Below are 49,007 nucleotides of genomic sequence, written 5' to 3'. Positions count from 1 at the left end.
GAAGGGGTGTGGGGAGGGGCTGCTCAGGGGTCCCGCAGGGCGGGGATGCCGGAGGACACCTTGGCGAGCAGGGCGCGAAGCGTGTCCCGCTCATCCAGGCTCAAGGGAGCCATGAGCGCGGCGATGCGGCGGTAGTGATCGGGCATCATGCCCAGGATGAACTCGCGGCCCTTCGAGGTGAGGTGCACGGAGTACATGCGCCGGTCCTCGGGGTGATCCACGCGGGAGATGAAGCCGTCCTTCTCCAGCGTGTCCAACAGGCCGGTGATGGTCGCGCGGCTGCAGCTCGCCAGCTCCGCGAGGTCCGCGGGACGCAGGGTCTCCCCCGAGTCCTCCGCCGCGAACAGCTGCACCAGCACGACGAAGCGCCCGTGCGACACGCCGTGGCGTGCGAAGTGCGCTTCGTAGGCTTCGGTCAGCTCATTGGAGAGACGCAGCATCGTCAGGCACGTCTCGATGGCGCTGGGGTCGAGCGTGGGGAAGCGCTGAGCCAGCTGCTTCAGCCGCTCGTACCGGGGCACCAGCTTCATCGGCGTGGCGTTTCTGGGACGGGAGGGGTTCAAGACGGGGCGTCTAGTAAGGCCCCTAACGATTTAGCGCAAGATGATTTCGTCGCCTGACTAAATCCTTGATTTCTCGGTCGGGGAATGGACCGTCTGGCTACTCGGCGGCCTTTTCCAGGAGGAGAACGGCGCGCAGCTCCGGGTGACGCTCCTGCATGGAGCGCACGGCGCGCAGGTCGAAGGACTGCACGTCCACCCTCCGTGCGAGCCCTGCTTCCTGGATGACCTGAGCGACCGCGTCGCCATGGGCGGGAGCGACGTCTGCCTCCTCTGCTGTCCGTTTGAGTTCCACGTTGAAGCGGACGCGGCGGGCGCTCCGGGCGCGGAGCGGGTCGCGGGCTTCATGGGCGGCGTCCGCCTGGTCCGCCGCGAAGGCGAACACCTGGCTCAGGGTGGGGACGGCGTAGGGGTCCGGGAGTCCGGCGCGGGCGGCGAACGCGACGGCTTCCGGAGAGAGGGCGCGGTCGTTCGTCTGGTCCGGGCGGTCCTCGAGGAGCCGGTCGCAGACAAAGCTGGCCTGGAGCTTCGCGACGGTGCGGGTCGAGATGGGGACGGGAGCAGGCAGCGGGCTTCCATCCGCGTGGCGGCACTTCGCGGGAGACAGGTCCGGGTCGTGGGAGAGCACGGGGACGCCGTCGGCGGTGAGGACGGTGTCCAGCTCCAGCGTGGTCATCCGGTGGTCGAGCGCGGCCTCGAAGGCGGGCAGCGTGTTCTCCGGCCGCAGGTTCCGCGCGCCCCGGTGGCCCTGTGCATCGAAGCGCCTCGGGTCGATGAGCCCGTCCGCGTCCAGCAGGTCCCCGGGGGTGCCGTCGCCGTTGGCGTCGAAGCCGCGCACCGCCTGCATCAGGAGGTCCGGCCGGTCGCTGATGATGCCGTCCACGCCGCGCCGGAGCAGGGCCTGCATCGTGGGCAGGTCGTTCACGGTCCAGACGATGACGGGGTGGCCGGCAGCGCGGAGGCGCTCCAGGTCGATGCCGCCTCCGGGTTGGAGCAGCGCCGCGCTTGGAGAGCACACGGGAGCGTGCGTCCGTGCGTGCGCACGCAAGGTGTCCATGAGGCGCAGCGTGGGGTCGTCCGCGGGCGTGCGGGAGGACGGGGGGGTCCTCGTGCATGCGCAGGCGAGGAGCCCCGCGAGGACCTGACCGATGAACGATGCCGTGCGCATGGGCTGCCTTCCTCCCGGGTGTCGGTTAGGAAGCTGAAGCGATGGACGTAAAGGATGCCACCGTGCAGGCAGCGCTGCGTCAGGCTTGCGACGACGCGGGACTGCCCCAGTCCCTGCGGAGCTGCGTGTATCCGCTGCTGCGGGACCCGGAGGGCGACTGGGCGCCCTGCTGCGGCGGGGGCTGCATGCCGTGCTCGTCCACGCTGGCGGACGTGGCGCTGCGCACGCTGGAGCTGCTGGGCACGCCTCGACGCTCGCCGCTGCCTCCGGGGTGATCAGCGATACTTGTGGTCCACCAGCACCTCCGTGCGCGGAAGCGACCAGTGCATCTGGACCATCCGCCACTCGGTGCCCCGGCGTTCGAAGGCGCAGGCCACGCGGATGCCCTCGAAGGTGACGGGCTTGCCGCCCGCGATCAGGGCGATGTCCATCGAGGGCACCGTGAGGCAGGCCATCGTGGAGGGCGGTGCACCTCCGCGCCAGAGCTGCTCCGAGCGCAGCGTCACGCGGAGGTCGCGCAGGCTCCCGAACTGGGCGCGGAAGGAGTGCTCCACCTGCGCCCAGCCGATGAAGTGGAGGTTGGAGTGCGTGCCCACGACCACGATGTCGTCGTCGTGCCAGAACAGCTCGGACAGGGCCTCCAGGCTCCCGTGCTCGTAGGCCTCCACGAACGCGGCGAAGCGCCGGGAGAGCTCCGTCTTCCATTCATCCCGCGTCGAGGTCATCGCGCGCCCCTCCCCTTCCCGTTGTCAGCGTGTCCCGGATGAGCCGCGCCACCTCCGCCACGTGGGGTTCCTCCATGACGGTGAAGTGGTTGCCGCGCACGTCGTGGGATTGGAACGAAGCGGTCGTCAGCGCCTTCCACCAGGCCGCCGCGTGCGAGTCCAACACCGGGTCCCGATCCGTGGCCCGCAGGTACACGAGCGGCACCGCGTGACGTCCCGGCGCGTATGCGGCGATGGCCTCGTTGGTGGCGAGCACCACGTCCCGCAGCCGCGTGTCGAGCTCCATCGCCGTCCGGAGCCCCTCCGCCGCGCGCGGGGAGATCTCCTGGAACGCGTCGATGAGCTGGAGCACGTCTCCCACGCTCCGGACGTTCAGCCTGCGTGAGTCGTCCACCGTCACCGTGTCGATCTGGATGACGCCGGCCACGGAGTGGCCCCGCTCCAACAGCTCGGCCGCCATCTCGTACGCGATGACGCCCCCCGAGGAGTGGCCGCCCAGCCAGAAGGGGCCCTGGGGTTGGAAGGCCAGCAGCTCATCCACGTACGCGCGGGCCATCGCCGGCACGTCGCGGTAGAGCACCTCGCCGGGCTCCAGTCCCGACGCTCGGAACGCGTGGACCGGGGTGTCCGCGCCCAGCTGCTTCGCCAGCGGCAGATACGTGTAGACGGTGCCGCCAATGGGCTGCACCAGGAAGAGCGGTGTCCGTCCTCGCCGTCCCTCCTGGAGCGCCATCCGGAGCGGAGCCGCCTGGGTGAGTGGCCTCCCCGTCCGCTCCAGCTCGTCCTGGACCGCGCGCACCCATTCTCCCAGCGTCGGGTGCTCCAGCACCGCGTGCAGCGACAGGCTGACCGACAGCCGCGTCTTGAGCTCGCGGTTGAGCTGCACGACCAGGAGCGACGTGCCGCCCAACTGGAAGAAGTGGCTGTCCGGCGTCAGCGCGTCCACGCCGAGCAGCTCCTTCCAGAGGGCTTCCATGGAGGCACGGACCTCTTCACGGCTGAGCGGCCGGGGCGCGGCCGTGACTTCGGGCCTCGGCGGCCGGGGCGTCTTCTCCGCCAGGGAGTACCGCTTGCGCTCGAAGGGATACGTCGGCAGCACGACGCGTCTGCGCGGCCCGCTTCCGCGCACCGCGCCCCAGTCCACGGGGAGGCCCGCGGACCAGAGCTGTCCCACGGCATGGAGCAGGGCCTGCTCATCACGCTCTGGAGCGAGCGTGTGCAGCACGAGCCGCTCCCGTCCTGCCCGGGGGTTCAGCAGCGTCAACGTGGAGAGCGTCCGGCCCGGCCCCACCTCCACGAAGATCCGCTCGCGGTCCTCCAGCAGCAGCTCCAGTCCTTGGGAGAACCGGACCGTGTGCCGCAGGTGACGGGCCCAGTACGTGCGGTCGTGCGCATCGTCCGCGGTCAGCCAGGTGCCCGTGACGTTGGAGAGGAGGGGAATCGCCGGGGACTTCGGACGCATCGACCTGGCCAGGTCCGTGAGCGGCTGCATCGCGGGCTCCACGAGCGCGGAGTGGAACCCGCTCGCGTTCGGCAGCCGCTTCGTCCTCACGCCCCGCTCCCGCAGCCGCGCGGCGAAGTCCTCCAATGCCTCCAGCGCTCCGGACACCACGCACTGCCCGGGTCCGTTGACCGCGGCCAGGGACAATCCGGGTGGCAGCTCTTGCGTCAGCACGCCCTCCGACAGCGGCACGGCCAGCATGCCGGAAGGCGGCAGTGCGTCGCAGAGACGGCCGCGCAGCGCGACCAGCGCCACGGCCTGCTCCAGCGACAGGACACCGGAGAGACACGCGGCGGCGTACTCCCCCAGGCTGTGGCCCAGGAGGCTCGTTGGGTGCAGCCCCCAGGCGCCCAGCAGCCGCGACAGCGCGTACTCCGTCGTGAAGATGGCGGCCATGCCCAGCGAGGGTGCCCGCAGCGCCTCCTCCGCCCGTGCTCCTCGCTCATCGCTGAGCAGCGCGGCGCGAAGGTCGCGCTCCAGCTCCGGGCCGAAGAGAGCGGCGCATGCATCGAAGGCTTCGCGATACGCCGGAGCGCGCCGGTACCACGCCGCGCCCATGCCCGCTTCCTGCGTGCCCGTGCCAGGGAACAGGAAGCACACTTCAGGGGGCGGGGACGCAGCGGGCTGAGCGGGCCCGTCCCGCCTGAGCGCGGCGATGGCCTCCCCGGGTGTCTCGCACGCGATGGCGCGCCGGTATCCGAACGCCGTCCGTCCTTCCTGCGACGTGTACGCGACGTCCGCCAGCGACTGCCCGGGATGCCGCTCCAGATGATCCGCGAGCCGCCGCGAGGCCGCGCTCAGTGCCTCCCCGCTCCGCGCCGAGAGCACCAGCACCTCCACCGCCGGGCCCACGTCGACCGCGGGCTCGGGGCGTGCCTCCTCCAGGACGACGTGCGCGTTCGTTCCTCCAATGCCAAACGCGCTGACGCCCGCGAGACGTGGGAAGCCTTCGGGCAGGGACCACGGCCGTCCTTCGCTCCGCACGACGAAGGGGGAGCGCTCCAGGCCCGCTTCCGGATGGGGCTGCTCGAAGTGGACGGTGCCCGGGAGGAAGCGGTGCTCCAGGGCCAGCGTCGTCTTGATCAACCCCGCCACCCCGGCCGCCGAGTCCAGGTGCCCCACGTTGCTCTTGAGCGCCCCCAGGACCACCGCGGGCTCCGACGCCTCACGCGCTCCGAAGGCGAGCCGCAGCGCCTGGACCTCCAGCGGGTCACCCAGGGGTGTCGCCGTGCCGTGGGCCTCGACGTAGGTGATGTCGCGAGCGGCCACGCCCGCGTCGGCGTGGGCTCGCGTGATGACGTCGCGCTGGCCCTCCACGCTCGGGGCGGTGAAGCCGACCTTGGCGTCTCCGTCGTTGTTGATGGCCGAGCCCCGGATGACGGCATGGATGGAGTCCCCATCCCGCAGCGCATCCTCCAGGCGCTTGAGCACCACGATGCCCACGCCGCTGGAGGGCACCGTCCCCTGCCCCTTCGCGTCGAAGGGGCGGCAGTGCCCATCCGGCGAGGTGATGCCGCCCGCCTCATGGAGGTAGCCGGAGGGACCGGACGCGAAGAGGGAGATGCCTCCCGCCAGGGCCACGTCGGATTCACCCGCGCGCAGGCTCTGGCAGGCCAGGTGCACGGCCACCAGTGACGTGGAGCAGGCGGTCTGCACCGTGAGCGCGGGCCCGCGCAGGCCCAGCTGATACGCCGTCGCCGTGGCGAGGAACTGCCACGGGTTGCCCAGGATGGACCGGTACGCCTCCGAGGCCACGGACAGCGAACGGAAGCGCGGCATCACCTGATCCAGCCAGTAGCGCGGCACGCCCGAGCCCGCGAACAGGCCCGCCTTGCCGGGCAGCCGCTTCGGGTCGTAGCCCGCCGCTTCGAGCGCCTCCCACGCGCACTCCAGGAACATGCGGAGCTGCGGATCCATCAGCCGCGCGTCCAGGGGGCTGTAGCCGAAGAAGGCGGCGTCGAAGGACTCCACGTCCTCCAGCAGCCCGGAGGCACGGACGTAGGAGGGATCCTCCAGGAGCTGGGGGTCCTCGCCCGCGGCGAGCAGCGTCTCCCGGCTGAAGCGGGACAGGCCCTCACGGCCCTCCACCAGCAGCGTCCACAGCGCCTCGACGCTGGGGGCCCCCGGGAACCGCCCCGCCGTGCCGATGATGGCGATGGGGGCCGAGGAGCGCACGGGGCTCCGCGTGGGCTCCGGCGTCACCGGTTGCACGGTGGAGTCCGCGTCCAGGTGCCGCGCGAGGGACTCAAGGGTCGGGAACTGGAACAGCGTGGCCATGCTCACGCGGATGTCCAGCTCCGAGGCCAGCGCGGACTGGACTCGCGTGAGCAGCAGCGAATTCCCGCCCGCGTCGAAGAAGCCCTCGCGCCTGCCGACGCGCTCCACGCCGAGAATCCGGCACCAGATGCGCTCCAATGCCTTCTCACGCTCCGTGGATACCGAAGATTCGGGAGCAGCCTGGGCTTTGACGGAGGGCAAAGGCAGCGCGTTACGGTCGAGCTTCCCAGTAGGCCCCATCGGGAACGCCTCCAGCAGCACCCACTCCCGGGGAATCATGTGCGGGGGAAGGGTCTTGCCCAGCGACGCCTTGAACGCAGGCGTCACGGCGGCATCCCGGGGGATGACGTAGCCCACCAGGTGCCGCTCTCCCGCGATCAGCCTCGGCTCGACCACGGCGTCCCGGACATCGGGGTGCTGGCGCAGCGCGGCCTCAATCTCGCCCAGCTCGATGCGGAAGCCGCGCAGCTTGAGCTGGCGGTCGGACCGTCCGTGGAAGTCGATGCCGCCGTCCGGGCGATGGCTGGCGATGTCTCCGCTCTTGTAGAGGCGCGCTCCCGGCTCCTCGCTGAAGGGGTGGGGGATGAAGCGCTCCGCGTCGAGCTCGGGGCGGTGCAGGTAGCCGTGCGCCAGCCCCTTGCCTCCGATGTAGAGCGCGCCGCGCACGCCCACGGGGACGGGCGTCAGGGTTTCATCCAGCAGGTAGACCTCGTAGCCCGGGAGGGGCGTCCCGATGGGGTATGGGCCATCTCCGGGCACGCACTCCGCGGTCGTCGTGAAGACCGTGGCTTCGGTGGGCCCATAGACCTGGATGAACCGGCGGCCCGGCGCCCACGTGTCCACGAGCCGCGCGGGGAGCTCCTCGCCTCCAATCGCGAGCGTCTTCAGGTCCGGCAGCGCCCGCCACGGCATGGAGGCCAGCGCTGACGGCGTGAACATCGCGGTGTGGATGCGATGGGTCTCCAGGAAGTCCGCCAGCTCCGCACCGGCGGCCACGTCCTCCTGGCCCATGAGGTACAGCGTGGCGCCGGAGGAGAGCGTCGGGAAGATCTCCGCGACGGAGAAGTCGAAGCCGTACCGCGCGCACTGCGCCACGCGCTGGCCCGGTGCGAAGCCGAAGTCCGAAGCCACGGTCTCCGTCAGATGCACCGCGCTCCGGTGGCCGATGCACACGCCCTTGGGCTGCCCCGTCGAGCCGGAGGTGTAGATGACATATGCGAGGGCATCCCCGGTGACGTGGACCCGTGGCGCGTCTTCCGGACCGCCGCGCACCTGCTCCAGCGCGACCACCGGGACGCCCATTCCGTCCATGAACGCGAGCGTCGCCTCCTGCGCGAGGATGAGCCTCAGCGCCGCGTCTCGCGCCGTGAACGCCAGCCGTGCCCTGGGGTAGGCGGGGTCCAGGGGCACGTAGGCCGCGCCCGCCTTCAGCGTCGCCAGTAGGGCGATGATCAGCTCGAAGGAGCGCTGGACGCAGATGCCCACGAAGTCTCCAGGCCGAACGCCCTGGGAGATGAGGTGATGGGCCAGCCGGTTCGCCTCCGTGTCCAGCGCCCGGTAGCTCAGGGGCCGCCCCTGGAAGACGAGGGCCGGCGCGTCCGGCGTGCGCTCCACCTGCGCTGCGAACGGATGGTGCAGACAGTCCGCGTGCGCCACCTCCCGTGCGGGTCCGTGAGCCCAGGCGAGCACCCGTGACTGCTCCGCCTCCGAGAGCAGCGGCAACGCAGAGAGCAGCTGCTCCGGGTCGTGCGAGGCCTCGCGCAGCAGCGTCACGAAGTGCTGGCCCAACTGGTGGACCATCCAGGGCTCGAAGACGTCCAGCGCGTACTCCCACCGCACGGACATGCCGTCGGGCCGCTCATCCAGCTCGATGGAGAGGTCGAGCTTCGACGTCCCCGTGTCGACGTCATGGGGCTCCACCCGCCAGTCCGAAGCAGGCACCGCGATGCGCGGCTCCAGCGTGCAGGACACCTGGAACAAGGGGTTGGCGCCAGGGATGCGCGCCGGGTTCACCGCCTCCACGATGCGCACGAGCGGCGCGTCCTGATGTTCGAGCGCCTCCAGGCAGACGCGGCGCACCTGCTCCAGGAGGCCCCGGACGGTCAGCCCATCAGAGAAGCGCAGCCGCAGCGGCAGCAGGTTCACGAAGTGTCCGGAGATGGCCCGCGACTCCTCGCGGCTCCGCCCGGAGAAGGCACCTCCGACGACGAGGTCCTCCGCTCCCGAGTAGCGGTGCAGCAACGCGCCGAACACGGACAGCAGCGTCATGAAGAGCGAGGCATCCTCTCCGCGCCCCAGCGCCTTCACGGACTCCAGGAGTTCCCCGGGGATTCGCACGACGTGCTTGGCCCCGCGGAAGCTCGGGACCTGGGGGCGGGGATGCTGCGTGGGCAACTCCAGGTGCGGAGCTCCCGCGAGCGTCTGCTTCCACCAGTCCAGGTGCGGTGCGATGGCCTCCTGGTAACGGGCACCCTGCTGCCAGACAGCGGCGTCGCCGTACTGGAGCCGCAGTGGCGGCAGTGAAGGGGCCTCCGCCAGGTAGAACTGGTGCAACTCTTGAAGGAACGCCGCCATCGTGAAGCCATCCACGATGAGGTGGTGCATCACCAGGGCGAGGCGGCTCTCCGCCTTGCTCAACCGCATCCACGTCGCACGCAGCAGCGGCCCGTGCTCCAGGTCGAAGGGCTCACGCGCCTCCTGGGTGGCCACCTGCAACGCCTTCGCGCTCCGCAGGCTTCCGGGCACAGCGTGCAGGTCCACGCGCCGCAGGTGGAACGGCATGTCCGGATGCACGCGCTGGATCGGACCGTCTGGCGTGGCGCCGAAGGTCGTCCGCAGCACCTCGTGCCGGGCGATGAGTGAACGGAACGCTCGCTCCAGCGCGTCGGGCTGGAGGTCCCCGGGCAGATACAGCGTGAAGGGCTCGTTGTAGACGGCGCTCCGGGGCGCCAGCTGCTCCAGGAGCCACAGCTGCCGCTGGGAGTCGGACAGGGGCAGGGGCTGGGTCCGGTCCACCGGGACGATGGGGGGCACGTCGAGGCTTCGACCCGTTCCCCGTGCCGACTCCACCCACCGCGCCAGCTCCGCGATGCTCGGACTGTCGAAGAGCGTCCGCACGGGCAGGCGGACCGATACCGCCTGCTCCAGCCGATCAATGAAACGGATCGCGAGCAGCGAGTCCCCGCCGGACTCCATGAAGCGGTCCTGCGTGCCGGACTGCTGCGTCCCCAGGACCTCCGACCACACGCGCGCGATCTCCTGCTCCAGCAGCGTGCGCGGCGTCTCCCCCTCCCCCGAGCCGAAGCGCGGCGCTGGAAGCCGCGAGAGGTCCACCTTGCCGCTGGAGTTGAGCGGCATGTGCTCCAGCGCCATGACCGCATGGGGGAGCATGAAGTCCGGCAGCTTCGACACCAGATATGCGCGCAGCTCCGCGTCCTCCACCTCGCGCGGTGAGACATACGCGACGAGCCGCTTGTCACCCGGGGACACCTCGTGCACGCGGACCACGGCGTCACCGACTCGAGGGTGGGTGCGCAGGACGCTCTCGATCTCCGCCAGCTCCACCCGCGCGCCGCGAATCTTCACCTGGTGGTCCACCCGCCCCAGGAACTCCAGGTTGCCGTCCTGGAGCCACCGCGCCCGATCTCCCGTCCGGTACATCCGCGCCCCGAGCACACCGCTGAACGGATCCGGGAGGAACCGCTCGGCGGTGAGGACAGGCCGGTTCAGGTAGCCCCGCGCGAGCCCCTCTCCGCCCAGGTACAGCTCCCCCACTTCGCCCACGGACAACGGCTTCTCGTCGGCATCCAGGACATGCAGCTGGAGCCCCGCGAGCGGCCTGCCGATGGGGATGGATACGCCCGACTCTGGAGGCGCGAGGAGCTCATACGCCGTCGCGGAGGTGGTGCACTCCGTGGGCCCATAGCTGTTGAGCAGCCTCTGGGGCTTTCCGTGCGCCATGACCCGCGCCACCCACTTGGGGTCCAGCACGTCACCGCCCACCATCAGGACGCGGAGCCCGCCGAACGCGTCCGGGATGGCCGAGGCCAGTTGATGGAACAGCGACGTGCTCAGCACCGCGGCGGAGATGGCATCCCGTCGGAGCTTTTCTGCGAGGAGCGGCGGCGACAGCAGCGTCTCCCGTGAAACCAGGCACAGCGTCGCGCCGTTCAGCAGCGCGCCCCAGACCTCCAGCGTCGAGGCATCGAAGGCATACGACGCGGCCTGGAGGACGCGGTCCTCGCGCCGGAAGCCCATGAAGCCCGCGTCCAGCACCAGCCGCGCGACGCCCCGGTGCGGGATGCACACCCCCTTGGGCCTCCCCGTGGAGCCAGAGGTGTAGAGCACATACGCCAGCGAGTCCGGTCCCGCCCCGCCCTTCACGTTCACGGCATCCTGTTCATTCGGAGCAGGAGGCTCGACGACGTGCCCCTGGAAGCGCAGCCCCTGGACCGCGTCACGCGGCCCGACGAGGACCCGCATCCCGGAGTCCGCCATCATCGCGGCCAGCCGCTCCGGAGGATGACCCGGGTCCAGGGGGAGATAGGCGCCACCTGCCTTCAGGATGCCCAGCAATCCCACCACGGTTTCCGGTGTGCGGTCGGCGAGGATGCCCACGGGCTGGTCGGGCCCCACGCCGAGCGCCTGGAGCCGGCGCGCCAGCCGGTTCGCGCGCTGGTTGAGCGTGTCATAGCGGAGCACACCGCCTTCGAAATGCAGCGCCACGGCCTCGGGTGTGGCGCGTGCGTGTGCTTCAAACAGCGTGGCGATGCCCAGCCGCGGGTGCGCAGGGATGGAATTCATGATGAGTCATTGCCCCCCACTCCTCAACGTACTGCCCCGGGAACCTTCGCGGTGGACCCGGACTGCCGTACGCTAGTGCACACCCATGAATCCCATCGTCCACGCCGAGGTGTCCTGGCTCCTCGCCCAAGGCCTGCGCGAACGGCGTGACCGCGTCCTGGTCACCTGCGCGGGACTCGCGCCAGATTTGGATGGTTTGTCATTGCTGGCGGGTGAAGAGTTTTATTCGCGTTATCACCACGTGATTTTCCATGGCTACGTGGGAGCGCTCGTCACCCTGGCGGTGTGTACGGCGCTGGCGAGGCAAAGGGCAGCCGTGGCCCTGCTGTCGGTGGCTGCCTTCCACGGTCATCTGCTGTGCGACCTCGCCGGCAGCGGGCCGGGCTGGCCCATCCACTACCTGTGGCCGCAGAGCATGGAGCCGTGGTCGTGGTCCGGGCAGTGGAACCTGGCCTCCTGGCAGAACACGCTCATCGGGCTGGCCGCGACGCTGGCGTGCCTGGCGTGCGCCCTGCCCTTCCGGAGGACCGCGCTGGAGTTGCTGTCACCGCGCTGGGACGCGGAGGTGGTCCGGACCGTGCGGCGGCGCTTTTCCAGACAGGGTGAGTCTCCCTCCGCCTGAAGCGAAGGGCTACGGCGTGGCGGCGGGCCCCACCAGCGTCACCTCGAAGAGGTCGGGCCACAGCTTGCCGGTGAGGAACAGGCGGCCGGTGCCGGGCTCCAGCGCGATGCCGTTGAGCACCGCCTCGTAGCCGCGCACCCGGCCGCTCACCGCCCGCGCCAGCGCCGACGCGTCGATGACCGCCAGCACGCGGCCCGTGGCGTAATCAATCTTCAGGATGTTGTTGGAATGCCAGACGTTGGCGTAGACGCCGTCCTCCGCGCACTCCAGCTCGTTGAGCATCTCCTGCGGCGTGCCCTCCAACGTCACCTGCACCTGGGACTTCACGTGGAAGTCCTTCGGGTCGTGGAAGCGCAGCGTGGACGTGCCGTCGCTGCGCACCAGCTGGCCCCGCCAGTAGCACAGGCCCCAGCCCTCGCCGTCGTACTCCACCTGCTTCTCCTGCGCGGGCGGCGCGCCGTTCCAGACGATGAGCGTCTCGTCCTGCCAGGTGAGCTGGTACAGCCGCTGTCCGTCGCTCGCGAGCCCCTCCGGGAACACGTCCGGCAGGGGCTGCTTCCACAGGGGCTCCGCCTGCTCCAGCGAGATGCGGCGCAGGTCGCCCTTCTCTCCGGTGCTCTCGTAGAGCTGCCCCTGGTGGAACTGGAGCCCCTGCGTGAAGGCCGTGGGGTCGTGCGGGTAGGTGTGGACGATGTTCGCCACCAGCCTCTGGAGCTTGACCTCCGGAGTGCCCGCGTCCGGCGTCTGGCGCTGCGTGGGCGCGCATGCCAGGCACAGGAGCGACAACGACAGGGACCAGGGGAGGCGGCGCATGGGCTTCCTTGCGACAGGCATTGCCGCGCCACCTTAGCGCGCCATCACCCGGGGCGGCGTCACTCGCGCGTCACCGCGAGGGCCACCTCCACCGCGCCGCGCAGCTCGTCCATGTCGAACGGCTTGTTGAGCACACAGGCAGCCCCCAGGCGCAGGGCCTCGCGGTGCAGCTGCACGTCGCCAAAGGCGGTGATGAGGATGACCGGCGTGTCCCACTGCTCGCGCCGCAGCCGGGCGAGCACCTCCAGGCCCGTGAAGCCCGGCATGCGCACGTCCGTGATGATGAGGTCGGGCGCGCGCGACTCCTCCGCCTTCAGCCCTTCAATGAGGACGCGCACCAGGTCCGGCCCGTCCGACGCCTCCACCACGTCATAACCGCGCCGCACCAGCATCTTGCGGATGAGGGTGCGCATCTCCGTCTGATCATCCGCGACCAGGATGCGCGGGGGCCTCGCGAGCTCCGAGTGAGGGTCTTCCCAGGCCGCGCCGCGCGCGACTCCTTCTGACTGCTCGTGCACCATGGGCGTGAACTCCTGGAGGGATGGAAGGGGACCGTTGACTTCATGAGCATCCGCCGTGCCATGTCCGGCGGAAGCCACGGCGGTGGGGCGTGGGGCACGCCGCCCCCGGGCGAAATGCCCCGGTTGGGGCACTTTGCCCCGCGTCCTGGGGCCTTCCGGGGCGGGCTCCCCTCTGAAGGGGGGTTGGCCCACGGACTGCAATGGAGTCCCGGCGTCGGACCGGATGCGGGGCTTCCTCCAAGAGCTCCCTTCAGGCAGCTGGGCCACCGGTGGCTCCCGGTGTCGCTGGTGGAACGGGACCGCTGCCTCCTTCCCAGGGTGCCCACCGCATCCGGTTCGACTCTTTCTTTCCCATTTCCGTCCGGAAGGTCCGCTTCCGGCCGCCACACCCAAGGAGAACGCACGATGGTCCGCACGCTTCCGTCCCGCCGCCACCTTGCCCGCGCGCTCACGCTGATGCCCCTGGTCGCCCTGGGGGCCTGCAAGCCGGCCGCGGACGTGGCTCCTGCCCGCCCCACGCTGTCGCTGAAGACGGCCACCACGCCCTCGGGCGCGAAGGTGGAGCCGGCCGTCTATTCGCCCACGCCCGGGTCACCCGGCGCGCTCATGTCGCTGGCGCCGCTCGTGGACACGGTGAAGGGCGCGGTGGTGAACGTGGAGGTGCAGGCCCGCGCCCGCCCCGCGATGGGCGGGATGATGCAGGGCCTGCCCCCGGGCCTCGCCGAGCGCTTCGGCATGCCGGGCGGACAGAATCCCTTTGGAGGGGGCGGCGCGCCCGCGAAGCAGGGGGTGGGGTCGGGCTTCGTCATCGACCCGTCCGGCCTGGTGCTCACGAACAACCATGTGGTGGAGGGCGCGGACACCGTCCGGGTGAAGCTGGAGGACGGGCGCTCATTCGAGGCGGAGGTGCTGGGCCGCGACGCGCTCACGGACGTGGCGCTCATCCAGTTGAAGGGCGTGTCCGGGAACCTGCCGTTCGTGAAGCTGGGGGATTCGGATGGCCTGCGCGTGGGCGACCCCGTGATGGCCATTGGCAATCCCTTCGGGCTCGCGTCGAGCGTGAGCGCGGGCATCCTGTCCGCCCGGGCGCGCGACATCCACGCGGGTCCGTATGACGACTTCCTGCAGACGGACGCGGCCATCAACCCGGGCAACTCCGGCGGCCCGCTCTTCAACATGAAGGGCGAGGTGGTGGGGATGAACACGGCCATCATCGGCGGCGCGACGGGCATTGGCTTCGCGGTGCCGGCGAACCTCATCCAGGCGCTGCTGCCGCAGCTCCAGGAGACGGGCGTGGTGCGCCGGGGCTGGGTGGGCCTGGCGGTGCAGGACCTCACGCCGGAGCTGGCGCGCGCGCTGCGCGTGGAGACGGCGAAGGGCGCGGTGGTGGCCGGCGTCAGCGCGGGCGGCCCCGGCGCGAAGGCGGGCCTGCAAGAGGAGGACATCATCACGTCGGTGGGCGAGCGCGCGGTGGACTCCGCCGGGTCGCTGACGCGCGCGGTGGCCCTGCTCAAGCCGGGCAGCGAGGTGAAGGTGAGCCTGGTGCGCGGCGGCAAGGAGATGGAGGTGCCGGTGAAGCTGGGCACCCGGCCGACGCAGCGGGGGGAGGAGGAGATGACTCCCCGGGATTCGACGCCCGCGCCCCTGTCGAAGCGGATGGGCCTGCGGCTGTCGGAGGCGCAGGACGGCAGCGGCGGCGCGCAGGTGGTGGCGGTGGAGCCCGGCAGCCCCGCGGAGCGCGCGGGACTGGCGCCCGGGATGGTGCTGACGCAGGTGGGTGACCAGAAGGTGTCCGGCGTCGCGGAGGCGGCGCAGGCCCTGACGTCCGCGGAGCCGGGGTCCGCGCTGCTGTTGCGCGCGCGGGTGCTCGGACAGGACGGGTCGCTCCTGCGCGCGCTTGAAGTGCCGCAGCGGTAGGACCGGGGTTGTCTTTGGCGCGCTCCACCTGCCGGGGTGGAGCGCGCCGTTCTTCTTTTAGCGGGTGTGGATGAGCCCGGCCCGGGTGAGCTGCTCACGCACGCGCCGGCCCAGCGCCACGTGTTCCGGGTTGGCCACGGTGAAGCGCTCCGGGGTCAGGACGATGAGCGTGCCCTTGTCCTCCACGGGTTCGATGCGCACGGGCGCGGGGAGCGGAGGCACGGTGCCACGCTGCTTGGAGAAGTAGGTCACCCAGCCGACCCGGGCGGTGGTTTTGTTGTCTGGATCATCCAGCTCCCGATGGTGTTCGGACATGGCCGCGATCCATTCCGGCTCCCAGGCAGCCACCATGCCGCGCATCACGGCCTCCAGCACGGAGGGGCTCAACACCCGCTCCGCGGTCGGTCCGTAGAATGGCAGGGACAAGAGGCAGTTGTTGGGACTGGGGTCGTCGAAGGCTCCGCATTTGATGCTCACGCGTGCGTCATCGGAGGCGGCACCTCCGTTGAGGAAGCCAACGCGGAGGCCCAGTTCCTCGATGACGGGTCCTCGGCCCTCACGGTTGACGCCCCGCCGGAACAAGTCTGTGAGCACTGACACGTCCGGCGGCATCAATGACAGCTTCTGCGTGCCCTTACGGGACCGGATGGACTTGTACCAGTGGGCCAGGAGCGGATCGCACGCGGCCAGGAACTCCAGGAAGACCGCTGCACGACGCGCGCACGCCTCTGGCGACTCCCTGCGTGCCCCCCAGTAGGCACCGACGAAGAAGCTGTCCGGGTAGGCCTGGGGCTTGGACTCGGTGGTCATGGGGTCCTCTGATCAGCGTGCCGGAGTGTGAACGACTTCGATTCCGTCAATACCATCGCGTTTGAGCAGTCTCCGGATGGCATCCGCCGCTTTCTTCTCCGCGACATGCCACTCAATGCGGACTCCCAGGTTCCGCGCCTTTCTCCACTGCCGAGCCGCTTGCTCCCGGAGCTGCCTGGCCCCCGTTTCCTCGAACCAGCCTTTTGGCGCCAGGCTTTCCTCGAACTTGTTCGCGTAGCCAGGGCCCTTGGCCTCCCGTAGCGCTCCGTCCCGGAAGCCGTCGAACTTCACGCCGCCGCTGTTCCTCCCCACTCCGCCGACCCAGTAGGCCTCGTCCGCGGTGTGTCCGGAGATCTGCTCCTGGTAGCGCCGGGCCCGCGCGGACATCGACTCCTCGGCGGGCCCCCACTGTCCTGGCTCGGCTGGAGCCGGTTTCGTGTGGGCCTTCTGAAGGACGATGGCCGCGCCGGGTCCTCCGCTCAGCACCGCCGCCGCGCGGCCCACGGGCACCGCGACGCGCTCGACGCTGAGCAGTCCCTCCGCGGACACCGCGAGCACGGGCACCGTGGCCTCCGCTCCCGCCGCTGCTCGCGTCAACGTGCGCGTCGTCGCCGAGGCCGTGCCCCACAGCGCGATGACGTTCGTGGTCAGCCTCGCTGCTTCGCGGATCTGCTCGCCCTCCGTCATGTAGCGGAAGCGCTCCCAGTACGCGGGCGATGACGCGATGAGCGCCGCCACGCCCTGCGGGAGATGGCGCAGGCTCGCGAAGCTGTCCGTGGGATGGGACAGCAGCTGTCCCAGGCCGTGGTACAGCTCCACGAACGCGTCCTCCGCGCCATCCAATGAGCGGCTGAGGACATCCGCGTCGTCGTACACCTCCGCGAGCGGTCTCCAGTCTGCGGCCCGCAGCTGTGCATCGACGTGGCGGAAGACACCGCCCTTGCCGCTGTAGAAGCGCCCCAGCTCGAAGTTCCCCGCGCGGAAGGTCCCGTCCCTCCACTGCACGGTCCCCACCCTCTGCTGCGTGCGCCCATCGAGCGCCCAGGCCAGGTACCCGTCCGGACGCAGCACCGCCACCTGCTCCCGGACGAACCGCTCCACCCGGCTCGCCAGTTCCTCGCGCGACACCGCGCCGCCCTCCAACACCTCGCGCAGCACGAAGCCCGCCGCCATGCGAGGCGGATACGTCCCCAGCGTCACCGGCTGCTTCATCAGCCGGTTCAGCACCTCCGCCGCGTCCTCGGGCGTGAAGGGGTTGCGCGGAGTCGGCGGCGCCTCCAGCCCGGCGCGCAGCAGGAGCTTCTCGAACGCGTCCACCTCCAGCAGGCCCAGCTCCACCGCCTGCCGCGTCCGCTCCTCCGCGCTCCCGATGAGCACCGTGCCCGGAGGCAGCCGCACTGGCGCCGCATCCCCCACCGTGCCGCCCGCGCCCGCGGAGGCCGCGCCCCCATGCAGCGGTGCCGGCGAGGCGCTGTGGTAGCGAGCGTAGCCGTGCAGCCCCACCGGCAACGCACCGGCACGCCCTCCCGCGCAGCCCACCAGCCCCGCGATGAGCAGCAGGCACAGCCACTCGCGCCGTGGCGGCCGAATCCCTTTCATGCCTGTTCCTCCTGCTGAACAGGGCTAGCAGGGAGTCCTGACATCCTTGCGCGTTGCGGTGTGAAATGACGCAGCCGGTGCGCGGTCGACCCGCTGAGCCGTTGGCTGCCCCGGATGTCCGGTGTCGCGCGGTTCACAGGACGTGACGCCTGGAAGCCCTCCGGGCTTGGGAGGACTTCTGACGAATGCTGCACGCGTCCGTCGAATGACCGACCCCGGTGGTTCGGAAATCACCACGGCGCTGGCATAGAGTGACGTCCGTGCCGCGCTGCCTCACATGCGGGCGGCGTTGGGAGGGCTCTCATGCGCCGTGCCCGCCCGGCGTCTCGCCTCCCATCGCTCCGCCATCCGATGCCTCGCTCGTCGTGCCCGACGTCCCGGGCTACCGCTGCGAGAAGGTCATCGCGCGCGGTGGCTTCGGCGTGCTGCTGGCCGCGCACCCGCGCTCCGCCGACGGCACCGAGGGTGAACGCATCGCGCTGAAGCTGGCGCGCCCCGGCATCGCGCTCGCGGAGGCGCAGCTGGCCCGCGAGGCGGAGGCCCTGCGCGTCATCGGGCCACCCACCGTGCCCGCGCTCCATGCCGTGGGCACGCTGCCCGGCGGCCAGCGCTTCGTCGCCATGGAGTACGTGCCGCTGCCCACGCTGGCGGACTGGCTGGCCCGGGTTTCCGGCCCCATGTCGCCGCAGGAGTTCGGGCCTCGCGCCAACGCGCTCCTGGAGGCGGTGGCCGTCGTGCACGCGCACGGACTGGTGCACTGCGACCTCAAGCCCGAGCACGTCTTCCTGGACGACGCCCACAAGCGCGCCCGCGTCTTCGACTTCGGCCTGGTGCAGCGGCCGACCCCCGGCGTGCTCGCGGATGACGGCACTCCCGGCGACACGTCCTCCTTCGCCGGCACCGCCGAATACATGGCGCCCGAGCAGTGCGCGGGCCACGCGGTCCTGGACGCGCGCACGGACGTGTACGCGCTGGGCGTCATCCTCTACGAGCTCATCGCCGGCCGGCCGCCCTTCTTCGGCTCGCTCACGGAGGTGCTCCAGGCGCACCTGTCGCTGCGGCCCCCGCCTCCGTCGGAGTACGCCCCGGTGGCGCCGCCCGTGGAGGAGGTCGTGCTGCGCTGCCTGGCCAAGGAGCCCGCGCGCCGTCCCCGCGACGCCGCCGCCGTGGCCCAGGCCCTGCGCGCGGCGCTGGACCACGCGGGCCAGTCCGCCGTGCAGCCCGCGCCCCGGCTCACCCTGCTGCCCGAGGTCCGCCCCGCCCAGACGCGCCGCTCGGTGGCGGTGCTGTTCACCTTCTCGCGCGCCAACCCCGTGGCGATGCAGAAGGCCCTGGCCGCCTACGGAGGCCACATGGCCTTCGCGGAGGGCGAGCGCTTCGCGGGCGTCTTCGACCCCGACGTGGGAGAGAACCCCGTGCGCCGCGCGCTGCGGGCCGCCGAAGGACTGGCCGAGCGGGGACTCGCCCCGGCGTCCATCGTGGACGTGGCCAGCGTCACCGTGCAGCGCCGCCGCGACGGCGCCCCCCGCTACCTGGGCGCCATCTTCGCGCGCGAGGACCGCTACCCCCAGCTCGCGGAGCTGCGCGGGCCCATGCTCTCCACCGCCGCCGCGGAGGCCGTGCCAGAGGTGCCGTGCCTGCCGGTGGCGGGACGGTCCGGGCTGATGCGCCCCGCGCCGTCGGGCGGCGCGCCCCGGCCGGACGTCACCGTGCTGCAGCTGGGCAGCGCGATGCTGGTGGGCCGCGACGTGGAGCTGGAGCAGCTCCTGGAGAGCGCCCGGTCCGCGGTGGCGGACACGGCGCCCACCATCGTCACCGTGCGCGGCGACCGGGGCCACGGCAAGAGCCACCTGTCCTCCACGCTGGGCCTGCGCCTGAGGGCCGCGCTGCCGCACGCGCGCGTCTACTCCATGCTCGCGCGCGAGCCCGTGCAGGGCGACCCGGAGGGCACGCTGCGCACGCTCCTGCGCGTGGCGCTGCACGGCTTCGACCGCGACGACACCGACACGCAGGAGGACGGCCGCACCGCCATCCTCGACCGGCTGGGAACCCGGCTGGGCATGGAGCTGTGGCCGGGCGTGGCCGCGACGCTCGGGTGGTACGCGCCGGGCGGGCCGGAGCTGCACAGCTGGGCCGCGGCCCCGGGCGCGCTGCGCTCGCTGGCCATGCGCGCCACGGGTGAGCTGCTGGCGGCCACCGCCCGCGAACGGCCCCTGTGCCTCATCGTGGACGACGCGCACTTCGCGGAGGAGACCGCGCTGGACGCCCTGGAGTACGCGGCGCTCGCCGAAACGCGCGTGCCCTTGTGGATCTGCGTGCTGGTGCGCCCGGGCTTCGAGCAGAGCCGCCCGGCGTGGAGCGCCCGCGCCGCCCGCCAGCTGGACCTGCCCCTGTCCGGCCTGGCCCCGGGCGACGCGCACGCCCTGTGCCGCGCGCTGCTCAAGCCGGTGGAGAACGTGCCCGCGCAGGCGGTGGAGCGCATCATCGAACGCGCGCAGCGCGTGCCCCTGTTCCTGGTGGAGCTGGTGCGCGGCCTCAAGCGCCAGGGGCTGGTGCGGCAGCGCGCGCCGGGCGGCAACTGGTACCTCGTCACGGACGAGCTGGACCGCCTGCCGGAGCTGCGGCTGGTGGAGTGGCTGGCGGACCGCGAGCTGGGCGCGCTGCCTCCGGCGCTCGCCGCGCATGCCCGGCTGTGCGCGCTCCTGGGCGTGACCTTCACCGGCACGGCGGCGGACGGCGTGGTGCGCGAGCTGGAGCGAGACGGGGCCGCGTCCCAATTCCCGCTGGACATGGGGCACGCGACGCGGCGGCTCCTGGACCTGGGGCTGCTGGTGGAGCACCGCTCGGAGGGGCTGAGCTTCCGCAACGAGTTGGTGCGCGAGGCCGTGGTCGCGGGCCTGCCCGCGGAGGAGAAGGCGCGCATCCACCGCGCCGCGTACCGCCACTACCTGAGCCCGGCGGGCGCGCAGGAGCGCCAGCGGCTGGCCCGGCTCGCGCTGCACGCCGCGGCGGCGGGCCTGCGCGACGAGGCGGCGGCGCTGACCATCGACCTGGCGGAGTCCGCGCGCGGCCGGCACGCGTACCTGGACGCGGAGGCCATGTACACGCGCGCCCTGGAGCTCATCGAGCCCGAGGACGAGCTGCGCAGGCTCACCGCGCTGCGGGGCCGGGGCCTGATGCGCTACCGCATCGGCCGGTACGAGGACTCGCTCACGGACTTCGCCATCGCGCGAGAGCGGGCCCGGAGCGTGGGGGATGCGCGCGCGGTGGTGGAGCTGCTGCTCGACGAGGCGGTGGCGCTCGACTGGGTGAACGACTACGCGCGCAGCGAGGCGCGGGTCCAGGAGGCGCAGCAGCTGACGGAGACGGTGACGTCGCCCTACGTGCAGGCGCGCCTGCTGCTGGCGCTGGGCCGCACGCAGTTCCGCAAGGGCGAATGGATGGACTCGCTCATGACCCTGGAGGCCGCGGCGGAGCGGGCGCGGAAGCTGGGCGACGCGGGCTACGAAACGCTGGTCGTCTCCCTGCTCCTGCTGGTGGCCATCCTGCCCAGCCTGGGCGACATCGACGCCGCGGAGCGGGTGCTGGACGAACTCATCTGCGCGTGCACGGAGCGCGGCGACCGCTTCCACCTGGGCTCGGCCATCAACAACCGCCGCAACCTGAGGGTGGCGCGGCGCGACCTGACGAACGCGCTGAAGGACCAGGAGCGCTTCATGCAGCTGGGGCGCGAGCTGGGCGTGGTGGGCTGGGAGTACTTCGCCGAGTACAACCTGGGCGAGCTGTACTACCAGGCGGGCGACGTGGAGGCGGCGGCGCCGCACATCGCGCGGGCCATCGTGCTGGAGCGCCGGCACCCGGAGGTGGCGCACCGCCCCTGGGCGCTGCTGCTCCAGGCGCGGGCCATGGCGTGGACGGACCGGCACGACCGGGCGCGCGACCTGCTGGAGCAGGTGCGGCAGGCGATGGCGACCAACCGGCACGGCGTGAACCTGAGCCCGTCGGAGGAGGTGCTCTTCTCCATGGTGGAGCTGGCCTCGAAGGACGCGACCGTGGAGGAGTGGCACGCGCTGCGCGAGCGCTCCGCCCAGGCCTCCGTGGAGCAGGAGCCGCTGGAGGTCCTGGAGATGATGGGGCTCGCGGCCTGGCGCCGGGGCGACTTCGCGGAGGCGATGCTCGCGCTCGGAGAAGCGCTGGCGCGCGCGGCGCACATGCCGAACCTGATGGAGGACCGCATCCGCCGCTCGCTGGAGCGGGTGCGGGACCTCACGCCCGCGGCGTAGCGGCGCCGCCTGTCTCTACGCCGACCGCGAGAGCACCGTCGTCGCCGCGACGAGGAGCCCCATCAGCGATTCCCCCACCAGCGCTCCGGCGCCCAGCGAGGAGACGTGCGCGTCCGTCGACTTCGGCCACTTCCGCGCGAGCATCACCATCCCCGCGCCCAGGCACAGCGTCACCGCGAAGTAGGCGGGGGTGATGAAGCCGATGCCCATCGCCACCGGCGACGGCAACCACCGCGCAGCCCGGCTCCTCGCGGCCAGCGTCGACAGCGCCCCCACCGTGAAGCCCACCAGCGTCCGGCCCCTTCCCGTCCGCGAGCCTTGCGCTTCGGACGGCGTGGCCGCGTGCAGCGTGGAGATGAGCTCCGCGGTGGCGATGCCCGTGGGGAACGGCAGGGCCTCCTGCTCCAGCAGGCGCCGCCGCAACAAGCCCGCCACCAGCACGCCCACCACGCCCAGGACCAGCCCCCAGACCGCGATGCCCCAGCCCGGCACACCCGTGCCCAGCAGGGCCAGCGCCGGGATCGCGGCCAGCAGCCCCGCCGACGCGGGCATCGCGCCCACCGCCGCCGCGGCCGTCTGCGTGAGGTTGTTCTCCAGCGGCGTGTAGGGCACGCCCCGCCTGCGCCCATAAGGCGCCAGGGCACTGAACCCCAGCACCGTCGCGGCGATGGAGCCCGAGTCCCACATGCCCGTCTTCAATCCCATGTAGAGGTTGGTGACGGCCAGCACCACGCCGATGAGCAGGCCCATCCCCAGCGACCGGGCCGTCCACTCCCGGCCCGCTGGAGCCGGCGCGCCCGCGAGCCCCATCCCCGCCGCCGCCACGGACACGGGGGCCTCCGGCCCCGCCGCGACCTCCGGAGGAGCGGCGGGGTGACCGGAGGAGGCGCTCATCGAGGCGCCTCCGCCGAGCGGCCAACCAGCTCGCGCAGCTGCGCCAGGTCCAGCGGCTTGCTCAGCTTGAGGTTGGGCACGTCCCGCAGGAACGACGTCGTGCGCGGGGTGAAGGCGCCCCCCGTCATGAACACCATGCGCCCCGCCTGCTCCGGCGCCGAGCGCCCCAGCTCGAAGTACAGGTCCATGCCCGTCATCCCCGGCATCATCACGTCGCAGAGGATGAGGTCGAAGCGTCCGCCCTCGTTCACCAGCCGCAGCGCCGCCTGCGCGCTGTTCGCGGTGGACACCTCGTGCTCCGAGGCCAGCGAGCGCTGCAGCGCCACCGTCACGTTGGGCTCGTCATCCACCACCAGGATGCGCGCCCGCGCCCCCGCTGGCGCCGTCGCGGACAGCCGCGGGTAGAGGTCCACCTCGTGCGCCGCCGAGCGCAGCACCACGCGGAAGGTGCTGCCCCGCCCCGGCGTGCTCTCCGCGTGGATGGAGCCGCCCATGGACTCCACGATGCCGTGGCAGATGGACAGCCCCAGCCCCGTGCCCACGCCCACCGCCTTGGTGGTGAAGAACGGATCGAAGATGCGCCCCAGCACCTCCGGCGTCATGCCCACGCCGGTGTCGCGCACCTCCACCACCACCTTGCCCGGCTCGCCCGGGCGGATGATGGCGCGAATCTCGTGCTCGGTGACGGAGGAGGGGTCCTCCGGAATGGCCTGCGCCGCGTTGAGCAGCAGGTTCAGGAACACCTGGCACAGCCGGGCTTCACTCGCCTCCACCGCGGGGACGGGCTCGAACTCCGTCACCAGCCGCGCGCGGTGGCGGATGACGTTGTCCGCCATCTTGCACGCCAGCTCCACCGACCGGCGCACGTCCACCGGCATGGGGCGCGACTCCTGCTCGCCGCGCGCGAAGACCTTCAGGTCCCGCACGATGGTGGCGATGCGCTCCGCGCCCTCCGTCGTCTCGCGCACCAGCTGCTGGATGGAGGCCACCGGCTCGGACGGGGCTCCTTGAGCCTCCAGCTTGTCCAGCCCCTCGCGGATGAGGTGCAGGTTCACCAGCATGTACGCCAGCGGGTTGTTGATTTCGTGCGCCACGCCCGCGCCCAGCGTGCCCACGCTGGCCAGCCGGTCCGCCACCACCAGGCGCGCCTGGAGCTGCCGGCGCTCGCTCAGGTCGCGGTGCACCATGATGTTCGCGATGATGCGCCCCTCCGCGTCGCGCAGCGGCACCACCACGGACTCGCAGACGCACGCCATGCCGTCCGCGCGCTTGAACTCCAGCTCCCCGCTCCAGCGCCCGTGCACCTCCAGCGCGGTGAGGACGGCGCCCGTCAGCCGGTCCGGCTCACCGGGGTGCAGCACGCTGAAGAGCGTCTGGCCCATGGCCTCCTTGCGGCTGCGGCCGAACATGCGCTCCGCGCTGGTGTTCCAGTCGATGACCCCGCCCGCCAGGTCCGTGATGACGACGCCGTCGGAGATGCTCTCGAAGATGAGCGCCTGGCGGTGCAGCTCCTGCTCCGCCTGCTTGCGCGCGGTGATGTCCATCACCGTGCCCGTCACCCGCGCGGGCTGGCCCGCCGCGTCCAGCAGCACGTCGCCCTTGCACGAAATCCAGCGGTAGCCGCTGCCCGCGGGCTCGATGCGGTACTCCACGTCCACCTGCGAGCGCTGCTGCAGCGCCGTGGCCAGCCCCGCGCGAAGCCTGGGCAGATCCGCCGGGTGCACCACCTCCTCCAGGTCCATGGCGCGGCCGGACAGCTTGCCCACGGCCAGGCCCAGGAGCCGGTCCACGTGCTCGCTCCAGGTCACCTGCCCCGTCTTCGCGTTCCAGTCCCAGATGCCCACGCGCGCCGCGGACAGCGCCTGCCTGAGCTGCTCCTCGCGCTGCTCCAGCACCTCCCGGCGGGAGAAGCGGAACACCGTCACCGTGCCCACCTGGAGCCGGTCGCCCTCCTGCAGCTCCGCGGTGGACACCGGCAGGCCGTTGAGGAACGTGCCGTTGGTGGACTCCAGGTCCGTGACGAGGCACGAGCCGTCCGGCTTGCGCAGGATGCGCGCGTGCTTGCGCGACACCCCGTGGTCGTCGATGCGCACCTCCGCTTCCGACCCACGCCCGATGACGTGCTCACCCGGCTCCAACCGGTACGCCTTGCCAATGGCCGCCGGCGTCGTGGTGCTGATGAGGATGAGGCACGCCCCGGTCGAGGATGGGGCCGTCACCGACTGGCCCGCGCAGGTCGTGAGCTCGTCCACCAACGTCATCATGTATGCAAGCCCCCTGACGTTCCCCTGCGCTCGGGCTGGCAGTGTCCTCGCCGCCTGTCGTGCATGACGCCGCGCTCCGTATGGGCCCGAAGTCCTGGCCCGGACCGCAACCATACCCCAACGGCCTCCAATGAACGTCCCCTCCCCCTTCAGGACAGGGACCCTGACTCCTGGTGAACGAGCAGGCAGGCAGGCAGGGCAGCCCACCCGGCACGGGTACTCGCGACCCACCCCGTGGATGGTAGGGTGCGGGGCATTCATGGCGGTGGATTCCGAGAGCACCTTCCGCATCCAGGCGCGCGCGAACGCGAACGCCCCGGACAAGGGGCACGACACACCTCCCCGTCCCGAGCGCGGGCCGGGCACCCTCGCGGGTGAGTACGTCCTCAAGTCCATGCTGGCGGCCGGCGGCCACGGCAGCGTCTACGAGGCGGAGCACCGCATCCTGGGGCGGCACGCGGCGGTGAAGGTGCTGCACTCGCACCTGGCGGACCAGGGGGAGATGCTCCAGCGCTTCGTGCGCGAGGCGCGCGTCGTCAATCAGATCCACCACCCGAACATCGTGGACGTCTACGACTTCGGGCTGATGCCGGACGGCAGCCCCTACTACGTGATGGAGCTGCTCTCCGGGCGCACGCTGAGCCAGGTGGTGCAGGAGCGCGGGCGGCTGTCCGCGTCCCGCGCGCTGGCGTACCTGGAGCCCGTCTGCGGCGCGCTGGAGGCGGCGCACCGCGCGGGCGTCGTGCACCGGGACCTGAAGTCCAGCAACATCCTCGTGGTGGAGGAGGGGGAGAAGCCCCGGCTGAAGCTCCTGGACTTCGGCATCGCGAAGCTCATCCAGCAGGAGCCCGGCCAGGAGGGGCTCACCACCGCGGGCCAGCGCCTGGGCACCGCGCACGCGATGGCGCCCGAGCAGTTTCGCGGCGGCAGCATCGGGCCGCCCACGGACGTGTACGCGCTGGGCGTGCTCCTGTACCAGCTGCTCACCGGCCGCTACCCCTTCCAGTCGGATGATCGGCTGGAGCTGGAGCGCATGCACCTGGAGGCCCCGCCGCCGCGCCCCAGCGTGAAGGCCCCGGTGTCCCCCGCCGTGGACGCGGTGGTGCTCCGCTGCCTGGACAAGGACGCCACCCGCCGCTACCCCAGCGTGAACGCCTTCCTCACCGCGCTGCGCGAAGCCACCGAAGAGCCCAACCAGGTGGAGAGCCAGACGCGGCTCGTGCTGGCCGTGAACGCGGAGGTGGTGCTCCCCGACACGGATCTGGACGACGACACCACCTACGCCGCGCTCGCCAACGTCATGGACACGCTGGAGCAGGGCCTGCGCGCGGAGAGCTTCACCCTGGCGCTCCAGACGGGCACCGCGCTTCTGGGCGTGCGGCCCCTGGCCACCGGCACCACGCCCGCCCAGGCCCTCCAGCCCCTGAGAGATCTGCAAGCCGAGGCGCAGCGTCTGGCCGATGCCGTCCACGCCCGCGTCCACCTCTGCCTCCACCATGGTGAGGCGGAGACACGCGGCGACTCCGGCGAGGCCGAGGTGGTAGGCGGCCCGGTCACGCATGTGGCAACCTGGAACGTAAGGGACCCTGGTGGCTTCGCCATCACCGCTCCCGCGTCACGGTTCCTCGAAGGTCCTCCTCCGCAGTAGGCCGCTCCCGCCGTCCCAGCACTCCTCCTCCCCCGCCGTATCCCACTGGTGTCCTGTGGTTCCATGCCCTTCACCGGCACACGTCTGACCCCGTGAGAATTGGACCCACACCATAATTTTTTGACGAAGACGTATTTCTTTTGGATCCTGAATCCGTCACGATTCCCCTGTCTGACAGTTTCAGCACCTTTCTAGCTGAAAGCCTGGACTGCCTGACATTCTGGAAGTCGGACCTCCGACTACCCCCGAGCGGGAGCCCCCAAATGCGCCTCACCCCTGCTTTTCGGCCTGGAAGTGGATGCAGCGAGTGGTGGAACCGAGTTGCCTCACGCCAACCCCTCAAGGCGGTGTTGATGACGGGGGCGCTGTTCGCCCTCGTGGGTTGCGGTGGCGCGATGCCGGAGGACGCCGTGCCGGGAGCCGCTCCCGGGTCGGTGGAGCAGGCGCAGCAGGTGGAGAACGGGCTGACCGTCAACGGATTGACGGTCAACGGGCTCACCGTCAACGGCCTGACGGTCAACGGGCTGACCGTCAACGGCCTGTCCACGCAGAGCTTCAACGCGTGGTTCAGCCAGAACGCGGACACCGCGCCGATGGTGATGGCGTACATCGTGAAGTGCGCGGTGCCCGAGGGCCAGACGCGCACCTTCCAGTCCACGTCCACCGGGGCGACGTACACGTGGCCGGGCGGCCTGGGCCTGGCGCCGGGCTGGGCGGTGGGCGAGGCCGCGACGGTGACGGAGCAGCAGGCGGTGAGCGCGTGCCTGGCGGCGCACGCGAACAAGTACGGCCTGCACATCGCGCTGTCCGTGCTGGGCCGCACGGCGGAGGGCGCGGCGATTCCCTACTCCGCCGAGGAGCTGTCGCAGTTCAACGCGAAGGAGGCGTGCTTCTTCGGCAACCTCTTCACCAACGAGGGCCTGTACGCCGCGCGCGACCGTGACTTCAGCGCGGCGGAGAGCTCCACGCGCGCGTGCGGCCTGTCGCTGAAGGCGGACTCCTGCGCGCCCATCACCAACATCGGCAGCTGCTCGCAGTTCTGCACCAAGGCGGACCCGAGCCAGCCCTACTACACGCAGTGCACGTACAACGGGAAGACGTACCCGGCCATCACCACGCGCGTGAAGCCCACGGAGCTGTTCCGCTGCGGCGACGGCGTGTGCCAGTTCACCGAGCACGCGGGCCCCGGCACCACGGCGGACAGCTGCCGCGCGGACTGCGGCGCCTGAAGCGGACGCACCTGTTGAACCGATGGTGAAGTGCGCTGGCATGGACGACCTCGGCCCCACCCCGGCCGCGTGTCCAGATGCCTCCGGGCGTGCGGTGTTCAACTCCCGCGCGCCCGAACCCCCAGTGGAAAATGACAGCCGGGACGTGAAACCCAAGCGGTGTCCGCTCGACGGCATCACGTACTCGCGCACACCTTGCCGGGCACGGGGCGGCGGTGTTGGATGGTCGTCCACAGGCCGTGCCCGGAAGCAGGGACCCCCGCCACAAGGAGCGGTGACGGCCGCGGATGGACGTGGGTGGAGCGGGCCGCGATGACGTTACGAGCGAAGGTCGGGCGGTTGGCGGTGATGACGCGGCGGCGGGGCACGCTCCGCCAGGCCTTCGAGCGCCTGGGGCCCGGCTCCAAGACCCGGTGCGCCGTGGAGACGCCCTGCTCGGACAACCGGCTGCTGGAGGAGACGGTGCGCGAGCGCACCGCGGCGCTGGAGGCCGCCAACGCGAAGCTGTCCAGCAGCCTGGAGCAGCTGCACGCGACGCAGACCCAGCTGCTCTTCGCGGACCGGCTCATCGCGCTGGGGCGCATCGCGGCGGGCGTGGGCCATGAAATCAACAACCCGCTGGCTTTCATCCTGAGCAACCTGGAGTACATCCACCAGGAGCTGCAGCAGAAGGAGCGCCTGTCGGAGCAGGACCGGCAGGAGATACTGGAAGCGCTGGCGGAGACGCGCGACGGCGCGGAGCGCATCCGGCTCATCGTGCGCGACCTGCAGACGCTGTCGCGCGCGGAGGACGTGGGCAGCGGGCCCGCGGAGCTGGCCGCGGTGGTGCGCACGGCGGCGAAGATGGCCATGCACGAACTGCGGCACCGCGCGCGGCTGGTGGTGGAGTGCGACGGCGTGCCGCCGGTGCAGGGCAACGGCTCGCGGTTGGGGCAGGTGTTCTTGAACCTGCTGCTCAACGCGGCGCAGTCCATCCCCCCTGGGAACGCGGAGGGCAACGAGGTGCGCGTGGTGGCGCGCCCCGGAGAGCCCGGCCACGTGCTGGTGGAGGTGCGCGACACCGGCTGCGGCATCGCGCCCGAGCACCGCGAGCGCATCTTCGACCCCTTCTTCACCACCAAGCCGCTGGGCGTGGGCACGGGGCTGGGGCTCGCGGTGTGCCATGGCATCGTCACGTCGCTGGGCGGCACGCTGACGATGGAGAGCGCGCCCGGCCGGGGCAGCGTCTTCCGCGTGACCCTGCCGGTGGCGGGCGCCTTCGTGCAGGCGCAGCGCTCGCAGGCCGACTGGACCTGATCAACCCTCGCCGGGCGGCTTCATCCCCAGGGCTCCCTGGAGCATCCCGCCGAGCACCTCGCGGAACCGCGCGTCCGACGCGGCGTCCGCCGGACGGCCCATCACGGGCAGCAGCACCTGTCGCGCGAGCAGGAACCACTGCGACGCGCACAGCGCCACCAGCAGCGTCATGTCCACCGTGTCGCGCGAGGGCGGCGGCGTGCCCTGCGCCTGGGCCACGCGGCCTGCCTGGAACTCCAGCGCGTCCGCCAAGAGCCGCAGGCCCTGCGCGCGCACGAGCGGCATGTGCTCGGCGCGGCCGGTGAGCAGCGCCCACGCCATCAGCCGGCTGTGCTGCCCCTGCTCGACCACGGTGAAGAAGCGCTCCAGCAGCACCCCGGCGCTGGGCGGCGCGTCCATCGCGAGCAGGTGCTCCCGGAAGGACGCGGCCAGCAGCTCGTTGCGGCGCAGGAGCACCTCGCGCACCAGGGCCTCGTAGGTGCCGAAGTAGTGCGTGACGAGCGCGTGGCTCACCCCCGCCGCCTTCGCCACCGCCTGAAGCCCCACCCGGTCCGGCCCCTGCTCCACGAGCAGCGGCTCGGCGGCCTGGAGGATGGCCTCGCGCGCCTCCTCCGGGGTGCGCCGCTTCCGGGACGCGGCGGGCTTCGCGGGACGACGGGGGGCGGAGGTGCGCCGGGCCGGAGCGCGGCCCTGGGGACGCTTGGATGCCATCGCGGCGCATCCTAGCCACCGGAGCCCTCCGTTCAACGCGCCCGCGCTATTGTCAGATTTGACAATAGCTGGGGACGGGCATTATCCATGGGGTGTGCTGGCCTTCGCGAGGTCCGTGATGCAGATGCTGCTGCCCGACAATCCGTCGCTGCCGAGGGTGTTCCTGCTCGTCCTGCTCATCTCCGGGACGCTCAAGCTGCTGACGGTGGCGGGCGGCTGGCTGGTGTGGCGCACGCGGCTGGCGGCGCGCTTCCGGGTGTACCGGCGGGAGCTGGCGAAGGGGCAGTTGCGCAGCGAGGCGCTGGCGGCGGCGGGCGTGGTGCTGACGGACGCGGTGCTCATCGGCGCCTTCCGCGCCTTCGCCGGGCCGCTGATGGCGCCGTTCAGCCTGTCCACGGCGCTGTGGTCGTACGCGTGGATGTTCGTGGGCTTCGAGGTGTGGTTCTACGTGACGCACCGGCTGCTGCACCTGCCGCGCTTCTACCGCTTCCACGCGCAGCACCACGTGGCGCAGGTGACGGAGCCGCTCACCGCGCTGTCGTTCTCCGTGGTGGAGCGGGTGGTGCTGATGACGGGCGGGCTCGGCCTGCACTTCGCGGCCATGCACCTGATGCCGGGCTCGCAGGTGGGCGTCCTGGCCTACATGCTGACCAACTACGTCCTCAACGCGTTCGGGCATGGCAACACGGAGTGGCTGCCGAAGCGCTTCGTGACGTCCTGGGTGGGCCGCGTCTTCTTCACCCCCACGTTTCACGCGCTGCACCACGCGCGCTACCAGGGGCACTACGGCCTCTACACCGTGGTGCTGGACCGGTGGCTGGGCACCGCGTTCGCGGACTATCCGCGGGTGCATGCGCGCGCTCGTGATGGCGAGGGGCTGACCCGCATCGGGGAGCGGCTGGCGGTCGCGCCCCCTGCCCCGTCCCTCCCCGTGCGGCCCGGGGCGCGCCAGGCGGTTTGAGGTCCGCCGGGCCCCGACGTCCCAAGTGGGTTCCGGAGGTGGGTCCGGAGGGTCGGGGGCCGTGGGCCGACGGACAGTCCGAGCGGATGATGACGCTCGGGAGGGATGGCATCCGGGGGGGCCGGCCCTAGAATCGCGCGGTGAACTCCCGGCAGGACGTGATCATCATCGGCGCGGGCGCCAGCGGAACGCTGCTGGCGGCCTGTCTCTTGCGAGGCGCCCGTTCGCCCCTGCGCGTGGCCCTCGTGGAGCGGGGGGAGCGCCTGGGACGGGGGGTCGCGTACTCCACCACCAGCGCGCGGCACCTGCTCAACGTGCCGGCGGGCCGCATGAGCGCCTGGATCGACGACCCGGAGCACTTCCTGCGCTGGCTGCGCCTGGAGGCGCCGGACACGCCGCCGTCCGCGTTCGCCGAGCGCCGCCGCTACGGCCAGTACCTGGAGTTCGTGCTGAAGGAAGCCGCCGCCAGGGCCGCGCCGGGCGTGCGGCTGGAGACGCCGCGCGACGAGGTGACCGCGGTGGTGGACACCGCGGACGGCGTGAAGGTGTCGCTCGCGAGCGGCCAGGGCCTGGAGGCGAAGTGCGCGGTGCTGGCGCTGGGCAACGCGATGCCCGCGGACCTGCGCGTGCCGGACGGCGGGCTGTACGCGAGCGCGCACTACCACCGCTCGCCGTGGGTGCCCGGGGCGCTGGAGGGCATCGGCGCCGGTGAGTCGGTGCTGCTCATCGGCACGGCGCTCACCATGGTGGACACGGTGCTGTCGCTGGGCGAGCGCGGTCATCAGGGCCCGGTGCACGCGCTGTCCCGCCATGGCCTGCTGCCGCACCCGCACCGCGCGCACGGCGCGAAGACGCCCGCGGCGGCGGAGCCCCTGCGCATCCGCGAGCTGCTGCGCTCGGTGCGCCGGGAGATGGACCGCTGTCGCGACGCGGAGACCGCCACGCAGGCCGCGTCCCCTTCCGCGCAGAGCGTGGTGCCGTTCAGCACGCTGCGCGTCCGCGACGTGCTGCGCACGATGCGCCAGGAGGTCGACGCGCAGGCGGCGGCGGGCGCGGACTGGCGCGCGGCGGTGGACTCGCTGCGGCCGGTGACGACGCCCTTGTGGCAGCGGCTTTCGGATCCGGAGCGGCGGCGGTTCCTGCGCCACCTGAGGGCGTACTGGGAGGTGCACCGCCACCGCATGGCCCCGGAGATCCACGACGCGATGGACGCGTGGCGGCGCGAGGGACGGCTGGTGCTCCACTCGGGTCGCGTGCTGGGCTTCGAGCTGGAGCCGGACGCGGTGGCGGTCCGCATACGCCACCGGGGCGAGCGCGAGCCCCAGGTGCTGCGCGTGCAGCACGTCATCAACTGCACCGGGCCTGAGTCGAATCCGGCGTCGCGCGGCCAGCCCGTCCTCCGCGGCCTGCTGGAGGCGGGACAGGCCCGCGCGGACGCGCTGGGCATGGGGCTGGCGACGGCGCCCGACGGCGCGGTGCTGGACGCGCGCGGGCAGCCCTCCGCCCACCTCTTCACGCTGGGTCCGACGCGGCGGGGGGACTTGTGGGAAACCACGGCGGTGCCGGAAATCCGCGCGCAGGCGCGCGAGCTGGCGGACCTCCTGCTGCGCCGGTCGGGTGTGCCTGCCCGGTAGAGGACCTGACAGGCGCCATGACCTGAAGGTGGGCCTCCTGCTCGCCAGCCAACGGCCCACTCCGTGGGAGGCTGTTGGGGTCGCGGCGTTTCGTGCGAGATTCCAGGTCCCCCTCCTGGAGTCCCGTCCCGATGGCACTGAAGCGCCCCCTCCCCGCCCTCATGGGAGGCGTGTCCCTGTCCGTCCTCGTGAGCCTCGGGGCGCTGGCGCATCAGCACCTGCGCACCGACGCGCTGGAGCAGCGGCTGCTGCGTGAGGTGAACACGCTGACGCACGCGGAGCACCCGCGTCCGGCGCACCTCACCGCCACGCGGCCCGGCACCTTCGGGGACGCGATGGTTCCGCTCCTGCCCAAGCTGCTCCAGCGGGCTCGCGCGACGCCGGCCTCCAGCGCGGCGGAGGCCGCGACCCTGGAGGCCGTGATGGAGGGGCGCGCTCCTGTGACGGACCTCCCCGCCTCCCGCCTTGAAGCCCTGGAGCAGGGCATGCCTCTCTTGCGGCAGGTGCTCGCCGCCACCCACGCGGAGTCCGGCGGCCTTCCAGAGGACCTGCGTCCCCTGGCCGGTCCGGAGGTGTCGAGGCGGGACGCGCTGATCCACGCGCTTCGCCACGTGGTGGAGGACGCGGCGCTGGAGACGCGGCGGCTCGTCTCACGGGGTGAAGCGGATCCGGCGGTGGACACGTGCCTGGACACGCTCGCGCTGAGCCGGGAGCTGGCCCTGGGCGGAGGGCTCGTGGGACAGCGGCTGTCCGCGGCCGGATATGCACGCATGTGGCGGCCCTGCACGGACGCCATCGACGCGGCCTCCCTGTCCCGCAAGCGCCAGGCCATCTCGCAGCTCACCCGGCTGCACGAGGGCTTCCCGCCGGTGTCCCTGACGCTGCACGAGGAGTCCGTCGCCGCGCAGCTCCACGCCTTCCGCGACCTGCTCTCCGAAGACACCCGCGCCGCGCTGCCGCCCACGTGGTCCGACGCACCCGGGCAGCCCTCGGCCCTGTCGCGCCGGCTCCAGTGGCGTCAGTGGGTGGAGGACGCGGACCGCCTCCTCGCCGTGGCGGATCAACCGGCCGAGGAGCGCCGCCGCTCGCTGGCGGCCCTGGAGGCCCGGAAGGCCGGGGAGTACTTCCGTCAGGCGGAGGCCCCGTCGGTGCGCCTGTCGCCCGAGGACCTGGAAGCGCTGGAGCTGCGCGCGCTGCGCTCCGAGGCGCTCATCGCCCTGGCGGAGGTCGACGTGGCCCGCGCGGAGAAGGGCCAGTGGCCGCGCGCGCTCCCCACGCGGACGACGTCGCTGGTGCTGGAGCCCGTGGATGAAACCCGGGTCAGCATCCGCTCGTGCGTCCAGGGGCTGATGCCCGACCCGCTGGTGGTGAAGGCGGACGGCGCGCCCGCGCTCCATCAGGCCCACGACGTGCCCTGAGCCGGTGGCGCTGTAGCCGCGGCCGTCACGGCTTGTGACGCCGGAGGCCACAGCGTCAGCCACCGTCCCTCCGAGGGGAACCGTCCACCCGCATGGCACCGCGAGTGCACGGTTCCACGATGCTCCGTACGGAGTCGTTCCCTCCCCCTCCGAGGTTCCATGAAGCGCTTCGCATGGCCCTTCGTGCTGCTCACCGTGGGTGACCCCGTCGCGTCCTTCCTGCTCCCCATCCGCGTGGAGGCTCCGGCGCGCGTGTATCCGTCCACGTCCTCGGGCTGTCTGCTCAACGCGCACGAGACGGGACGCGGGGACCTGTACGTGACGGGCTCCGGCTTCCAGGCCGGTGAGACCGTGGAGGTCTCCGTCGTCCCCAACCAGCGCGCGTGGCACGTGGGTGACGCCTTCGCGGACGTGACGGGGGAGGCCTTCACCGCCGCGCCCAAGCAGGTCACCGCCGACGCGTCCGGCCGCTTCACCGTGCCCGGCGACGCTGACCCGCCAGATGATCCCCTGAGCCTCCCGCCGGACCCGGTCCTCCAAAACCTGTCCGACTGTCGGACAGGTTTCCGCGCCTCGGCTGGCGCGGGCGACTCCCTGGTGGGTCGCTCGCGCCCGCTTCACGTCCGGCCTCCCACGTCGGACCGGCGATGTAGGATGCGGTCTTTCCGTGGACGTCGGGGAGGGAGCCGTCATGTCGTGGAAGCTGGTGCTGCTGGACGAAGTGTCGAAGGTGCTGCCGGATGCGCCGCTCAAGGGTTCGGACATCCGCGTGGAATTGCCGACCGCCAGCTATGCGCTGCCCGCGGGAGAGAAGCTGGGCCCCCTGACGTTCGCGTTCGACGTGTCCGCTCGCGGCTTCGTGGAAGGCTATGACGCCCCGGCGGACGTGGACGCGGCGGGCGTGGTGGGCGAGGCCCCCGGCGACGCGGCGACGCAGCTGGCACCGGCGCTCGTCCATGGCGGCGACCAGGCGTGGCTCAAGTACGGCGTGGAGGCGCGCGTGAAGGCGGACGTCGGCTTCCCGCTGCCCTACGTGGCGCTCGCGGCCAACGGCGACGTGCGCGTGCTGCTGGCGGACTACCACCGGCACACGCAGGACACGAACGCGCGCGCCGCGCTGAAGAAGGACGCGCCGGAGCTGCGGCTGCCCCTGCTCACGTCGTCGCTGGACAAGCTGGGCGTGGGTGACGCCATCGCCTTCCAGGCGCGCGGCGAGCTGTCCGTCACCGCGACGCTGGACTGGACGGACGTCTACACGTCCAACCTCCAGACGCTGACGAAGCTCCTGTCCGCCAGCACGATGGTCGCCTTCGAGGCCAAGGCAGGCGCCACCGTGTCCGCCAGGGTGAAGGTGGTGGACGACTACGCCGTCGTCTTCTCCCGCCCCGCTGCCGGTCAGGTGCGCGTGCAGGTGAAGAAGGTGGTGGCGCGCGAGGCGGGCGTGACAGCCAGCCTGCACGTGGAGGCCAGCCTCACCGACCCGGCCGCCGTCGTCTCGCAGGTGGAGCACGTGCTCGAAGGGCTCCTGTCGGTGCCGCTGTCCGAGTTCGACTCCCTGATGACGAAGCTGGAAGCGCACAAGCTGTCGGAGAACGAGACGAAGGTCCTGCGCATCATCCTGGACCGCCTGGGCTTCGGGGAGCTGGAAGCCAACACCACGGCGCTGCGCACGCAGTGGGAGAAGCTCCGCGCGGACGTGCGCACGCGCGTCCAGGCCCTGGCCGAGTCCAAGTTCGAGGCGGGCTTCCGCTACGAGTACCTGCGCCTGCGCGAGCAGACCACGCTCCTGTCCGCCGTGTGCACCGACGCCCAGGCCCGCACGCTGCACCCGCTGCTGGTGTCCGGGCGGATGGACAGCGCGATGCAGCGCATGCAGTCCGAAGGCATGGCGCTGGAGCAGTGCCTGCTGAAGGAGGTCAACAAGGAGTCCAAGGCCTGGGGCTTCGCCCTGAAGCTGGGCAAGTGGGCGCTGGGCGGCAGCGACACGCGCGAGCTCACCCAGGTGGTGCAGCGCAACAGCCTGGAGAAGGAGTCGCCCCAGCGCGTCTCGTTCCTGGGCGTGCGCAGCTACAAGGGCACGCTGCTCACGCCGTACATGCACTGGACCGCGGACTTCAAGGCGGACATGGCGGAGTTCCGCAAGTCGCCCACCGTGGCGGACTTCGACCTGGGCCTGTACCTGCTCCTGGCCCATGACGCTCGCAAGCTGTCGGACCACGACCTGCGCCAGGCCGTGGACGAGGCCATCGTCTGGGGCGCGCTGGATGACGCAGAAGAGGAGGAGGTCCTCAAGCGCATCCGCGATGCTTCCGGAGGCAAGGAGCTTGAAACGCGGGTGGAGCTGAAGCTGGACAACCGGACGCTGCGCGACGTCATCACCCGCGCGGCGGACCCGGACGCTCACGCCGCCTTCGCTCGCGCGCTGGCCCGGGCCCTGCCCTGGTACGGCGTGCCGTGCCGCGACCGGCCCGCCGTGCGGGAGACCATCTACGCCCCCCTGTGGAAGGCGTACCTGGAGCAGAACTGGTCCGCCGCCGACGCCGCCAGGACGGCCGCCGCGACCCTGAAGAACAACCCGCTCGTCGGGCACTTCGCGTACAGCGAAGGGCAGCTGGGCAACGGCATGCTGACGTTCGCGGAGGTCATCCAGAAGAACCCCGGCACCGTGTCCAAGTGGCGCGACCTGCGCGCGGGCCTGCTGGACCTGCGCAACCACGAGCAGCGCTCGCCGTCCGTCTTCAAGGGCGCGTTCAAGGCGCTGTCCGAGTCGTGGGCGCAGTCCTTCCACCTGAAGGCCACGGGCGCGTTCTTCCTGGAGCTGGCGTCGCGCGGCGGCAACGGCCTGGCCACCGTGGAGCGCACCTTCACCGTGACGGTGCCGGGGACGGGCGCGAGCATCGTCTTCTCCAAGTCGCGGGCCTGACGGGAGCACGCGTCCATCCGTCCGGTTCCGCACGCTCCCCTGGCGTGCGGAGGAGACTTCCAGCCGGACGGAGGGCGCGATGGTGACGCGGCGCATTGCCGCGCCTCGGGGGCATCACTACATCCAGCTCCTCACGCAGCACATGCGATGCAGGGGAGCCCCGCGAGATGATCGTCGGTCGGATGCTGTCCTGGCGGATCATCCTTCGCTACACGGGGCGCCCTGTCGTCGTCCACATCGCCCTCGCGCTGGCCATCTCCCTGGGCTACGAGGCGCTGGACGCCAGGTGGCTGTCGGTGCCGGCGCTGCCGGTGACGCTGCTGGCCGCGGCGCTGGGCGTGCTGCTCGGCTTCCGCAACAACTCCGCCTACGAGCGCTGGTGGGAGGCGCGCACCATCTGGGGCGGGCTGGTGAACGCGTCGCGGACACTCGCCCGGCAGGTGCTGACCTTCCTGCCCGCGCCCCGCGCCCAGCGCAGCGACGGCACCCCGGAGACGCCCTCCGCCGCCTCCCGCCTGGTCCAGGTGGCCGTGCAGCCGGAGGGGCCCGCGCTGGCGCCCGCCTGGTCCAAGGTGGGCGACGGCGCGGTGCGCGACCAGTTCGGCCACGCGCGCGACCTGCGCGGCCCGAGCGCGCCCCGCGCGAACCTGGCCACGTTCCTCCACCCGGGCGTGGAGACCCCCCGGGGCATCACCAGCATGTTCGAGGGCATCACCGAGGACGCGCGCGAGCTCGTCTACGCGCAGATAGGCTTCGTGAACGCGCTGCGCTGCCACCTGCGGCGACAGGACCCCTTCCCGGAAATCACCCCGTTCTTCCGGCCGTCCGTGCTGGAGGCGCTGCGCGTGGAGCAGAACGTGCCCGCCGCCATCCTCTTGTGGATGGGCACGCGCATGCGCCGCATCTACAGCGACATCGAGCACCCGGAGAAGGTCTACATGCGCGTGTCGATGGACGAGACGCTCACGGAGCTCACCAACTACCTGGGCGCGTGCGAGCGCATCAAGAACACGCCCCTGCCCCGCCAGTACGACATCCTCCCGCACGCCATGGTGCGCGCCTACCTGGCCATGCTGCCCCTGGGCGTCGTCGCGGACCTGGGCGTGCTCACGCCGCTCGTCACCGCCATCATCGCGTTCCTCTTCATCGCCCTGGACGCGGTGGGCCGCGACGTGGAGAACCCCTTCGAGGACGCCGTCAGCGACACGCCCATGACGGCGCTGTGCCGCACCATCGAGATCAACCTGCGGCAGATGCTGGGCGAAGCCGAGCTGCCTCCGCCGCTCCAGCCGAAGGACGGCCTGCTGTACTGAGGCCTACTCCCCCGCGGTGACCTCCACCGTGCCCAGCCCGTCCACGGTCAGGCGCACGTGGTCGCCGGGCTTCATCAGGTACGCGGCGGTGGCCGCGCCGGACAGCACCAGGCTCCCCGCGGGCAGCACCTGGCCGCGCTCCGCGAGCAGCGCGCACAGCTGGATGAGGGACACCACCGGGTCGCCAGAGATGGCGTCCGAGCGCGCCTCGCCCTCCACCTTGCCGTTCACCTCCATGCGCATCTGGAGCTTCGTCAGGTCCAGCTCGCGCGGGGCGCGCTCCAGGGTGCCCGGCACGAACAGCGACGACGACGCGTTGTCCGCCACCACGTCCGGCAGGCTGAAGTACTTGAAGCCCACGAAGCGCGAGTCCAGGACCTCCATGGCCGCGAAGACGGCGTCGCACGCGTCCAGCACCTCATCCCGCGTCACGGTGCCCTTGAGCTCCTTCGAGGTGCGGAAGGCGATTTCGGGCTCGATGCGCGGGTGGATGCCCGCGCCCACGCTGACCACGCCGCCCGGCTGCACGCGCATCCGGTCCGTGAGCACGCCGAAGATGGGCGAGCCCAGGTTCATCTGCTGGCGCTTCGCCTCCGACGTGAAGCCCATCTTCAGGCCCACCACCCGCTCGCCCTGCGCCTCGCGCAGCCGGATGCCCTCCGCCTGCACCGCGTAGCCGTCCGGCACGGTCAGGGTCGGGTGCGCGTGCGACAGGGGCGGCACCTCTCGCCGCTCGCGCCGCGCCGCGTCCAGGATTCCAGCCAGGGCTGCTACATCCACAGTCGAGCTCATGCGCGAATCTTTTCCATGCCCGGCCCGCAATTCCACCAAGGATTCACCTGGGGAGCGGGTCCCGGAGACGCTGGGAGACAGACGGCCGCGCAAGCGAGCGCCATCCGACGCCGACTGTTCGGAATCCTGGAGGCGGCGGACGGCCGCGACATACATTGCCGCGTCTCCCTGAGGAGGGCGCGCCTTGGAGAAGGTCCTCAACTACATCGGTGGTGAGCTGGTGCCCGCGGAGGGCGGCCAGTGGCTGGACAAGCCGGAGCCCGCGACGGGCCAGCTCTATGCGCACGTGCCGGATTCACGCGAGGTGGACGTGCAGTCCGCCGTGGAGGCCGCGGGCCGGGCCTTCCCCGCGTGGGCCGCCCTGCCGGCGATGGAGCGCTCGCGGCACCTGCGCCGCATCGCGGGGCTCATCCACGAACGCCTGGACGCCTTCGCTCGGGCGGAGTCCATCGACACGGGCAAGCCGCTGTCGGTGGCCCGCACGGTGGACATCCCGCGCAGCGTGCTCAACTTCGAGTTCTTCGCGGACGCGGCGACGCAGTTCGCAAGCGAAGCGCACCCCATGGACGGCGTGGCGCTCAACTACACGCTGCGCTCGCCGCTGGGCGTGGTGGGCTGCATCTCGCCGTGGAACCTGCCGCTGTACCTGCTCACGTGGAAGATCGCCCCCGCGCTGGCGGCCGGCAACTGCGTGGTGGCCAAGCCGTCGGAGGTGACGCCGATGACGGCCTTCCTCCTGTCGCAGGTGTGCCGCGACGCGGGGCTGCCGCCGGGCGTGCTCAACCTGGTGCACGGCCTGGGGCCTCACGTCGGCGGGCCGCTCACGCGCCACCCGGACGTCAGCGCCATCTCCTTCACCGGCAGCACGCGCACGGGCGCGGAGATCGCCCGCGTGGCCGCGCCCGCGTTCAAGAAGCTGTCCCTGGAGATGGGCGGCAAGAACCCCAACGTCATCTTCGCGGACTGCGACTTCGACGAGGCGCTGGCCACCACGCTGCGCTCGTCGTTCGCCAACCAGGGGCAGATCTGCCTGTGCGGCCCGCGCATCTTCGTGCAGCGCTCGCTGTATCCGCGCTTCAAGGAGGCGCTGGTCGCGCGCACCCGGGCCCTCAAGGTGGGCGACCCGCTGGTGGACGGCACGGACCAGGGCGCGCTGGTGTCGCACGAGCACTTCGAGAAGGTGATGGGCTACATCGCGCTCGCGAAGCAGGAGGGCGGCCACCTCCTCACCGGCGGCCAGCGCGCGAGCGTGCCCGGCCGCTGCGCGAACGGCTGGTTCATCGAGCCCACGCTGGTGGAGGGCCTGGCGCCCACGTGCCGCACGAACCAGGAGGAGATCTTCGGCCCGGTGGCCACCCTCATGCCCTTCGACGACGAGGAGGAGGTGCTGTCGTGGGCCAACTCCACGCGCTACGGGCTGGCCGGCAGCGTGTGGACGAAGGACCTGGCGCGCGCGCACCGGTTCGCGTCCCGGCTGCACAGCGGCATCGTCTGGGTGAACACCTGGATGCTGCGCGACCTGCGCACGCCGTTTGGCGGGGTGAAGGAGTCCGGCGTGGGCCGCGAGGGCGGCTGGGACGCGCTGCGCTTCTTCACCGAGCCCAAGAACGTCTGCATCAAGCTTTGAGCTTTGGAGAGCGACACGTGAGCGCTGGCGAGCGGATCGATTCGAAGAAGGCCCCGGAGCCGGTGGGGCTCTACCCCCACGCGCGCCGTGTGGGGAACTTGTTGTTCCTCTCCGGCGTGGGCCCGCGCGAGCGCGGCAGCAAGGCCATTCCAGGCGTGGAGCTGGACGCGGCGGGGAACATCGTCTCGTACGACATCGAGACGCAAGTCCACTCCGTGTTCCGCAACGTGCGCTACATCTTGGAGGACGCGGGCTCGTCGTGGGAGCGGCTGGTGGACGTGACGGTGTACCTCACGGACATGAAGCGGGACTTCCCCACGTACAACCGGCTGTGGGCGGAGTACTTCAAGGACAACCCGCCGTGCCGCACCACGCTGGAAATCAACGCGCTGCCCACGCCCATCGCGATTGAACTCAAGTGCATCGCCACCATTGGAGACGAGTGACATGGGCCGACTGACTCCCATCAACTTCAAGAAGTGGATCGACGAGCACCGCCCCCTGCTCAAGCCGCCCGTGGGCAACCAGCAGGTGTGGGCGGACCGGGACTTCATGGTCACGGTGGTGGGCGGGCCCAACTCGCGCACGGACTTCCACGTCAACGAGGGCGAGGAGTTCTTCTACCAGCTGGAGGGCGACATCACCCTGCGCGTGATTGACGACGGGCAGGTGCAGGACATCCCCATCCGCGAGGGCGAAATCTTCCTCCTGCCGCCCAAGGTGCCGCACTCGCCGCAGCGGCCCGCGGGCACCATCGGGCTGGTGCTGGAGCGCCGCCGCCAGCCGCAGGAATTGGATTCCTTCCTGTGGCTGTGCCCGAAGTGCGGCGAGAAGCTCTATGAGGAGTCGCTGCACGTCACCAACCTGGTGACGCAGCTGCCGCCGGTGTTCGAGCACTTCTACGGCAACCCCGACCACTGCACATGCAAGAAGTGCGGAACGAAGGTGACGCGGGGTGGTGCGCCCAAGTGAAGGTCGACATCCACACGCACCTCCTCCCCGCGGAGTTCCCCCGCTTCGCCGAGCGCTTCGGCTACGGCGGCTTCATCACGCTGGACCACCACGCGCCCTGCCGCGCGCGGATGCTGCGGGACGACGGGAAGTTCTTCCGCGAGATTGAGAGCAACTGCTGGGACCCGAAGCAGCGCGTCACCGAGTGCGACGCGCACGGCGTCCAGGTGCAGGTGCTGTCCACGGTGCCGGTGCTGTTCAGCTATTGGGCGAAGCCGCAGGACGGCCTGGAGGTGGCGCGCTTCCTCAACGACCACCTGGCAGGCGCGGTGGCGACGGCGCCCAGGCGCTTCGTGGGCCTGGGCACGGTGCCGCTCCAATCCACCGACCTGGCGGTCAAGGAATTGGAGCGCTGCGTGCGCACGCTCGGGTTCGCGGGCGTGCAGATTGGCAGCCACGTCAATGACTTGAACCTGTCCGACCCGGCCCTCTTCCCCTTCTTCCAGGCGGCGAGCGACCTGGGCGCGGCCGTCTTCGTGCACCCGTGGGACATGATGGGTGAGGCGAAGATGACGAAGTACTGGCTGCCGTGGCTGGTGGGGATGCCGGCGGAGGTGTCGCTGGCCATCTGCTCGCTCATCTTCGGCGGGGTGATGGAGCGGCTGCCGAAGCTGCGGATTGCGTTCGCGCACGGCGGCGGCGCGTTCCCGGGCACGCTGGGCCGCATCCAGCACGGCTTCGAAGTGCGCCCGGACCTGGTGGCCGTGGACAACCCCGTCGCGCCGCGCGATTACCTGGGGAGGTTCTGGGTGGACTCGCTGGTGCACGACGCGGAGACGCTGCGCTCCATCGTGAAGCTGTTCGGCGCGGACAAGGTGGCGCTGGGCAGTGACTACCCCTTCCCGCTGGGCGAGGAGCGGCCCGGCACGCTCATCGAGTCGCTGACGGACCTGGCGCCTTCCGTGCGCGAGCGGCTGCTCTCCCGCAATGCCCTGGAGTGGCTGGGGCGCTCGCACGAGGACTTCGCACCATGACGGCCCCTGTCTACGAGAACACCGATGTGTTCGCCTACGGCCTGGACGCAGCGGATCCGCTGAGGCCCCTGCGCGACGAGTTCCTCTTCCCTCCGGCCCCCTCCGGCGCGCCGACCATCTACCTGGCGGGCAATTCGCTGGGGCTACAGCCGCGCAAGGCGCGCAAGTACGTGCAGATGGAGATGGAGGACTGGGAGCGGCTGGGCGTGGAGGGCCACGTGCACGGCCGCCACCCGTGGCTGCCCTACCACGAGCAGCTCACCGACATGGTGGCGCGGGTGGTGGGCGCGCAGCCCATTGAGGTCGTGGTGATGAACACCCTGTCGGTGAACCTGCACCTGATGATGGTGTCGTTCTACCGGCCCACGCGGGAGCGCTTCAAAATCCTGATTGAAGGCGGCGCCTTCCCGTCGGACCAATACGCGGTGGCGTCGCAGGCGCGCTTCCACGGCTACGACCCGAAGGAGGCCATCGTCCGGCTGATGCCCCGCGAGGGCGAGGACACGCTGCGCTCCGAGGACATCCTGGAGGCCATCGAGCGGCACGGGAAGGAGCTCGCGCTGGTGATGCTGGGCAGCGTGAACTACCTCACCGGACAGGCGTTCGACCTGCGCGAGATTACGCGCGTGGCGCACGCGCAGGGCTGCAAGGTGGGCTTCGACCTGGCGCACGCGGCGGGCAACCTGAAGCTGTCGCTGCACGACGACGGGCCGGACTTCGCGGTGTGGTGTTCGTACAAGTACCTCAACGGCGGGCCGGGCAGCCTGGGCGGCGTGTTCGTGCACGAGCGCCACGCGCATTCACCCCAGCTGCCGCGCTTCGAGGGCTGGTGGGGACACAACAAGGCCACGCGCTTCGAGATGGGCCCCACCTTCGACCCGCTGCCGGGCGCGGAGGGGTGGCAGCTGTCCAACCCGCCCATCTTCCAGTTGGCGGCGCTGCGTTCGTCGCTGGAGCTGTTCGACAGGGCGACGATGGCGGCCCTGCGCCAGAAGAGCGACCAGCTGACGGGCTACATGGAGTTCCTGCTGGACCGGCTGCCCGCGGGCTACGTCTCCATCACCACGCCGCGGGACCTGAAGCAGCGCGGGGCGCAGCTGTCCCTGCGCTTCAAGGGCGAGCCGAAGCGGCTGCTCCAGCGGCTGTCCGCGGCCGGCATCATCTGCGACTTCCGCGAGCCGGACATCATCCGCGCCGCGCCCACGCCCCTCTACAACACGTACCTGGACGTCTTCCGCTTCGTGAAGGCGCTGGAGGCCCATGCCCTCGAATGAGTCGAAGCTGACGGTGGTGGGAGCGGGCCTGGTGGGGTCGCTGCTCTCGCTGTACCTGGCCCGCCGGGGTCACACGGTGGAGGTGCTGGAGCGCCGGGCGGACATGCGCCGCGAGACGCTGGACGCGGGGCGCTCCATCAACCTGGCCATCTCCACGCGCGGCCTGCACGCCTTGCGGCAGGTGGGCCTGGAGGAGGAGGCGCTGAAGCACGCCATCCCCATGCGCGGGCGGGTCATCCACCCGGTGAAGGGCGAGCTGGCCTTCCAGCCGTATGGGAAGGATGACTCGCAGCACATCAATTCCATTTCGCGCGGCTGGCTGAACACGTTCCTGATGACGCAGGCGGAAGCCACGGGCCGCGTGTCCATCCGCTTCCGTCAGCGGGTGACGCAGGCGGATCCGGCGGCGGGGGCGCTCACGGTGCTGGATGAAGCCACGGGCGTGACGCGCGAGGTGCGCGACGCGGTGGTGTTCGGCACGGACGGCTCGGGTTCGGCGGTGCGGCAGGCGCTGCAAGCGCAGGCGGACTCACAGACGCTGGGGCATGGCTACAAGGAGCTGACGATTCCGCCGGGCGAGGGCGGGCGCTTCCAGATGGAGAAGCACGCGCTGCACATCTGGCCGCGCGGCACGTACATGCTCATCGCGCTGCCGAATGAAGACGGCAGCTTCACGTGCACCCTGTTCCTGCCGTGGGAGGGGCCGGTGAGCTTCGCCTCGCTCCAGACGCCCGCCGCGCTGGAGGCGTTCTTCCAGGAACAGTTCCCGGACGCGAAGGCGATGATTCCGGGGCTGGTGGAGGAGTTCTTCTCCCGGCCCACCGGGCAGATGGTGACGGTGAAGTGCGCGCCGTGGCACGCGGGAGGAAGCACGCTGCTCCTGGGAGACGCGGCGCACGCCATCGTGCCGTTCTACGGCCAGGGGATGAACTGCGGCTTCGAGGACTGCGTGGTGCTGGACGCGCTGTTGTCGAAGCAGACGGACTGGGCGGCGGCGTTCAGTGAGTTCGAGCGGCTGCGCAAGACGAACGCGGACGCCATCGCGGACATGGCGGTGGAGAACTTCATCGAGATGCGCGACAGCACGGCGGATCCGCGCTTCCTGTTGGAGAAGGGCGTGGAGAAGGTGCTGCTCAACGCGTTCCCGGGCGAGTTCGTCAGCCGCTACACGCTGGTGAGCTTCAGCCGGGTGCCCTACCGGCTGGCGTACGGCGTGGGCGCCATCGCGGGCGGCATCGTGTCGGAGCTGGCGAAGGGCTTGAAGCGGCCGGACGACGTGGACCTGGACCTGGCGGCGAAGCTGATTCGCGGCCGGCTGACCCCTTTCATGGAGGAGCACGCGGATGGATTTCGGCTTGAAGGGTAGGCGGGCGCTGGTGACGGGCGCGTCGTCAGGGCTGGGGCGCGCCATCGCGGACACGCTGGTGAAGGAGCGCGCGACGGTGGCGGTGTCCTCGCGCGGCGGGGAGAAGCTCCAGAAGGCGGCGAAGGAACTGGGCGCGGCGCTCGCGGTGCCGTGTGACTTGACGCAGCCCGGGGCCGCGCGCGGGCTGGTGCGCGAGGTGACGCAGAAGCTGGGCGGCCTGGACGTGCTGGTGGTGAACGCGGGAGGCCCGCCGTCCGGAGGCTTCGAGTCCATCACGGTGGAGCAATGGCAGACAGGGTTCCAGAGCCTGTGGCTGGCCACGGTGGATGCGATTCAAGAAGCGCTGCCGGGAATGAAGGCCCAGGGCTGGGGCCGCATCGTGCTGGTGACGTCCACGGCGGCGCGCGAGGCGATGAGCAACCTCACGGTGTCCAACGGCCTGCGCGCGGGGTTGCTGGGGCTGGTGAAGAGCCTGAGCAATGAAGTGGCGCCGTATGGCATCACGGTGAACGCGGCGCTGCCGGGCTACCACGCGACGGACCGGATGAAGGACCTGGGCCTGTCCGACGAGAAGGTGGCGCCGAACATCCCCGCACGGCGGCTGGGGAGGCCTGAGGAGTTCGCGGCGCTGGTGACATTCCTGGCGTCGGAGCCAGCCGCGTACATCAGCGGCCAGTCCATCGCCTGCGACGGTGGAGCGCTGAAGGGCTTCTAGGGTCCCATGTGCACAATCAGGTAGAGCAGGCCCGCGCCAGTCCCCAAGGACACGCCCACGGCCCACACCGCGGCCGATGAGATGGCTCGCAGCAGTCCGTAGGCGCCCAGCAGCGCCGCGGACAGGAGCCATCCGCCGAGGAAGCTGGACACGAACACGAGCGGCGTGAGCGCGTACGACACCTCGCAGCTCGAGCCCAAGCACTCGCCGAACGGCAGTGGCAGCGCGAGCTTGTCGAGGACGAAGGCCGTCGCGCCGAGCCCCGAGAGCAGCGCCCCCGCCAACGACAGCCACCGCCAGGCCCTGCCGGAGAGCGTGAAGGCGCCCTCATTCCGCCAGCGTGGCGCCAAGCGCAAGGTGACGATGACGAGGGCCAGCAGGCTCAGGCCCAATACCAGCGTCACCGGCAGCGCGGCGACGCCGCGAAACGCCGTCGCCAGCATCGACAGACCGAAGAGAAGGGAGCCGAGGCACAGGGCCGCGAAGAGCGCGAGGCGTGAAGTCATCAGGGCGTTTATATGCCGACTCAGCCGCGTCGCTCAGCGGACAGCCCGCCCCCTGAGACGATGGAGCATTGAGAGGATTCCGAAGTGACGTCGGTGGCCTTCCGGGGGAAGGCCATGGACGCGACGAAGCGGGCGGTATGCCTGGGACTGGCGTGGCTGCTCACGGGCTGCGCGACGGGCAGTGGAACCGTGGTGGAGGGGAGCCTCCAGCCCCGGAACTTCCGGTTCGTCACGGTCGTTGAACAGACAGAGCCAGGGCCCGGAGGCTGGAGAGAGGCCTGTGTCCATGTTCCGCTACGGCGTGACACGGGAGAGGTCTTCCGATGCTCCTTGGGAATTGGAATGCCCCTCCAGGTCGAAGGCTCGGAGCCGATCCCGGTGGAACTGGCCCAGCGCATCGCGGCGAACTGCGCCAATCTGGCGGCCCAGACCGTGTTCAGTTCAACCACCCCGGTAACAGCCCTCGGTCTTGCATGTGAGGAGTTCAGGAACACCCTCAAGACCGCGCTCGACGCGACCGTTGTCGGCTCACGGGTCAGGCAACAGTGTCATCCGGCGACGCTCACCTTCAAATCCAAGCCCAGGAAGCCATGACGCCTTCCGCCGATGAATTGCTCGCGATCGCGGGGCTCTACTGGGGCTCCGACCAGGCCTATGTCTTCCGTCAGGAACCCAGCCCCGAGGACCTTCGCTACGAAGCCCTCTGGGAGGAGAAGAATGTGGAGAGGCCCCGCTGGGGAGCCTTCGTGAAGACGCTTCGAGAAGCGCTTCCCAGTTGCGATGCCTGGGACTACGCGCCGGGCCTGGCGAACCCCAGCTTCTGCGTGCTGGTCTACCCGCATCAGGAGCAGGACAGGATGCGTCCACAGACGCGCTGGACCGTCGCCGGGTACCTCAGCATCCTGGCTCCCCTCTACACCGTGCACTGCGTTCGCCGGGTCTTCCTTGGGAAGCACCTCATGGAGTCGAAGGTCTTCCTCGGCCCCGTCCCGCTGGAGCTGCAAGGCATCGCGGACACGGTCGCCCGGCACATCGAGGCCGAATACGGCGCGACGGCGCTCCCCCTCGAAGTCGCGCAGACGCCCGTTCCGCTCCACGTCAACCTCATGAAGCCGCCGGAGACCACGCTCTTCCACGCGCTCTTCACCTCCGAGCCCGGGAACATCCTCTGAACCCCCTCCCCGGACCTGACGCAGCGGGCCAGATATTTTCCACTCTGCCGGCAAAGTCTTTTTGATTTGAGCTGGTGGATTTCTCACGTTTTGCGACAAAGTTCGCCGCCTTCGCCGGGAGGGGCGCAGACGTGTCCAGACGAATCCGTTTCATCCGTGGGCTGTGGCTCATGGTCGTGTTGTGGGGAGCCGGGGCGTGGGCCCAGGGCAACTCGGTCATCACCGGGACCCTGGCGAACGCGCTCGACAAGAAGCCCCTGGTGGACGTCGTGGTCACCGCCACCTCGCCCCAGCTTCAGGGCGAGCGCACGGTCCTCACCGACAAGAGCGGCCTGTACCGCATCCCCCAGCTTCCGCCGGGCACGTACACGCTGCGCTTCGAGGCCCAGGGCTATCAGCCCTATGCCCGCGACGGCATCCTGCTGCGAATCGACCGCACCATCCGCTTCAACGCGGAGCTGGCGCCGGACAACCTGAGCTCCGACATCGAGGTCGTCGGCTCCCCGCCCACCCTGGACGTGGGCTCCAGCGCCGCGGGCGTCACCGTGGACCAGGACTTCATCCGCAACATCGCCGTCATCCGCCCCGGCACCAAGGGCTCCGCGTCCCGCTCCTTTGAAGGCCTGGCGGAGCTCGCCCCCGGCGCCACCGAGGACCGCTACGGGGTGAGCATCAGCGGCAGCTCGTCCCCTGAGAGCCAGTACGTCGTGGACGGCCTGTCCGTGAACGACCCCGGCGTGGGCACGCTGGGCACGCCCCTGTCCGTGGAGTTCGTGAAGGAGGTCAACATCATCACCGGCGGCTACATGCCGGAGTACGGCCGCTCCACCGGCGGAGTGCTCAACGTCGTCACCAAGTCCGGCTCCAACGAGTTCCACGGCTCCGTGTTCGCCAACTACGCGCCCGGCGCGCTCCAGCGGTCCGGCAAGGAGGTCCTGCGCGAGGGCAGCGTCATCTCCGCGCAGGGCAGCGCCCACAACCTGGGCGACTTCGGCTTCGACCTGGGCGGCCCCCTCCTCAAGGACAAGCTCTGGTTCTACGTGGGCGTCGCGCCGTCCTTCAATCGCATCCAGGTGGACCGCCAGCTCAGCAGCTACGAGCTGTGCTCGGAGGTGGACCCGGAGAACGGCTGCGCCGCCGTGGGCGCGCGCCGCAAGGACCCCACCACCGGCTTCTCCCAGGTGACCCCCATCGAAGGCACCCAATCCAGCCGCTTCGCCGACGAGCGCAGCGTGCAGTACCTGGGCAAGCTCACCTACAACTTCAACCCGGACCACAGCCTGTCCGTGTCCGTGTTCGGCACGCCGCGCTCCTCCGGCGGCAGCGGCAAGTACGCCTTCAGCGACGACGGCGAGCCGGAGGTGTGCACCAGCCTGTCGTGCACCGGCTTCGTGCAGGGCGCTTATGAATCCATCGCCACCCGGCGCAGCAACAGCGCCATGGACATCGTCGCGAAGCAGGCGTCGTCCTTCTTCGACAAGAAGCTGCTCGTGGACGCGACGCTCGGCTGGCACCACCAGGCGGACTCCATCCTCCCGTCGGACGGCTCCGACCTGGGCTCCGGCGAGGGCCTGTCCGCGAAGTCCAACATCGCCTGGCGCCGCACCCGCAACCCCGGCTACCACACCATCAACGAGTTCGAGCAGATCCCCGCCGGCGCCTGCGGCACCACGCCCGAGG

The 49,007-nt window shown here is 71.0% G+C and carries 35 protein-coding genes (1 of these 35 only partly in view); 22 read left to right on the top strand and 13 right to left on the bottom strand.

The genetic code is table 11. The annotated features are described in order from the left end of the window. Positions 1 to 23: 23 nt before the first annotated feature. Both D7W82_RS01865 and D7W82_RS40360 read right to left on the bottom strand, forming a co-directional pair. The gene (locus tag D7W82_RS01865; RefSeq protein ID WP_120616661.1) at positions 24 to 530 is read right to left on the bottom strand and encodes a MarR family winged helix-turn-helix transcriptional regulator; all 507 of its coding nucleotides are present in this window, start codon (positions 528 to 530) and stop codon (positions 24 to 26) included. A gap of 130 nt (positions 531 to 660) precedes the next feature. After that, a complete protein-coding gene (locus tag D7W82_RS40360) occupies positions 661 to 1,728 on the bottom strand; it encodes a glycerophosphodiester phosphodiesterase family protein (protein ID WP_158617557.1) in 1,068 nt (355 codons plus the stop codon). A gap of 41 nt (positions 1,729 to 1,769) precedes the next feature. Here D7W82_RS40360 and D7W82_RS01855 point away from each other — a divergent pair, with 41 nt between their 5' ends. Beyond that, positions 1,770 to 2,003, top strand: coding sequence for a hypothetical protein (locus tag D7W82_RS01855; RefSeq protein ID WP_120616660.1), 234 nt, complete (start codon positions 1,770 to 1,772; stop codon positions 2,001 to 2,003). Here D7W82_RS01855 and D7W82_RS01850 read toward each other — a convergent pair whose 3' ends face one another. Then, positions 2,004 to 2,453 carry a nuclear transport factor 2 family protein gene (locus tag D7W82_RS01850; protein ID WP_120616659.1) on the bottom strand — a complete coding sequence of 150 codons (450 nt, stop codon included), beginning with the start codon at positions 2,451 to 2,453 and terminating at the stop codon, positions 2,004 to 2,006. Continuing rightward, positions 2,434 to 11,034: a non-ribosomal peptide synthetase/type I polyketide synthase gene (locus D7W82_RS01845; RefSeq protein ID WP_120616658.1), complete on the bottom strand. Its 8,601-nt coding sequence runs from the start codon at positions 11,032 to 11,034 to the stop codon at positions 2,434 to 2,436. Before D7W82_RS01845 ends, D7W82_RS01850 begins: the two co-directional genes overlap by 20 nt. 85 nt (positions 11,035 to 11,119) lie before the next feature. On the opposite strand from D7W82_RS01845, the gene D7W82_RS01840 reads away from it, so the two are divergent. Further along, entirely contained in the window at positions 11,120 to 11,656 is a 537-nt protein-coding gene (locus D7W82_RS01840; protein WP_120616657.1) for a metal-dependent hydrolase, read from the top strand. Between the two features lie 9 nt (positions 11,657 to 11,665). On the opposite strand, the gene D7W82_RS01835 is transcribed toward D7W82_RS01840, so the two are convergent. Together D7W82_RS01835 and D7W82_RS01830 are read right to left on the bottom strand one after the other, a co-directional pair. Next, positions 11,666 to 12,469: a glutaminyl-peptide cyclotransferase gene (locus D7W82_RS01835; protein WP_120616656.1), complete on the bottom strand. Its 804-nt coding sequence runs from the start codon at positions 12,467 to 12,469 to the stop codon at positions 11,666 to 11,668. 59 nt (positions 12,470 to 12,528) lie between these two features. Further along, positions 12,529 to 12,990 (bottom strand): response regulator, encoded by a 462-nt coding sequence (locus tag D7W82_RS01830; protein ID WP_120616655.1) that lies wholly within the window; start codon positions 12,988 to 12,990, stop codon positions 12,529 to 12,531. A 405-nt stretch (positions 12,991 to 13,395) separates the two neighbouring features. Here D7W82_RS01830 and D7W82_RS01825 point away from each other — a divergent pair, with 405 nt between their 5' ends. After that, a complete protein-coding gene (locus D7W82_RS01825) occupies positions 13,396 to 14,907 on the top strand; it encodes a Do family serine endopeptidase (RefSeq protein ID WP_120616654.1) in 1,512 nt (503 codons plus the stop codon). A gap of 57 nt (positions 14,908 to 14,964) precedes the next feature. Here the strand turns inward: D7W82_RS01825 and D7W82_RS01820 are convergent, their stop codons facing one another. Both D7W82_RS01820 and D7W82_RS42270 read right to left on the bottom strand, forming a co-directional pair. Then, positions 14,965 to 15,717: an immunity 52 family protein gene (locus D7W82_RS01820; protein WP_120616653.1), complete on the bottom strand. Its 753-nt coding sequence runs from the start codon at positions 15,715 to 15,717 to the stop codon at positions 14,965 to 14,967. Between the two features lie 12 nt (positions 15,718 to 15,729). Then, positions 15,730 to 17,316: a Tox-REase-5 domain-containing protein gene (locus D7W82_RS42270; protein WP_120616652.1), complete on the bottom strand. Its 1,587-nt coding sequence runs from the start codon at positions 17,314 to 17,316 to the stop codon at positions 15,730 to 15,732. Between the two features lie 365 nt (positions 17,317 to 17,681). Between D7W82_RS42270 and D7W82_RS01810 the strand changes: the two genes are divergently transcribed. After that, a complete protein-coding gene (locus D7W82_RS01810) occupies positions 17,682 to 21,599 on the top strand; it encodes a serine/threonine-protein kinase PknK (RefSeq protein ID WP_171422667.1) in 3,918 nt (1,305 codons plus the stop codon). A 15-nt stretch (positions 21,600 to 21,614) separates the two neighbouring features. Here D7W82_RS01810 and D7W82_RS01805 read toward each other — a convergent pair whose 3' ends face one another. Then, positions 21,615 to 22,493 (bottom strand): OPT/YSL family transporter, encoded by an 879-nt coding sequence (locus D7W82_RS01805; RefSeq protein WP_120616651.1) that lies wholly within the window; start codon positions 22,491 to 22,493, stop codon positions 21,615 to 21,617. Continuing rightward, complete coding sequence (locus D7W82_RS01800) at positions 22,490 to 24,754, bottom strand: PAS domain S-box protein (RefSeq protein ID WP_171422712.1); 2,265 nt, start codon at positions 24,752 to 24,754, stop codon at positions 22,490 to 22,492. Before D7W82_RS01800 ends, D7W82_RS01805 begins: the two co-directional genes overlap by 4 nt. A gap of 262 nt (positions 24,755 to 25,016) precedes the next feature. Here D7W82_RS01800 and D7W82_RS01795 point away from each other — a divergent pair, with 262 nt between their 5' ends. The 3 genes from D7W82_RS01795 (at position 25,017) to D7W82_RS01785 (ending at position 28,930) form a co-directional block, all read left to right on the top strand. Then, entirely contained in the window at positions 25,017 to 26,405 is a 1,389-nt protein-coding gene (locus D7W82_RS01795) for a serine/threonine-protein kinase (protein ID WP_120616649.1), read from the top strand. A 353-nt stretch (positions 26,406 to 26,758) separates the two neighbouring features. Beyond that, on the top strand, positions 26,759 to 27,634 hold the full coding sequence (locus tag D7W82_RS01790; RefSeq protein WP_120616672.1) for a hypothetical protein: 876 nt from the start codon (positions 26,759 to 26,761) through the stop codon (positions 27,632 to 27,634). A gap of 312 nt (positions 27,635 to 27,946) precedes the next feature. Continuing rightward, on the top strand, positions 27,947 to 28,930 hold the full coding sequence (locus D7W82_RS01785; protein ID WP_120616648.1) for a sensor histidine kinase: 984 nt from the start codon (positions 27,947 to 27,949) through the stop codon (positions 28,928 to 28,930). Here D7W82_RS01785 and D7W82_RS01780 read toward each other — a convergent pair whose 3' ends face one another. Beyond that, positions 28,931 to 29,641 (bottom strand): TetR/AcrR family transcriptional regulator, encoded by a 711-nt coding sequence (locus D7W82_RS01780; protein ID WP_120616647.1) that lies wholly within the window; start codon positions 29,639 to 29,641, stop codon positions 28,931 to 28,933. 118 nt (positions 29,642 to 29,759) lie between these two features. Between D7W82_RS01780 and D7W82_RS01775 the strand changes: the two genes are divergently transcribed. The 5 genes from D7W82_RS01775 (at position 29,760) to D7W82_RS01750 (ending at position 37,890) form a co-directional block, all read left to right on the top strand. Then, entirely contained in the window at positions 29,760 to 30,602 is an 843-nt protein-coding gene (locus tag D7W82_RS01775) for a sterol desaturase family protein (RefSeq protein WP_120616671.1), read from the top strand. A gap of 140 nt (positions 30,603 to 30,742) precedes the next feature. Next, the gene (locus D7W82_RS42265; RefSeq protein WP_120616646.1) at positions 30,743 to 32,236 is read left to right on the top strand and encodes an FAD/NAD(P)-binding protein; all 1,494 of its coding nucleotides are present in this window, start codon (positions 30,743 to 30,745) and stop codon (positions 32,234 to 32,236) included. Positions 32,237 to 32,367: 131 nt separating this feature from the next. After that, the gene (locus tag D7W82_RS01765) at positions 32,368 to 33,654 is read left to right on the top strand and encodes a hypothetical protein (protein WP_120616645.1); all 1,287 of its coding nucleotides are present in this window, start codon (positions 32,368 to 32,370) and stop codon (positions 33,652 to 33,654) included. Positions 33,655 to 34,345: 691 nt separating this feature from the next. Continuing rightward, positions 34,346 to 36,577: a hypothetical protein gene (locus D7W82_RS01755; RefSeq protein WP_147439175.1), complete on the top strand. Its 2,232-nt coding sequence runs from the start codon at positions 34,346 to 34,348 to the stop codon at positions 36,575 to 36,577. Between the two features lie 167 nt (positions 36,578 to 36,744). Beyond that, complete coding sequence (locus D7W82_RS01750) at positions 36,745 to 37,890, top strand: bestrophin family protein (RefSeq protein ID WP_120616642.1); 1,146 nt, start codon at positions 36,745 to 36,747, stop codon at positions 37,888 to 37,890. A gap of 3 nt (positions 37,891 to 37,893) precedes the next feature. Here the strand turns inward: D7W82_RS01750 and D7W82_RS01745 are convergent, their stop codons facing one another. After that, on the bottom strand, positions 37,894 to 38,682 hold the full coding sequence (locus D7W82_RS01745; RefSeq protein ID WP_120616641.1) for a 2-keto-4-pentenoate hydratase: 789 nt from the start codon (positions 38,680 to 38,682) through the stop codon (positions 37,894 to 37,896). A gap of 184 nt (positions 38,683 to 38,866) precedes the next feature. Here D7W82_RS01745 and D7W82_RS01740 point away from each other — a divergent pair, with 184 nt between their 5' ends. Genes D7W82_RS01740 through D7W82_RS01710 form a run of 7 tightly spaced genes read left to right on the top strand, consistent with a single transcriptional unit; the run spans position 38,867 to position 45,649 of the window. Next, complete coding sequence (locus tag D7W82_RS01740; RefSeq protein ID WP_120616640.1) at positions 38,867 to 40,309, top strand: aldehyde dehydrogenase; 1,443 nt, start codon at positions 38,867 to 38,869, stop codon at positions 40,307 to 40,309. 17 nt (positions 40,310 to 40,326) lie between these two features. Continuing rightward, positions 40,327 to 40,755 carry a RidA family protein gene (locus D7W82_RS01735; protein WP_120616639.1) on the top strand — a complete coding sequence of 143 codons (429 nt, stop codon included), beginning with the start codon at positions 40,327 to 40,329 and terminating at the stop codon, positions 40,753 to 40,755. A gap of 1 nt (position 40,756) precedes the next feature. Beyond that, entirely contained in the window at positions 40,757 to 41,281 is a 525-nt protein-coding gene (gene nbaC / locus D7W82_RS01730) for a 3-hydroxyanthranilate 3,4-dioxygenase (RefSeq protein ID WP_120616638.1), read from the top strand. Further along, entirely contained in the window at positions 41,278 to 42,294 is a 1,017-nt protein-coding gene (locus D7W82_RS01725; protein ID WP_120616637.1) for an amidohydrolase family protein, read from the top strand. Before nbaC ends, D7W82_RS01725 begins: the two co-directional genes overlap by 4 nt. Next, complete coding sequence (kynU, locus tag D7W82_RS01720) at positions 42,291 to 43,568, top strand: kynureninase (protein WP_120616636.1); 1,278 nt, start codon at positions 42,291 to 42,293, stop codon at positions 43,566 to 43,568. Before D7W82_RS01725 ends, kynU begins: the two co-directional genes overlap by 4 nt. Continuing rightward, a complete protein-coding gene (locus tag D7W82_RS01715) occupies positions 43,555 to 44,934 on the top strand; it encodes an NAD(P)/FAD-dependent oxidoreductase (RefSeq protein WP_120616635.1) in 1,380 nt (459 codons plus the stop codon). Before kynU ends, D7W82_RS01715 begins: the two co-directional genes overlap by 14 nt. Then, the gene (locus tag D7W82_RS01710) at positions 44,924 to 45,649 is read left to right on the top strand and encodes an SDR family oxidoreductase (RefSeq protein WP_233587241.1); all 726 of its coding nucleotides are present in this window, start codon (positions 44,924 to 44,926) and stop codon (positions 45,647 to 45,649) included. Before D7W82_RS01715 ends, D7W82_RS01710 begins: the two co-directional genes overlap by 11 nt. Here D7W82_RS01710 and D7W82_RS01705 read toward each other — a convergent pair. Beyond that, positions 45,646 to 46,155, bottom strand: coding sequence for a hypothetical protein (locus D7W82_RS01705; RefSeq protein WP_120616633.1), 510 nt, complete (start codon positions 46,153 to 46,155; stop codon positions 45,646 to 45,648). The genes D7W82_RS01710 and D7W82_RS01705 overlap by 4 nt on opposite strands. 114 nt (positions 46,156 to 46,269) lie before the next feature. Between D7W82_RS01705 and D7W82_RS01700 the strand changes: the two genes are divergently transcribed. The 3 genes from D7W82_RS01700 to D7W82_RS01690 form a co-directional block, all read left to right on the top strand. Next, positions 46,270 to 46,749 carry a hypothetical protein gene (locus D7W82_RS01700; protein WP_147439174.1) on the top strand — a complete coding sequence of 160 codons (480 nt, stop codon included), beginning with the start codon at positions 46,270 to 46,272 and terminating at the stop codon, positions 46,747 to 46,749. Next, the gene (locus D7W82_RS41210) at positions 46,746 to 47,327 is read left to right on the top strand and encodes a hypothetical protein (RefSeq protein ID WP_233587240.1); all 582 of its coding nucleotides are present in this window, start codon (positions 46,746 to 46,748) and stop codon (positions 47,325 to 47,327) included. Before D7W82_RS01700 ends, D7W82_RS41210 begins: the two co-directional genes overlap by 4 nt. 170 nt (positions 47,328 to 47,497) lie before the next feature. Further along, positions 47,498 to 49,007, top strand: the 5' end (the start) of a protein-coding gene (locus D7W82_RS01690; protein ID WP_370450921.1) for a TonB-dependent receptor domain-containing protein. Its footprint extends 1,652 nt past the window's final position; 1,510 of the gene's 3,162 nt are visible here — the first part of the coding sequence; the start codon lies at positions 47,498 to 47,500; its stop codon lies beyond the right edge, outside the window.

This window comes from Corallococcus sp. CA049B (assembly GCF_003611685.1).
In the GTDB taxonomy this organism is placed as follows: Bacteria; Myxococcota; Myxococcia; order Myxococcales; family Myxococcaceae; genus Corallococcus; species Corallococcus coralloides.
This window is presented reverse-complemented; position numbering and strand designations above follow the sequence as displayed.

Coding starts and splice junctions, on each gene's coding strand:
- D7W82_RS01865 (WP_120616661.1), bottom strand. CDS start 530: ATGAAGCTGGTGCCCCGGTACGAGCGGCTGAAGCAGCTGGCTCAGCGC.
- D7W82_RS40360 (WP_158617557.1), bottom strand. CDS start 1,728: ATGCGCACGGCATCGTTCATCGGTCAGGTCCTCGCGGGGCTCCTCGCC.
- D7W82_RS01855 (WP_120616660.1), top strand. CDS start 1,770: ATGGACGTAAAGGATGCCACCGTGCAGGCAGCGCTGCGTCAGGCTTGC.
- D7W82_RS01850 (WP_120616659.1), bottom strand. CDS start 2,453: ATGACCTCGACGCGGGATGAATGGAAGACGGAGCTCTCCCGGCGCTTC.
- D7W82_RS01845 (WP_120616658.1), bottom strand. CDS start 11,034: ATGAATTCCATCCCTGCGCACCCGCGGCTGGGCATCGCCACGCTGTTT.
- D7W82_RS01840 (WP_120616657.1), top strand. CDS start 11,120: ATGAATCCCATCGTCCACGCCGAGGTGTCCTGGCTCCTCGCCCAAGGC.
- D7W82_RS01835 (WP_120616656.1), bottom strand. CDS start 12,469: ATGCGCCGCCTCCCCTGGTCCCTGTCGTTGTCGCTCCTGTGCCTGGCA.
- D7W82_RS01830 (WP_120616655.1), bottom strand. CDS start 12,990: ATGGTGCACGAGCAGTCAGAAGGAGTCGCGCGCGGCGCGGCCTGGGAA.
- D7W82_RS01825 (WP_120616654.1), top strand. CDS start 13,396: ATGGTCCGCACGCTTCCGTCCCGCCGCCACCTTGCCCGCGCGCTCACG.
- D7W82_RS01820 (WP_120616653.1), bottom strand. CDS start 15,717: ATGACCACCGAGTCCAAGCCCCAGGCCTACCCGGACAGCTTCTTCGTC.
- D7W82_RS42270 (WP_120616652.1), bottom strand. CDS start 17,316: ATGAAAGGGATTCGGCCGCCACGGCGCGAGTGGCTGTGCCTGCTGCTC.
- D7W82_RS01805 (WP_120616651.1), bottom strand. CDS start 22,493: ATGAGCGCCTCCTCCGGTCACCCCGCCGCTCCTCCGGAGGTCGCGGCG.
- D7W82_RS01800 (WP_171422712.1), bottom strand. CDS start 24,754: ATGACGTTGGTGGACGAGCTCACGACCTGCGCGGGCCAGTCGGTGACG.
- D7W82_RS01795 (WP_120616649.1), top strand. CDS start 25,017: ATGGCGGTGGATTCCGAGAGCACCTTCCGCATCCAGGCGCGCGCGAAC.
- D7W82_RS01790 (WP_120616672.1), top strand. CDS start 26,759: ATGACGGGGGCGCTGTTCGCCCTCGTGGGTTGCGGTGGCGCGATGCCG.
- D7W82_RS01785 (WP_120616648.1), top strand. CDS start 27,947: ATGACGTTACGAGCGAAGGTCGGGCGGTTGGCGGTGATGACGCGGCGG.
- D7W82_RS01780 (WP_120616647.1), bottom strand. CDS start 29,641: ATGGCATCCAAGCGTCCCCAGGGCCGCGCTCCGGCCCGGCGCACCTCC.
- D7W82_RS01775 (WP_120616671.1), top strand. CDS start 29,760: ATGCAGATGCTGCTGCCCGACAATCCGTCGCTGCCGAGGGTGTTCCTG.
- D7W82_RS01765 (WP_120616645.1), top strand. CDS start 32,368: ATGGCACTGAAGCGCCCCCTCCCCGCCCTCATGGGAGGCGTGTCCCTG.
- D7W82_RS01755 (WP_147439175.1), top strand. CDS start 34,346: ATGTCGTGGAAGCTGGTGCTGCTGGACGAAGTGTCGAAGGTGCTGCCG.
- D7W82_RS01750 (WP_120616642.1), top strand. CDS start 36,745: ATGATCGTCGGTCGGATGCTGTCCTGGCGGATCATCCTTCGCTACACG.
- D7W82_RS01745 (WP_120616641.1), bottom strand. CDS start 38,682: ATGAGCTCGACTGTGGATGTAGCAGCCCTGGCTGGAATCCTGGACGCG.
- nbaC (WP_120616638.1), top strand. CDS start 40,757: ATGGGCCGACTGACTCCCATCAACTTCAAGAAGTGGATCGACGAGCAC.
- kynU (WP_120616636.1), top strand. CDS start 42,291: ATGACGGCCCCTGTCTACGAGAACACCGATGTGTTCGCCTACGGCCTG.
- D7W82_RS01715 (WP_120616635.1), top strand. CDS start 43,555: ATGCCCTCGAATGAGTCGAAGCTGACGGTGGTGGGAGCGGGCCTGGTG.
- D7W82_RS01705 (WP_120616633.1), bottom strand. CDS start 46,155: ATGACTTCACGCCTCGCGCTCTTCGCGGCCCTGTGCCTCGGCTCCCTT.
- D7W82_RS01700 (WP_147439174.1), top strand. CDS start 46,270: ATGGACGCGACGAAGCGGGCGGTATGCCTGGGACTGGCGTGGCTGCTC.
- D7W82_RS41210 (WP_233587240.1), top strand. CDS start 46,746: ATGACGCCTTCCGCCGATGAATTGCTCGCGATCGCGGGGCTCTACTGG.